We start from the raw sequence: 57671 nt of genomic DNA on the forward strand, positions 1-57671 counted from the left end.
GAATAGGTATATCACAATTTTCTAAAAGACGTCTTGCTGTAGGTATAAGTTCTTCTTCATATAAAGATTTTCCTACTTTTTTGCCTTGAGCTGCTAAAAAGGTATTTGCAATACCTCCTCCTACTATCAGATAATCTGCAATTTTTGATAAAGAATCTAAAACAGTTAATTTAGTAGATACTTTAGATCCTCCAACTATCGCAACCATTGGTCTCATAGGATTATATAGGGCCTTTCCTAAAGCTTCTAATTCTTTTTGTAATAAAATTCCAGAACAAGCTGAAGAGACAAATTTACCTATACCATGTGTAGACGCTTGTGTACGATGAGCGCTTCCAAATGCATCCATGATAAATATATCGCATAACATGGCATATTTCTTTGATAATACCTCATCATCTTTTTTTTCTCCTTTATTAAACCGCACGTTTTCTAAAATCAAAAGCTCTCCTTCAACGAAGTTTATTCCTTCTAAATAATCTTTAACCAGCCGAACTTCTTTGACATATCTATTAATTAGTTGTTTTTTTAAATATTCCACGACGGGTTCCAAAGAAAATTGAGTATTATATTCTCCTTCTATTGGTCGACCTAGATGAGAAGTTACCATAACATGTTTACTTTTCTTTAAAGCCGATTTAATAGTAGGTAATGACGCATGAATTTTTCTATTAGACATAATAATTCCATTTTTAATAGGTACGTTTAAATCAGAACGAATTAACACACGTTTCCCTGTTAGGTCTAAATCACTCATTTTGATCATAGTCATGATAGGTAACCTTTTAATGTAAAGCAATATAGATAGTCATATACTAATGATGAAAAAATATATTTTAACTTGTCTATATATATTACGCTTTTTGTTAGTTTATTGATTAATAATTTAATAAAATAATGATATATGACTGAAAATAAATTTTATTTTTTTAAATAATTGATTAATGACATGAACACTCTAAAAAATTAACATCTTGCAAAAAGTTGCTATGTGCTGAATAACATCAATATGCATATAGGAAATATATAATATCTTATAGAAGCATGAGGCATTGACTTGCTTAATGATAATTTGATTTTATAAATCATTTAATGGATTTAGTATTGCAATCATATAGTTATTTAGTATGTTACGTAATTAATATTATCAGTATTGTGATTTGGTATCAGTGTTTAGTATTCTAAGTATAGTACTATTTCATAGTTCGATATTATTTTTTTGTGTGATTAATTGAAATTATGTATGCATTACAAATGCATATACTAAATTAATTTTTAATTTTTTTAACTTTATTTGAGTATAGATAATTTCTAATCTTAGTGTAGCAGTTGCTAAATCAGTAATTTTCGTGTAACCATAATCTGGATCGACTTCTGCTAAATCAATACCTATAATGTTTAACGTTGAAAACCTCGTATTAATTTTAGTACATGGTCACTTTTTAATTTTCCAATTACTGGAGTTCTAGTACCAGGTGCTATGGTTAGATCCAAACAATCAATATCAAAAGTTAAATATATTAGCAAGTATTTAGTAATTGATGTCGTCATCATTTATGATGACATTTATGTCAGTATCGTTAATATATTCTACATCTAGCTTTGCAAATCCGAAACATTTTTTATGTTCGGTACGAATACCAATTTCGTATTGAATGTGCTGAATCTATTAATTTTTCGTTAAACGTATGTAATATCATAACGCCATGATCATATTTACTGTCGTCATCACAGTAATCTGCATGTGCGTCAAAGCAAATCATTCCATTTTTCCAAAAATTTTTGCGTATGCTCGTAATATAGGTAGTGTGATATAAATGATCGATTTCTAAATAATAACATTGTTTTCCAGACATTAGCAAATTTTCAGCATAATTGTAAAGAGAACTGGTGAAATCTTGTATGTCTTCAATTTTGAATACTAAATTTTTTCACAGTTAACTACATGTCAACTTTTTTCGTACATTCATACATACTCCAAGGCCAACGAAAATGTTCTAGGTTAAATTAATAGATGCTTGTTCTACAGTGCAGCTTGTCTAATAACTGTTGGTCCAAATTTGTTTTCTGAGCGTCCAGAGGTAGCCATATCATAAGGTACCCTAGTAATTACCCCTCTATTATTATTATAAGGATCCAATTCTCATTTAAATTGTAAAAATACAAAGGGATCTAAAAATAAGGAGTTATCATTTTTTTTATAATTTAAAGTGTCCATGGATTTCCGTTATTTAATTAGTTTTATAAAATAGTTTTTATATATCAAATATGATTTGAGTAAAATCAAATAGAATGTTTGCATAAATTGATATTTGTAAAGGTTTAAATCCAGTCTATCGATAAAATTATAATCAAATAGAGTGTTCAGATTTAAAAAATTTTATAAATATGCTTAAATTATCCTATATTTAAATGTATAGATGATATTTATATAGTAAATTATATCACTAACAAGTTTTATGTTTGTTTATTTTTTTTAATTTGATTATTTTCTATAACACAGGGCACAAACATCATTATAAAATGATACATAAAATATTGGTTTGCATAAATATTTAATGTTTGTCAGAAATTTTAAATTTACGTACGTAGTGATATTGAGTGAGATAATTTATCTCTTTAATAAATCAATTAAAACGCATGATTCGATAATAGAAATTAATAAGTGTATAAAGATGAAAATTAGTGACTATATGCCTATACAAATAGAAGATGAAAAATATTAGAAATGGAAATATTTTTAAAAAAATTTTTTTATGATCTATTAATAAATTATGTAAACTACTTTATTAATATTTGATGTTGTAAATTTAATAATGTTAATTTACTATTAAATGTAAAAGAAATCATAATGTATGGGATTTACATAAAATAATTTTGTATAATGATTGATCCAAATAAATTTACCATACTTATATTTGGATCAATTAATGTAAGATCACAATTCTACACTAGAAAGGATATGATACATGTCACAATATTCATTTACATCTGAATCCGTATCAGCAGGTCATCCAGATAAAATTGCAGATCAGGTTTCTGATGCTATATTGGATTCTATCCTAGCGCAAGATCCAAGAGCTCGTGTTGCGTGTGAAACTTATGTTAAGACAGGCATAGTAATAATAGGTGGAGAAATTACCACCACTGCCTGGGTAAATATGGAAGAAATCGCTAGAAATACTATTCGTGATATTGGTTATGTTCATTCAGATATGGGGTTCGATGCAAATTCATGCGTAATTTTGAGTGTAATTAATAAACAATCTTCAGATATTCAATGTAGTATTGATCAAAGTAATACAAATGAATTACAACGAGGAGCAGGTGACCAGGGATTAATGTTTGGATACGCTACTAATGAGACTAATGTTCTGATGCCTGCTCCGATAACATATGCACATCGTTTAATTAAAAGAAAGTCTCAAGTAAGAAAAAGTGGGGTGCTACCTTGGTTGGGGTTAGATGCGAAAAGCCAAGTAACCGTTGCTTATGAGAATGGTAAGATAATTGGTATCACCACGGTTGTGTTGTCTATTCAACATGCTTGTGATGTAAAGTTAACAGATTTAAAAGAAGCTGCTATGGAAGAAATCATTAAACCTGTGTTGCCTAACAAATGGTTGTCTAATAGCACTACATTTCTGATTAATCCTGGGGGACGTTTTGTTATAGGGGGTCCTATTAGTGATTGTGGTTTAACTGGAAGAAAAATTATTGTAGATACTTATGGAGGTATGGCGCGGCATGGTGGCGGATCTTTTTCTGGAAAAGATCCTTCGAAGGTAGATCGTTCGGCTGCTTACGGAGCGAGATATGTAGCTAAAAACATTGTGGCGGCCGGGTTAGCAGATCGTTGTGAGCTTCAAATTTCCTACGCAATTGGTCTTCCGCATCCAATTTCTATGAGTATTGAAACTTTTGGAACAGAAAAAAGATCACATGATATTTTGATGAAATTAATAAAAAACTTTTTTGATTTTCGTCCTTATGGTTTGATTGCTATGTTAGATTTATTAAAACCGATTTATAAAGAAACAGCTGTGTATGGTCATTTTGGTCGTGAATGTTTTCCTTGGGAAAAAGTTGATAAGGCAGATCTTCTTCGTGATGCAGCTGGTTTAAAATTTACATCGCTCTAATATTTTTATATTTATTTTTTTAAGTAAATTTGAAATGATTTTTACTAATATGAATATGTAGTTAGTTGATCAATAAGTATACAATAATAAGATTGATAGATTGATATTGATCTTACATGTAAATACGGATATGTTTGTGTGAAAAATTAAAAATTATGTAATCAATTGTTGATGATTTTAATAAAAAATTAAAAAATTTCATTTATGTATGTTGATATATATTAAAATTGATACTTAATTTTAATTTAATAATAAATATTATAATTTATGCAAATGTGATAATTAAAATTGATTAAATTTTGCAAAAATTTTTATGAAATATGCATATACAATAAATATTTTTTTAAATATAATAAAGTGCATTAGATTTATATGATGAATTAATATTATAAATTTTTTTATCAGTTTTTATCAAACAAACATATTTGATATGTACTATATGTATTGAGGATTTTTTAGATATTTTGAATACGTAGTAGTTTCGGTTAATTTTAATACAACAATTAAAATACACATGTGTTACATAACAAACATATGTTGAAGATGTGATATCAATTAGTATTGATCTTTTAAATTTACAACGTTATCAGTGTAACAAAATATTATTAACATGTTTGCACAATACATATTGTTTTAACAACAATTTAAAAACATTTAAATACTTTTAAATTGAATCATGGTTTATATAGAAATAAATGAATAATCATTGATAGAAACAGTATGAATTAATTTATACAAAATAATGAATTTAATTTTTAGACTTGTATTTTAATACATAAATTTATAAGTAGTTTATGTCAATACATAAGATAATAAATTTACAAAATCATTTTCTAATAGCTATGCCTGCACTGAAAGACCCATTATTTAAACAATCAGTGGTATATATTTGTGAGCATAATAACACAGGTGCTATGGGTATTGTTATTAATAAACTAGTTACACGATGCACAGTAGAGACAATATTAAACAATTTGAAAATTGTATCTCCCATACGTGACCCGTCTATTCGATTAGATAGTCCAGTGTTTTCTGGAGGTCCTTTATTGGATGATCGAGGTTTTATTTTACATACTCCCAAAAAAGGTTTCGGTTCTAGTGTTAATATTTCTTCAAAAGCTATGATTACTACTTCTAAAGATATCTTAGAAACTTTAGGAACCCCGAATCAACCAAAAGATGTGTTAGTGGCGCTTGGCTATTCTGGATGGGATAAAGGTCAATTAGAACATGAACTAATGGAAAATACTTGGCTTACCGCTCCGGCTAATGAAAAAATTTTGTTTCACACGCCTATTGTTGCTCGTTGGCGTGCAGCTGCAAAAATATTGGGCATTGATATTTGTAGTATTGCTGTCCAGACAGGTCACGCGTGATGTCAATTGGTGGTGTTGATATAGTCATGGGTTTTGATTTTGGTACTGAGCACATAGGTGTGGCTATAGGTCAAACATTGACCTATACTGCACAACCTCTGACTGTATTACGGTCAGAATCTGGCGTTCCTAATTGGAAACATATTAAAAATATTTATAATACGTGGAAACCAACAATTGCAGTAGTAGGATTACCTTTAAAAATAGATGGAAGTGAACAACCTATTACGATTTTGGCAAAAATATTTGCTATGCAACTGAAAGAGCAACTTCCTGTTACAGTCAAGATGCATGATGAGCGTTTTAGTACAAGTGAAGCGCGTTTAAACTATTCCGAATATTGCTGTAATTATTTATGTGTTAAACCAAATATTAACATCAATGCACTTTCAGCTGGAGTAATTTTGGAAAGTTGGTTGAATCAATCTTAAGTACAACAAATAATATGTGTTATTTTAAAAAATTTTAATAACAATACTAAAAATAATAATACGTTAAGTTTTAAAATTTATCATTTGAATTTATATTTAATAGTTTTATTTCATATATAATAAGAAATGTTAATTTTTGATAGAAATATTGACTAATTTTAACAGTGGAATTGTTAATTCACGCATTAATTGTCGTTATCAGAAATATAATTTGAAGTGATACTAAAATTATAGGTTTTAAAAAATGCACTTATTTTAATACAATGATGATGAATTAATTGATTCAATTTTTATTTAATTTTATTAAAATTAAAAGATTATATCAAATTTTGATAGATAACTTTGATTGTATATGTTTTATAAATTTCAAATTTCAATTGAACACAGAATATTTGAAAGGGTTGTTTTTGTGTGCTTGTTTTTTAAAAATAGATAATCAGTATAAATAAAAAAAATTAGGGATTGTGATAAAGAGATAAAATATCTGAATTTTAATTGAGATACTTAGAATACAGCATTATATTAAAAATGTTTGTGATGTTTGTGCCATTTTTAGTAAACATTTACAATAATCACTTTTAATTTCATTAAAAATGTGCATATGAGTTGATTTATACTCAACGTATATGTACTGATATATGAATACTATTTTTAGTCATTAGTAAACAACAGGATTGATAAATTTTTTATATCTCAAAAAAATGGTTTATCGTATAGTGACATTTTAAATAAATAATTACAAATTAACATATTAATTCTTGAATTAGATTTCATATCTTATTGGTTAATTGAAACAATTATACTTACTTTAACGAAAAATTAATCCGGTGTTGTTATTTAGTGTAATTATTTTTAATTTTTTAAGAATATCTTTTAATAGGATTTTTAGTTAGTTATGTACTATGTGGATAATATTTAATTACGTTTGATTTTTTATATAACATAAAAACATATGGCTCAAGATATTATTTTTTCAGAAAAAATACTACTGTGGTATAAGAAATATAGAACGCAAGATTTACCGTGGCAATTGAATAAAACAATGTATAAAACTTGGTTATCTGAAATCATGTTACAACAAACACAAGTAAAAACTGTAATTGTTTATTATGAACGATTTATTTCAAAATTTCCAACAATTAAACAATTAGCGACAGCGGAATTAGATGAAGTATTATTTTTGTGGAGCGGATTAGGATATTATGTACGGGCTAGGAATCTGCATAAAACAGCTAATATTATTTTAAATTATTATCATGGTAATTTCCCAAAAGATTTCGATACTCTTATTTCTTTTCCTGGTATTGGAAAATCTACTGCAGGAGCTATATTGTCATTAACATTAGATCAGCATTATCCTATTCTTGATGGTAATGTAAAACGGATATTAATTAGATATTATGCCCTTGATTATTATTTATCAAGAAATAGTTCTAAGGTGAATAATAAACTATGGTTATTAATCGAGCAATTGCTTCCTAATGTAGAAGTCGCGGCTTTTAATCAAGCTATGATGGATCTTGGGAGATTAATATGTACTAACATGTATCCACTTTGCAGTGATTGTCCTCTTCAAGAAAATTGTCAATCTTTTTTGAATCATTGTGCTGATCAATATCCCAGAAAAAAACTTCAAAAAAGATTACTTAAGAAAACTATCTGGTTTCTGTTGTTGTTGTCACAACAGTATCAAATGAAAATGATATGGCTGGAAAAACGATCATATCAAGGAATATGGGGTGGATTGTTTTGTTTTCCTGAATTTTCTAATCTTAAAGTATTAAATAATTGGTTATTAAACTACAATCTTAATAGTAATCAACGTATAAATCTGTCTATTTTAAAACATAAATTGAGTAATATTGATTTAGAAATCAAACCAATATTGATCAATATAAACAAGAAGGTAAATTATAAAAAAGATGGGATTTGGTATGATTTGATACATCCCCCAACTATTGGATTACCTAAACCAATTTCTACTCTACTACAGAAATTACAGTTATAATATAGTAAACATTAAATATCCAAATTTTCATAAAATGATTGTTACAATACGGGATTTTAATAATGTCCAAAATAGTTTATTGTATTTTTTTAAAAAGATATGCTGAAAAATTAGATGCTCCATGTTATCCAGGAGCTTTGGGAAAGTATATTTATGAACATATCTCTAAAATTGCATGGATGCAATGGAAAGATAAGCAAACTATTTTAATCAATGAAAATAAATTAAATATGATGAATACTTCAGATCGTACAATACTTGAAAAAGAAATGAAAATTTTTTTATTTGGAAAAAATTTTTCAATAAAAAATAATTAATTATTTAAAGTTTTTATTTCAATTATAATTATTTTTAATAACAACATTATAACTAAAAATAGTCATGCATTGATGATTAACATTATATGCAAATTTTTTCAATCTTATATTTACAGTAGTGTAAGAGATTATGATGTAATGAATTTTTTATTCCCAATGTATAAGAAGTGTTTACATGTAGTTATTATTCTACGAGAGAATACACTTAAGTTTGGCTAATTTTATGATGAAGTGTAGATCAACAGTGGTTTTGATTGTCCAAATATTACTGATTCGTCAATTATTATTTTATCTATATTATTTTGAGAAGGTAACTCAAACATTATATCTAATAATATGTTCTCTAGGATAGTTCTCAGTCCACGAGCACCAATTTTTTTTTCCATAGCATTTTTAGCAATAGCAATCAATGATGTTTCGGAAAATTCTAATTTCACTCCATCAATATGAAATAATGTTTCATATTGTTTTATTAAAGCATTCTTTGGTTCTTTTAAGATTTTAATTAATTCTTTTTCTCTCAGTTCATCTAAAATAGAAATTATTGGAAGTCGACCAACAAATTCTGGAATTAAACCAAATTTAATTAAATCTTCTGGCTCAATTTGTGTTAATAATGCATGCTCAGTGTTTTTTGTTATATCGTTGTTATTTTCTAAAACTCGAAAGCCAATTGTACGTTTGCTAGTAGTGCGTTGCTGAACAATTTGATCCAAACCAAAAAAAGCACCCCCACAAATAAAAAGAATATTAGTAGTATCTACTTGTATAAATTCTTGCTGAGGATGTTTACGCCCCCCTTGTGGGGGTACCGCAGCTGTGGTCCCTTCAATCAACTTCAATAAAGCTTGTTGTACTCCTTCCCCGGAAACATCTCGAGTAATAGAAAGATTTTCTGATTTTTTAGATATTTTATCTATTTCATCTATATAAATAATTCCTTGTTGTGCTTTATTCACGTCATAATTACATCGTTGTAATAATTTCTGTACAACGTTTTCTACATCTTCACCTACGTAGCCCGCTTCTGTCAAAGTAGTAGCATCTGATATAGCAAATGGTACGTTAAGAAACCGAGCTAATGTTTCTGCTAACAATGTTTTACCGCTTCCTGTAGGACCGATTAATAAAATGTTACTTTTAAATAATTTTGTATTATTTGCGCATATCTTTTCATTACGTAAACGTTTGTAATGATTATATACTGCTACTGATAGTACTTTTTTAGTATATTCCTGTCCAATAACGTAATCGTCTAAATAATTTTTGATTTCACAAGGTGTGGGGTATGTAATTGATTGTTCGTTAATTATTTTATCTTGACTTTCTTGGATAATTATATCTTTACATAAAGCAACACATGTATCACAAATATGAGCTGACAATCCAGCAATTAATTTTAATACTTGATTTTGATCTTTTCCACAAAATGAACAACATAATATATTTTTTGAATGATCTTGATGATTATCGTTCACAGTTTGATATCCTTCCGTTTACGATTAATTAATGTAAAAATAAGCTATAAATTATTTTGATATATAAATAACAAATTCAGACATAAAATTTATTATGTATGATTGATTACGATAAAAAATATAAATCAAGTAATAATTTAAATTTATATTCGTTGAGATAATACACAATCTATCAATCCATATTTCATGGCTTCATCAGCAGATAGAAAACAATCTCGTTCTGTATCTTTATTGATAGCATCAATAGATTGTCCGGTATGTTTGGCCATAAGCTTATTGATATTGTTTTTAATTTTTAATATTTCTCTGGTATGAATAGCAATATCAGTAGCTTGTCCTTGAAAACATCCTAATGGTTGATGAATCATGATTCGAGCATTCGGCAAACAAAATCGCTTACCTTTAGTACCAGAGGCTAATAGAAAAGCACTCATTGACGCAGCTTGCCCCATGCAAAATGTACTAACATCAGGTTTTACAAACTGTATAGTATCGTATATCGACATCCCTGCAGTGATTACTCCTCCCGGAGAGTTAATATACAAGTGGATGTCTTTTTCTGAATTTTCTGATTCTAAAAAAATCATCTGAGCAACAATCAAATTAGCTATGCTATCTTCAATTGTTCCTGTCATAAAGATAATTCTTTCCTTGAGTAATAAAGAAAATATATCGTATGATCGATCTCCGCGAATAGTATGTTCTATGACTGTTGGAATTACTATCATAGGATGATAATAAAATGTTGTAAAATTATATGGATATTATATAGTAGCATGTATTGCACCCTCTTGTATTATATACTTGTTATACCGAATTGTTGTGTAAACCTCGATATAATATAATTTATGAAAAATTTCAAACTAAATTTAATATTCATATTCTATTAAGAAGCAATGATTGAGCGTTATAGTTTGCATTAATTGATTATTGATTAAATTTTGCAAGACTATAATAGAAAATGTTTACAAATTTATATATGTGTTATCTATTCTTGTTGTATTTTATATACGACTCACTATTGTATGTAAAAAATATGTTGAAAAAATTTTCCATTGATGAGAACTGATTATTTATAATTTAATTAATTTGATTAGTCAATTAATTAAAATAACTATTATTGCAATCGATATTCCTTAATAATTTAATGTTACTTATGCACTTTAATATAGATTTATTCAATTGTTACATGTAATTTCTTGTAATTAATTTTTTTAAATCAAGAATGAAATTAATTACTGTTCTCCAAAAAGGGAAACTAATATATTTTTATCTTTGTTGTATTTATGTTGTATGATAACATTGTTTGAAACGTTGAGTTTGATGTATTTATATATTATTAATAATTTTTATTAGTTAGAAACCATAATTTAACATTTAATTTTTAGATAACGTTACTACATCATAGTAACGTGAATTTTATGTAATGTTTTCCTTGAATTTAAAGTTAACTATTCTTAGCAAGAATAGTTGTAGTGATTTTTGTTTATAGGTTTGATTTGGTATTATACATTTTGTTATCTTATTGCTTTGAAACTATCAGTTTATGTGTTATTAAATATAGAAAAGAATTCAACATTATGAGAACAGTGATATACTGTTTTGTTATTTAATTGTTTATTTATTCTAAATAATATCATTGGTAATAATATCAACGAATTCTTGAATTTTCCCGTATATTTATTTTTTGTCGTATTATTCTGTGGAATCGTACATTCCATATAATGCTGATTTGCTTTTAAAAACTTTAGAATTTTCATGCTATTAGAAATCATCATAATAATAAATCTGTGTATCTTCTTTAATAGAGGACAGTAAAACGATAATTTATGTTGAATATTAATTTTTATGTTAAATATATTTTCTATGCATAATTAAATATCTTTTCTTATAAATTGTGAAAACTGATTATTTGTATTAATCATAATAACAATATCCCCCAATTTTTATTATCTTATATTCTATCATAAGATAATACGGCAATGTTAAAAGCGATCCTATTTCAACGGTAACTTTTTTATTACCGCATTTCTGTGTACGTATATTGTATATATTTCTAAAATCTATAATCAATATCCGTTTTTGATTTTTAAATTTTGATATTTAATATATATGTTTATTATGACAACATGCACAAAGTTTTTATTATTTTACAAAAGTATATATTGCTGTATGTAGTTCAATTAATTGAATTGATTTTTTTTGATAATAAAATTCATAATAATTTTAATTATATCCAATGTTACCATGATTTTATGTCGAATAATTACTTCATAATTTTCTTCTAAAAAGAAAAGTATTTTTTTGAGTATGAAATTTTATGAATATATATTTTTTAGAAAGATATATTGATTGCGCAAATATTCTGTATTTAACAATATCTGTGGAATAGAATAACAGTAACGTATCTCCATTAAATATGTAATATTTTGAATCATTACGCGTACTCGATTTATTTATTTTTATTTTATACACTACATAATATAACAGGCCTTCAATTTAAATATACATCTAATAAATAACCACTGAGTGGTTAACTTATATTTTTGAATTTGTTAATATACTGAATTGTAATAACATCATATGTATAAATATTACATGATTCTATTAATAAATAGATATGTGAAATAATTAATTAAATTAATTTTTGCTCTAAATTTGTGTGGTAATAAAATGAAACTAATTATATGGCAATATAAGAAGTATTGGTACAAATTACTAAGTAATGGAGTATTTAGTGTTGTTTTGGCATTGCTAATGAAGTTAATTTTTGAATAATATATTCACTTATATTTAACATCTTTTAACCAATGGTAGTTATGAAGATTTTTTAGATATATATATAATTTATTTACATTAATGAAGGTTTGGAGTAGGATGTTTAATGTAAACACTTAACAAATATATATATATATGCATATATATATATTCGTATTAGAGTTATTGATGAAATTCAGAGCATACAAACATAGAAAAATATGTATTTCATTATTGCTATATAGCGTGACAACAGTATTAAATGGATGCAGTAGTTTAGTTTTATTAAATCCTAAAGGTCAAATTGGGATAGAGGAACGTTCATTGATCTTAACCGCATTCGGATTAATGCTTAGTATAGTTGTCCCGGTAATTATGATGACGGTTTTTTTTACTATAAAATATAGAGCGTCTAATCTTAGAAATACGCGATATAGTCCTAATTGGGTAAACTCTAAAAAAATAGAATTTATAGTGTGGGCTGTGCCAATTTTGATTATTCTGTTTTTAGGGACTGTAACTTGGAAATCTACTCATAAATTAGACCCTAAAAACCCTATTGTATCATCTATTGAACCACCGATTATTATTAATGTTATATCATTAGATTGGAAATGGCTTTTTGTTTATCCAAAACAAAATATAGCAGTTATTAACGAGCTTGTTTTTCCGGCAAATACGCCAATAAAATTCAACGTTACTTCTAATTCGGTTATGAATTCTTTTTTTATTCCTCAATTAGGGGGGCAAATTTATGCGATGGCTGGAATGCGTACGGAGTTATATTTAATAGCTAACATGGCAGGTCAATATAAAGGTATTTCATCAAATTTTAGTGGTCGAGGATTTTCTGGTATGAAATTTACTGTTGTTGCTACGCAAACGAAACAAGAATTTGAACAATGGATACAAAAAGCTCAAAAATCACTTTACCAAATTAATAATATGTCAATGTATGAGAAATTAGCTAAACCTAGCGAATATCATCCGATCATTTATTTTTCCAATGTAGAACCCCACTTATTTGATAATGTAATTAATAAATTTTCACATCAAAAAAAAGAATATTTTTAGATATAATTCATGTTTTTTAGTATAAAGTATGATGGTTTTAGGAAATGTTGTGAATATATAAGGATAATAAAGTAATGTTTGGAAAATTAACAATACATTCTATTCCATATGAAGATCCAGTTATTATGTCGACAGTCGTCGTTATTCTTTTTATTGGAATAATTCTTTCTGGTGTTATTACATATTATAGTAAATGGCGATACCTTTGGAATGAATGGTTTACTTCTGTAGATCATAAAAAAATTGGGATTATGTATATTATAGTCTCATGTGTTATGTTTTTACGTGGTTTTGCTGATGCAATCATGATGAGAGCGCAACAAGCTCTCTCTTCTTCTGGATCGTATGAATTTCTTTCAGCTCATCATTATAACCAAGTAATTACTGCTCATGGAGTAATTATGATCATATTCATGGCTACTCCGTTTGTAATAGGATTAATGAACTTAGTGGTTCCATTACAAATTGGAGCGAGGGATGTTGCTTTTCCTTTTTTAAATTCTTTGAGTTTTTGGTTGTTTATGGTGGGTGTAATTTTAATGAATCTTTCCTTAGGAATAGGGGAATTTGCTCAAACAGGATGGTCAGGTTACCCGCCGCTATCAAGTAAAGAATACAGTCCTGGTGTTGGTGTTGATTATTGGATATGGAGTATACAAATTTCCGGAATAGGAACTACTTTAACTGGTATAAATTTTTTCACTACAATTTTATACATGCGAGCTCCGGGATTGTCAATGATGAAAATGCCAGTTTTTACTTGGACTGCTTTATGCACAAATACATTAATCATTGTAGCTTTTCCGATTTTGACTGTTACTATCGCTTTATTAACATTAGATCGTTATCTAGGAACTCATTTTTTTACTAATGATTTAGGTGGAAATATGATGATGTACATCAATCTATTTTGGGCTTGGGGTCATCCAGAAGTATATATTTTAGTATTGCCCGTATTTGGTGTATTTTCAGAGGTTGTTTCTACTTTCTCACAAAAGAAGTTGTTTGGATATACTTCATTAGTGTGGGCTACTATCGCTATTACTATATTATCTTTTTGTGTATGGTTGCACCATTTTTTTACCATGGGTGCAGGTGCTAACGTCAATGCATTTTTCGGTATTATGACTATGATCATTGCCATTCCAACCGGAGTAAAAGTGTTTAACTGGTTATTTACTATGTATCGAGGAAAAATTATTTTTACTTCTCCAATGATGTGGACTATTGGATTTATTATTACATTTTCCATAGGAGGCATGACTGGAGTATTATTATCTGTTCCTGGAGCTGATTTTGTATTACATAATAGTTTGTTTTTAATTGCACATTTTCATAATGTTATCATTGGAGGGGTATTGTTTGGTTGTTTTGCTGGTGCTACCTATTGGTTTCCTAAAGCTTTTGGTTATATGTTGAATGAACAATGGGGGAAACGAGCTTTTTGGTTTTGGATGGTTGGATTTTATATAGCGTTTATGCCGTTATATATTTTAGGGTTTATGGGTATGACTCGTCGTTTAAGCCAACATATTGATCCAATATTTTCGTCAATGTTAATAACTGCATCAATAGGCACTATATTGATTGGGTTGGGTATTCTGTGTCAATGTATTCAAATAGCAGTCAGTATTGTACATCGTGATAAATATAAAGATATAAATGGAAATCCATGGAATGGATCTACTTTAGAATGGGCTGTTGCTTCTCCCCCGCCATTTTATAATTTTGCGATTATTCCTATCATAAACAACGATCGTGATGTTTTTTGGTATGTAAAAAATAATAGAAACGTATATTCTTGTGCTGATCAATATCAATCTATACATATGCCTAAAAATACTTGTTCTGGTATTGTTATATCTTTTTTCAGTTTATTATTTGGATTTTCTATGATTTGGTATATATGGTGGCTCGTTATTTTTAGTGTGGTTGGAATAATAGCAACTTGGATTATTCATACATTTAATGATGATACGGAATATTACGTATCAATAGATAAAATTAAAGAAATTGAATGTGTTAATAATGTATAAACATAACAATTTAAATATAAAGACAATATTTGGTTTTTGGTTATACATAATGAGTGATTGTATTTTATTTGCAAGTTTATTTGCAATATATCTGGTATTGCATAATAGCACAGTAAATTTTTCTTCGAGTAAAGATATATTTTCATTACCTTTTGTGTTCATAGAAACTTGTTGTTTGTTATTAAGTAGCCTGACTTATGGTAAAGTTATGATGTATGCTGAAAAATCATATATGAAACAAATAAATATTTGGATGGGTATAACTTTTTTATTAGGGCTATGTTTTATTAGCATGGAGATATATGAATTTCATCATTTAATTAAATTAGGAAACAACCCGTGTCGCAGTGCATTTCTTTCTTCTTTTTTTACTTTGGTAGGGACTCATGGTTTACATGTGATAGGGGGTCTTATTTGGATTGTAGTAATGATTATACATATTATATATGAAGGATTAACATACACTAATTACATACGAATACAGTGTTTAGGTTTGTTCTGGCATTTTCTCGATATTATATGGATATGTGTATTTACTGAAGTATATTTAATAGGAGTACTATGATTCATGAAGAATGGATATACAACACAGCAATCATATTTAATTGGATTTGTGTTATCTGTTGTTTTGACAATTATTCCATTTTTTGTGGTTGCATCATATGACACAATGAATAAAGAAATATTAATAAATATCATCGTATCTTGCTCAGTAATTCAGATTTTCGTTCATTTAATTTTCTTTTTACATGTGGGAAATATGTCTAATCAAGCATGGAGTTTAATATCTTTAATATTCACAGTGTTTATTGTTTTTATTCTTGTGTTAGGAAGCGTGTGGATTATGACACATTTGCATTATAATTTGATGATTTGACTAATATAATTTAATTGTTATGATGAAATATTATTTTCATTTAATAAAACCAGGAATTGTTGTAGGTAATATAATGTCATCTATAGGGGGGTTTTTAATAGCCTCACGAAAGCATGTATCTTATCCTTTATTTATCCCTATGATTATAGGGATAGCCTTAATTATAGCTGCTAGTTGTGTGTTAAATAATATTATTGATCGAGATATTGATGCGGTTATGGAGCGAACTAAACATAGAGTCTTAGTAAAATACAATCAACTTTTTTTAAATAAAAGTATATTATATGCAGTAATCTTAAGTATATCTGGGTTTTTATTTTTGGGTTTTACTAGAAATTTTTTAACAGTATTTTTAGCAGCAATAGGTTTATTTATATATGTCGGTGTATATAGTCTATGGATGAAACGTAGATCTATTTATAGCGTAATAGTGGGTAGTATATCAGGAGCGATGCCGCCAATCATTGGATATTGTACCGTTGCAAATCAATTTGATGTAGGAGCTTTGATATTGTTAATAATGTTTAGTTTGTGGCAAGTCCCGCATTCTTATGCCATTAGTATTTTACGATTACATGATTATAAAGTAGCTTTTATTCCAACTTTCCCTATTCAAAAGGGAGTGGAGTCTACTAAAAATCATATGGTTGTTTATATAATTGGATTTATTGTAGCAAATATAGTATTTACTGCTATGGGATATACTAGTTACATGTTTTTAATCATCATTAGTATAATGAATGCATGGTGGTTATATGTGGGATTGTATGGTTATAAAATAATTAACAATGATAGTTTGTGGGCAAAAAAAATGTTTTTTTTATCTCTTGTCGTCATAGTGTCTTTAAATTTACTTTTATCCTTAGATGGTATTTTGTTTGCTACATAAAAATGTATTACTATAAACACGTATATGTAATACTATCAATGTAATGAATAAATAATATGGTATTTTTCAATATTCATAAAATTTTTTAATATTTCATATATATCGATGTTTTTAAAATATTAAGTTTAGTATATTTTCTATATTTATCCATTAAAATATTATAATGACTAAAAAAGAATTTCTTACTATATTAGGAATAAGCATGATATTCGCGTTACGCATGGTAGGAGTATTTATGATATTACCTGTTTTAACCATTCATGCTGTTTCTTTACAAGGAGTAAATGGCAGTTTAATAGGTATAGCTATTGGAATATATGGCCTAATGCAAATAATGTGTCAATTACCTTTTGGACTTATGTCTGATAAAATTGGATGTAAATCTGTTATTGTCGGAGGATTAGTGTTGTTTATTTTGGGAAGTGAAATAGCGGCCACTACTAATAATATTTGGGGAGTTATCACAGGACGAGCGCTACAAGGATCAGGAGCTATTGGTAGCGTACTTATAGCATTATTGTTAGATTCCGTACGAGAACAACATCACGTAAAAGCTATGGCTTCAGTTGGAATGAGTGTTGGTATAGCTTTTGCTGCTTCTATGGTTTTTGGACCAATTATTACTGATAGGTTTGGATTAAACGGACTATTTCATAGTATTAGTATATTAGCTATATTAGCTATTGTTCTAACTTATATTATAAAACCACCTATTTCTTCTCATTGTGCGAAAAACGATGAAAATTTGTTCATGATATTCGATAACATTAAACAAATATTAACTCATTCACAATTAATAAAATTAAATGTCAGCATATTTTTTATACACACTATTTTAATGTTAAATCTTATTGTTTTACCTAAAACAATGATCAATTTAGGATTTCCTCTGAGTATCCATTGGGAAATTTATAGTGTTATTATGCTAATATCTTCGGTTGCAGTAGTGGCATGTATTTTTTATTCTGAAGGTAAAAATTATGCAAAAAAAATATTAATTGCTTGTATGAGTATTTTATTTTTATCTGAATTAATTATGTTCATTAACATATCTTACTATAAGATGTTTTTGCTCGGAATGCAGTTATTTTTTATAGCATTTAGTATAATAGAAACAATATTACCTGCTTTGATAAATAAAGAAGCTCTAAAAAAATATAAAGGAACTACTATTAGTATTTATTCTATTGGTCAATTTTTAGGTATAGGGTTCGGTGGGATTGTAGGTGGATTTTTATTAGACATGACAGGAGCATGGTTAGTATTATTTTTTTCATTAATTATATCTTTTCTGTGTGTTATAGTGAGTAATACTCTACATTAATTGGTTTTTATAAACTATACAAACATCACTATTACTATAGTATAATTATTTTGATTTTTTAGTTAAAATTTTTGATTGAATATTTGTTCGAGATATAATTACCTGATATATTATTTAGGTGGTCTGTATATTTTTACATTACGGAATCCTTGTTCATACAAATGTATTGCTTGTAATCTACTCATTATGCCATGATCACAATATAATAAATATACTTTATCTGGATCTAATTTATAAAATTGACCTATTAGTTTATAAAAAGGTATTTTTATCATTTCTATATTGTTGAGAAAAAGAGGATTTTTTTCTTGTTCAATTTCTGTTCGTATATCTAACACTATATCATTAGTGTCTAATATTTTTTTCGTTTCTATTTGCAATACATGTTGATTGATGATTTGATCAGGAATATTTTGTATGTCTATTACATAGGATTGAGACACTGCACGGTCTAATACAGTGAAATCAAAATTATTTTCTTCAAACTCAATGAGTTGTTTTGTTGTTTTTGTGGTTGATTTTTTTGATATTATTCCACAATATTCTGGAACAGATTTTGAAAATATTTCTGTCCCTATCTTTCGAGCTAAATCAATAATTTTTTCTTTGTCGTAAGCAATTAAAGGACGAAATATTACATGATTAGAAACATTGTCAATGAGTGTTAGGTTGCTTAAAGTTTGGCTTGATACCTGTCCTAGAACTTCTCCTGTTATCAACGCGGTAATTTTACAACGATTGGCTACCAATGATGCAGTACGTATCATCATACGTTTTAACACTACTCCTATTTGGTTATCTTTTATTTTATCAATAATTTCTTTGATGACTTCTGAAAAATCAATAGAAATAAATTTTATTTTATGAGAACTACTAAATTTATTCCATAGAAAATATATCACTCTACATACTTCAATAGCATGCGTAGCTCCACCTAAATTAAAAAAACAATAATTAACTTTACATCCTCTCCGAATTAACATATAGCTAGCAACTGCTGAATCAAATCCTCCTGAAATTAATGACAACACTTCTTGTTGCGTACCTATCGGAAAACCTCCTAATCCTTCATAACGTTTAATAATTATAAAAAGTTGATTATCTTTGATTTCTAAATATATAGTTTTTTCAGGTTGTGTTAAGTTAACTCTAATATTATTTATATTTTGACATAATTTATTTCCTAAATAATGTTCAACTTCCTGTGAAGTGAAATTATGTTTACCACGGCGTTTAACTCGCACACAAAAACTTGTTCCTGATAATTTAATATCGTAGTTCAAACTGAGTATAATTTTTTCATAAATATCCTGTAAAGAATGAAATATATGTTTTTTAATTAAAAAGAAATGATGAATGCCAGGAATATTCACTAAAATAGCGCATATTTTTTGGTTATTGTTACATATTACTTCAAGATAATCCCAATGACGTACAATTGATGCTAATTCGTTATTTTTTTTAAAAATAGTTTTGATGTTGCTAATCAAAATTTTTATAAAAAAAATTCGTACAGCACGACTTTTTATTGTGATTTCTGGTGATAATTTTATAATTATTTTCATATAAATATTTTATCTACTAAGATAGATAAGCATAAGAACGATATATTAGATATAGCAATAATATATTATATAAATATTACTATTTATATAATGCCACGATCTTTTTTTCGGTTTATCGCCAAAAATTGTGATAAGCTATTATATACATAATCAATATACAAATTTATAAAAATAATTCTACTAACATATAGATATTTTTATTATGTAATATTATTATGTACGTGCATGTATATTTACATATACACATCTAATAGTGTTTGTATTACGGTATATTGAAATATTATGTTTATGATTGATTTAGTTAATGAGTTACGTGACAGTCATCAACGAGTTGACGACGCTATTAGACGTTATTTGGTTATATTTCTTAAACAAGATGTATCTCTTCTTATACAAGCAATACGTTATAGTGTTTTGTTGGGAGGAAAACGTTTACGTCCTTTTTTAGTTTATCAAATAGGTAAATTGTTTGGTATTAGATCGTCAAATCTTAATGCTCCAGCCGCTGCTATTGAGTGTATACATGCTTATTCTCTCATTCACGATGATCTACCCATTATGGATAACGATAAATTGCGTAGAGGACGTCCAACATGTCATGTCAAATTTGGAGAATCTATTGCTGTTTTAGCAGGAGATGCTCTTCATACATTAGCTTTTACTATTCTTTCAGAAGCACATATGCCAACTGTCACAGATCAAGCTCGCTTAAAAATGATTGCTACATTAGCTGCCGCCAGTGGCGCTAATGGAATGTGTTTAGGTCAATCTTTAGATTTAATTAGTAAAAATAATAAAAATATTTCAGCCACACAGTTAGAAGCCATATACCAGCACAAAACAGGGTCGTTAATTCGAGCTGCAGTTCGCATTGGAGCTTTAGCAGCAGGAAATAAGAGCTATGACAACGATGTATTGGCATTTCTAGATCATTATGCTGCAACTATAGGATTGGCTTTTCAAATACAAGACGATATTATAGATGTTTCACATTCATATGATCATGAAAAAAATCGCAGTATGCAATCGAAAGATAATGACATCAACACTTATCCGAAGATATTAGGATTAAGAACAGCTCGTACTAAAGCTCAAGATTTATATTGTGAATCATTAACATCTTTAAAATATATTGCGAAATTAGGTTATAACGTTAATATTTTATCTGCATTTTCACGTTATATTATTAAACGTAACAACTAATATTACATACATAAATAATATTAGATAAAATTTAATATGAACTGTAATTTAAATAAATATCCTATATTAGGTTTGATCAATACTCCTAAAGAATTAAGACAATTATCTGAAGATTATTTAACAACATTATGTAATGAATTACGTCAATTTCTTTTAACTAGTGTCAGTAGATCTAGTGGACATTTTGCATCTGGATTAGGAACTATAGAACTTACTGTAGCATTGCATTATGTATATAATACTCCATTTGATTATTTAATTTGGGATGTAGGGCATCAAGCATATCCACATAAAATTCTTACGGGTCGGCGCGAACGTATTTTTAGTATTAGAAGGCGGCATGGGTTACATCCTTTTCCTTGTCGCGATGAAAGTGAATATGATGTGTTATCAGTAGGACATTCTTCTACTTCGATTAGCGCAGGGTTAGCTTTAGCAATAGCTGCAGAACGAGAAATGCTAGGACGGCGTACTGTATGTGTTATAGGGGATGGAGCTATAACTGCTGGGATGGCTTTTGAAGCAATGAATCATGCTGGATCTATAAAATCTGATTTATTGATTATTTTAAATGATAATGAAATGTCTATTTCAGAAAACGTAGGAGCATTGAATAATCATCATACTCATATTTCATCAGAACAAGTATATTTGGATTTAAAAATAGATAATAACAAAATATTGTCTGATGTTTTATCAACTAAGAAATTGATCAAACATATTAGTAACCCAATCAATAATTCTAGCAGCGGTACATCAAGTTCATTATTTTCTCAACTTGGTTTTAATTATATTGGTCCTATCAGCGGGCATGATGTATTAGAATTAATATATATGTTAAAAAATATACGTGATATGAAAGGTCCACAATTTTTACATGTTATTACCAAAAAAGGTTTTGGATATGAACCTGCAGAAAAAGATCCTATTAAATGGCACGCAGTGCCAAAATTTGATCCTGAAAGCGGATCATTACCGGTAGAACATTCTAAAAATATAACTTATTCTACGATTTTTGGTGATTGGTTATGCCAAGTTGCTGCTCGAGATAATAAGATTATAGGAATTACCCCTGCGATGAGAGAAGGCTCCGGAATGAGTATCTTTTCTCAGAAATATCCAAAACAATACTTTGATGTTGCAATTGCTGAGCAACATGCTGTGACATTTGCTGCTGGATTAGCTATAGCAGGTTATAAACCTATTGTCGCTATTTATTCAACATTTTTGCAACGCGCATATGATCAAGTAATTCATGATATAGCAATTCAAAATTTACCTGTATTATTTGCTGTTGATCGAGGAGGTATTGTTGGAGCAGATGGACAAACTCATCAAGGTGCTTTTGATTTGTCGTATTTACGTTGTATTCCGAATATGATAATAATGACTCCAAGTGATGCGTGTGAATGTAAGCTGATGTTATATACAGGATATCGTTATCGGTATGGGCCTAGTGTTGTACGTTATCCTAAAGGATATGCTGTGCCTGGTAATTTACTAGATACAACGGAATTGTATACTTTACCTTTAAGTAAGGGTGTAATACGTCGTAAGGGACATTGTATCGCTATTCTTAATTTTGGAACTTTATTACAGTCAGCTTATAATGTTGCATCTGAATTAAACGCAACTTTAGTGGACATGAGATTTGTTAAGCCATTAGATGAAAAACTAATAAAAAATCTTTCTAAAAATCACCAAGTATTAATAACATTAGAGGAAAATACAATAGTGGGGGGGGCCGGAAGTGGGGTAAATGAATTTGTTATGAAGAATAAATTATCAGTTCCAGTTTTAAATATTGGTTTGCCTGATTTTTTTATTCCCCAAGGTTCACAATCAGAGATGTTGTCTGAGCTTGGATTAGATAGTATAGGTATTTATAAAAAAATTATAAAATGGATACATTGAAACCACAAACACTACATCATGTGATGTAGTGTTTGTGGTATGATGACGTTTTGAATGAATGATCTAACACAATACAATTAACTCAACTATAGTTCAGCATTCAGCATATATATATATGTAAATATTTTAATAAAATAAATGCATTAGCAATAAAATGATGCAAATTGATAAAATACTTGCCAATATATCATCTATGATGATTCCAAATCCGCCTTTTATTTCGCGGTCACACCAGGAAATTGGCCAGGGTTTTACGATATCAAAAATTCTAAATAACAAAAAAGCGATGATCGTCCATAACCAATTATTATGTATTGGTACTGGTACTACACTTAATGTTATCCACATGCCAATAAATTCATCCCAAACGATTGATTGAGGATCATGAATACCAATGATTTTAGTAGTGTGATCACAAAAATATATACCTAATCCTATCCCAATAATCAGAAACAAAAAATAAAATTGAAATGAAAATAAATACATCAAAATCCACCATATTGGTATGGCCAATAATGACGCTACAGTACCTACTGGCAGATAAGAAATTGTTCCTAAACCAAAACCAGTGGCAAACAAACACCATATTTTAGATAATTTCAAGTTATTATTAATCATGAATCACGCTATGATTATATCAGCAAACGCCTAAACTGATGTGTGATCGATGAAAACAATCACTGTGTTTTTAAAATTATTTTTTTACAAACATAGAGTTGATCGGCTATATTATCTAATACTCCATTAATAAATTTATGACTTTTTTCAGCTCCAAAATTTTTTACAAGCTCAATTGCTTCATTAATGGCCACTTTATATGGTATAGTGTTACTACATTTAGTAAGCTCGAATAATGCAATACGCAACACTAAATGTTCAATATAACCTAATTGTTCCAAATTTCGAGATAGATACGGCATCATTAATTTATCTAATTCTTCCGCACAACTTATTACTCCAATATATAATTCATGAAAATAAGAAATATTAAAACTTTGAATATCTTGTTCTTTTATAATATAATGTTCTATTTCTTCAGTATTATTTTGAGATAATTGCCAAGAATACAATGCTTGTAATGCACATTCACGAGCACGTCTTCTACTAATTGTTTTCACATAATTCCTTTCGTATTCTTATATATGTTAAGAACTATTTTTGATTATTTTTAGTATATTAATCATTTCTAAAACAGCCAAAGCAGCTTCAGATCCTTTGTTATTAGATTTAATACCTGAACGTTCTATAGCTTGACCAATATTATCTGTAGTAAGTAATCCAAATCCAATAGGTAAAGTGTTTTCCATGGAAATTTTAGATAGCCCATAACTACATTCTTTTGCAACAAATTCAAAATGTGCAGTAAATCCACGAATCACTGTACCTAAAGCTATTAGTCCATCGTATTTGTGACTAATAGCCAATGCTTGTGAAGTTAATGGTAATTCATAAGCACCTGGTACCCAAATTATGGTTATATTTTCATCCTTTATGTGTCCAATTCTTTTTAAAATATCAACAGCTCCTTCCAATAAATTGTTATTAACGAATCGATTAAATCTAACGACAGCGATAGCAATTTTAGCGTTATTTGCCATAGTATCGCTTTCAATAATATTCATAATAATCCTGTGATTGCTTTGACTACTATATCATTACTTATTGTATTTATTGACATCATTATAACATGATATTGTAACACGCCAATAAATAAAATATTATATATTTTTTGGTATTAATCTTAAACGAATATCTGGGCCAACATTTTTTATATCAATTAATTTAAAAGACTTGATGTCATTCAGATATTTGATATCCGGTAATAAACATAAAGGTCTTGCGTCAGATCCTAAAAATTTTGTAGCTTGATACAGAATAAGCTCATCTACTAATCCAATATCTAATAATACCCCTGAAAAAGTAGCTCCTGCTTCCACCCAAATATTATTAATTCCACGATATCCAAGATGTTGCATTAGTTCTGTTAAGTTTATTTGATGACGGCCACGATAATTAATTGACGATAATAATAATTGTTCTACTGATGGAGGCCAATTTTGATGATCTTTTTTTAAACGCACGAGTAGAATTTTTCCTTTGTATCGTATAGCACGATGTGCTGGAAGCACTCTATTTGCGCTATCAATAATGACCCGTAGTGGCTGCCTAATTTGATGATTGGCATAAATACGTTTCATTTCGTCTGAAAAGCATGTCCAACGTACATTTAGTTTTGGATCATCTGCTAAAACGGTACTAGCAGTGGAAAGAATAACGTCGCTTTCTGCTCGAAAATGTTGTACATCTTGACGTGCCTGAATAGATGTAATCCATTTGCTTTCTCCAGAAGACATAGCGGTCCTACCATCTAGAGATGCAGCTAATTTTAATTTAACCCATGGGAATCCCGTGCGTACACGTTTTAGGAATCCTCTATTTATTGATTCAGCCTCTTCTAACATTAGACTATGTTGTACTTCAATGCCTGCTTTTTGTAACAAATGTAAACCACGTCCTCTTGCATAAAAATAAGGATCTAGCATAGCTACAACAACACGTTTAATTCCTGAGTTAATCAATGCAGTAGTACAAGGAGGAGTGCGTCCATAATGACTACATGGTTCTAAAGTAATGTAGGCTGTTGCTCCTTGCGCTAAATTTCCAGCAATACGTAACGCATGTATTTCAGCATGTGCTCCTCCTGTTCGTATGTGGTATCCTTCTCCTACAATTTTATTATCGCGAACAATAACGCATCCTACGTTAGGATTAGGCATAGTAGTAAAACGTCCTTTCCATGCTAATTGGAAAGCCCGTATTAAAAATTTTTTGTCATGTGGTATGAGATTATCTGTCATAGTATCATGAGATCGTGAGACTAAATATATTTTTATGTGATCAATTTTTTTTAATAAAAAAATAATTTAAATTCGATATTACGAGAGTACTAGTGTTTTGACTCTCTATTATGTCATAAATATTAATAAATCATTCCGTTAGTTAGGTATTGTAGTGATAATTAGATCTCATTTATCCGTATGTTATTGTAGTAATATTTATTGATGATTAAATATGTATGGCATTACTGTGTAGTGCATATTATAATATTGCTACAAATTTAATTTTGTTTACAATATAATTGATATTTTACTGTCCAAGTGTATTCAAAATATTTGAATAAACTGCAGTATCATTCAGTGTTATGACAATAGTAAAGATACTATTATATTTTTTAATGTTCGTTAAATACATATATAAAAAAATCAGCGGTGAAAAATTTTTTAATTAATTTTTATAAAATGATCACGTGCAGTACCAAATTTAAATGCTAACGATGAAGCTATATATATAGATGATACTGTGCCAATAATAGTGCCAAGTAACAGAGTGACCGCAAATCCGTATAACATGTCTCCCCCAAAAACTAGTAGTATTAGCAGTACCATAATAGTTGTGACTGAAGTTATGATAGTTCTACTGAGTACTTGACTCAATGAGATATTAAATATATCTATAGGTTTTGATACAGATGCATAATAGAAATTTTCTCTAATTCTATCAAAAATGACAATTTTGTCATTAATAGAGTATCCAATTGCTGACATTAGGGCAGCAATAATGGTGGAATCCATTTTAATAGTAAGTAAAGATAACATACCTAAAATAACTATTATATCGTATGTCAAAGATATAACTACTCCAGTCGCTAATCTCCATTCAAAACGAAAAGTTATATATATTAAAATACATATTAATGCGACTAATAAAGCCATTATTCCTGTATTTATCAGTTGACTATGAGCACTTGGCCCAATCCAATTTGTTTGTTTAATGAAAAAATTTTGGACCATACTTTCTTGTAAAGCATGTAGCACTATATTTGCGGTGTCTTGATTGATTTTATTTACATTAGGATTTAATGGTAATTGTATCATTATGTCTTTTGGGGAACCAAAATATTGCGCTGTAGGATTTTTGAATCCTGATTGAACCAAAATATTTTTAACATTAATGAGATTAATATCTTTTTCTGAAGTAATGTCAATTGACATACCTCCAGTAAAATCTAATCCCCAGTTAAAACCACGTGTTATCATGGTACTGCATGAAATGAAGAATAAAAATATTGATAAAAAAAATATTAAACGTTTCCATGCAAGAAAATCATAAATTCTATAATAAGCGTCACTCATTTTAAGAAAATTTAATTAAAAAATGTATTAAATTTGGTATATAATTCAAAAAAATAAAAAATTAAATAGATAGCTTACGAAGACTTCTTTTTCCATACACTAAATTAACAACAGCACGAGTACCGATAATAGAGGTAAACATTGATGTTCCTACTCCAATAATAGTAGTAATAGCAAATCCTTTAATTGGCCCCGTACCAATTGCATATAGTATAATAGAAGTGATAATGGTTGTAATATTTGCATCTACAATACTAGTCAATGCTTTACGATATCCTGTGTATATAGCATATTGCACGGGTTTACCTTTGTTTATTTCTTCTTTTATTCTCTCGTTAATTAATACATTTGCATCTATGGCTACAGATAAAGTTAATATTATCCCCGCTATACTTGGCATAGTCAGCACTATTCCTGGGATTATAGACATCGTACTTATCATAAGTATTAAATTAGCAATTAAAGCAATGCTAGCGATTAACCCGAAGTAATGGTACCATAAAATCATAAAACATATAGAAGTGAATATTCCTAAAGCACATGCGGTAAATCCTCGTGCAATGTTTTGTTTACCAAGTGTAGGACCAATAATTCGTTCTTCTTCAATATGAACAGGTGCCACTAACGTGCCCATGCGTAATAATAACGAAAGATGGCGCGCTTCATTTAAATTGTTGATCCCAAAGATACGGAAATTATCATTTAACTGGGATTGAATAGTAGCAATATTAATAATTTTTTCATGTTTAATTAAAATAGCATGATCTGTGGAATCTTTTTTTCCACTATCTTTGTATTCTATGAATAACGTAGCTATTGCTTTCCCAATATTATTTTTGGTGAAATTAGAAATTAGGATGCTACCTGTTTTATTTAAAGAAATATTTACTTGAGGTCTATTGTATTCATCTAAACTAACACTAGAATTAGTAATATTATCTCCAGATAACACTATTTGTTTATACAATGGTACTAAACAACCATTATTGCTCAATTTTATCTCGGAATCTTCTGGAATTAAATTATTGTTTATTTCAAATTCGCTTATTGATGAATTAACCAGTCGAAACTCCAGACTTGCAGTTGTACTAAGCATCTTTTTGATCTTATCAATATCTTGAAAACCAGGTAATTCTATAATAATACGCTCACTTCCATGACGTTGTATCAATGGTTCAATAATGCCTAATTGGTGTATACGGTGATGTAAAATAGTACAATTTTGATGTATTGTGTGCTCACGAATTGTATTTTTTTTGCTTTCAGAAAAAATCACATGTAATTTATTGGGTTCCATTGGATATAATATCAAGTCATTATCTATTTCAGATAAAGGTAAAACTGCTTCATTTCTATCACTAGCATTTTGAAAATTAATTTCAATATCATGATTTTTAATTTTGCATATTTTTAAATAAGGAATGTTTTTTTTAAGTAAGATGGTTTTGAAAATATCAATATATTTTTCTTGAAATTTATCTAGTACAGTTTTCAAATTCACATGTATTACAAAATATGTTCCTCCGCATAAGTCTAACCCTAATTTTATAGGCTTAGCTTTGATCGCAGATAACCAATGCGGTATATTTGGGGTATTACACAGCAATATCTGATATTTCTGTGAAAAAAGAGTTGATAATTTTTGGTAAGCCTGAAGTTGATTCTGTTCATTAAAAAATTGTATTCGAATTTTGTTTGATTGTAATACAATAGATTTATTAATGATTTCTTCGTGTGTAAGTATTTTTTTTATATAACATAATGTAATATTATCCATATTTTGATAGGGTTTTTCTGAAGCATATTGAGTAATGTAAATTGTAGGATAATTTCTGTATAAACTCGGTAGTGCGTAAATTATACTAGCAACGAATACTAATACAACCGCAAGATACTTCCATAACGGATAATTATTCAACACAAGATCTTATCTCAATCTACAAATTTATAAATTATAATGCTTTCATAGTGCCTTTAGGTAAAATGGCAGTAACGCAATCGCGCTTAATTAGTATTTCATTGCTATTAGTATTATTTTTCTCGTTGAGAATAATAAAGATATAACCTGTTTCTGTAACTTTAACTACACGACCTACCAATCCTCCATTAGTTAATATTTCGTCTCCTTTGGAGATGGAGTTTAATAATTCTTTATGAATTTTATTACGTTTTTGTTGTGGTCTAAAGATCATAAAATAAAAAATTCCAGCAAATACTGTTAACATGATCACTAAGGAATACGGATTACTCTGAGAATTAGCGTTGGCACTGGCCCAAGCAGTATTAGTAAATATGTTCATTAATATTTCCTGTTTTATAGAATAGTTGGAATCATTGGGTTTATTAAAAAAATACTGAATGTAAATTCAGTGTTAAATACTATTAACATGCTTATAAAACATGTTGATAAAGTTTTTTAATGATTTTTTTTTGATAGCTTGACGTAATCCCTCCATCAGACGCTGGTAATATCTTAAATTATGAATGGTATTTAAGCGCACACCAAGAATTTCTTTACAACAATCTAAATGATGCAGATACGAACGACTATAATTTTGACAAGTATAACAATCGCACTTTTTATCTAATGGAGAAGTGTCGCTTTTGTATTGTGCATTTCGAATTTTGATTGTTCCATCAGAAACAAATAAATATCCATTACGAGCATTGCGTGTTGGAATAACACAATCAAACATATCAATACCCTGCTGTACAGCTTCCAATAGGTCCTCTGGTTTACCAACACCCATTAAATAACGTGGTTTATTTGTAGGAATTAATTTACATATATGAGATAAAATACGATACATTTCCATTTTTGGTTCTCCTACCGATAAACCCCCTATTGCGTATCCATCAAAACCAATATTTATTAATTCCTTTGCTGATATATCCCTCAAGTTTTCATACATACCTCCTTGAATGATGGCAAACAACATATTTGAATTATGTAATGTATCAAAACGTAAACGGCTACGTTCAGCCCAATGCAAAGATATGTTGACTGATTTCTTTGCGTAATCCCAAGTGTTGGGATAAGATATACATTCATCAAATATCATAACTATATCAGATTTTAAATCATGCTGAATTTCTATAGATTTTTCTGGAGTTAAAAACACAAGACGACCATTGATAGGACTTTTAAAGTATACTCCTTCTTTTGTAATTGTACACATTTTACTTAAACTAAATACTTGGAACCCTCCAGAATCTGTAATTATTGGGCCAGTCCAATTCATGAATTTATGTAAACCACCGTGTAGTTTTATAATGTCTGATCCAGGACGTAACCATAAATGAAAAGTATTGCTTAAAATAATTTGTGTTCCGCTTGCTTTAATTTCTTTTGATGTTAATGTTTTGATGGATCCATAGGTTCCTACTGGCATAAAGGCAGGTGTATCTACTATTCCTTGATTACAAATAAGTTTACCAAGTCGTGCATATCCATCTGTTTCTAATAATTGAAATGACATAAATCTTATCCTAATTAAAGAAATGTTTATTAATTAAAATATAAATATATAGGTACTAATTATTACCGTATTTGTTATAAAAATTTATATTTATATATATATGCATATATAACATATACATAAATATAACTTACAAAATTACAATGTGTATGTTAATGATTTATAATCCTGAATAAATGCGATAAAAATATTTGTATTTTTATGATATAAAAATATTGATTTTAAAAGTGTGCATTAAACAATATTTTTTTAGGATCCATCAAATAAAATTTCCAAACAAAATATTTTTTTGTATGTATAAAAATTTTAATAGTTATGGCTATATTTGACACATATTGACATGATGGTCAATAGTTTAATAGTAATTATTGTAATCAATTATGATTGATATATTTATTTTTAAATTTTAACAATAGATTTTATGATTACAAAAAATATAAAATATACATTTTCCATGTATAGTATGGTTTTTTATTCAGACCAGTTGTATTAATGACGATTAGTTGATTTCATGCATAAATTTACTAAAAATCGTTAGTATATTATGGCATATAATTTTCTTAAAAATATTTGTTAAGAGAATATCATTTCTACAGTTACAATTTTTATTGTACATGGACGGATGTAGTATCAATTATTTGATATATCGTTCACATCAATTTTTTATTTATAAGCTAAAATGTAGTGACTCAATTTTATAATTGATAGTATCCTAATATTGTCAATATGATTATTATAATGGTTTATCAATTATATTTTTATGATTATCTCACAAATTTTCATTATTACCGATTGTTAAATTAAATATTGATTTTATTGAATCAGAGATTACACATGATGAGTATTTGTTTCTTATAGAGAAACTGTAGATATGGTCCAAAAGTATTAATGATATCATATATTTTTATATGGTCTAATTGTTATTATTGTTGATAACATCAAATGTTATAAATGTAACGACTTAATTTTTTGAGAAAATTTCATCGATCTGATTATATTTATTTAGTTATTTGTGAACTAAATGGTCATAATTTATGATGAAATTTGTGATTGAAACACAAAAATTTAGTGCTTAAAAAATGTAAATAAATTATTCCAAATTTTTATAATTTCTTAAAATATTGACCTTTTAATTAGAAAATATTGTAAATTTTCCAAATACAGAGTAATAACTGTCGTTCTATATATTTATTGTCAAGAAATATTAAAATTTTAATTAATAGTGTTTAATATTATAAATAAAGATTTATAAAATAAATTGTACGGTAATGATTAATTTTAATTATTATATTAAATATTAAAAAATAAGTTTTAATTTTCAAAACACGTTATAGTGTTATTATACAACAACAATCAAAATAACTAGCTTAGTAACCCATAAAAAAAATAAAATTTAACAATCATAATATTTAGGTGAATGAGAAATTTTTATTTAAAAAAAATTATATAGTATTGTTTGCATAAAGATAGTTTAAACAGTAGAATGAGTACTTTTGATTATCATTGTTACTATTTGTATATTTAATTTTTTAAATATATTAAACACGTTAAGCAAGGAATAAGGAATTAATCATGGTATTAGTTAGTCATTGTGCTCCAGATTTCACTTCCTCTGCAGTATTAGGAAGCGGTGAAATTGTGGATAATTTTAATTTATTAAATTATATTAATAAAAGAGAAGCAATAGTATTCTTTTGGCCCATGGATTTTACATTTGTCTGTCCCTCGGAGCTGATTGCTTGTGACAAACGTTATATTGAATTTCAGAAACGAAACGTAGAGGTTGTGGGAGTGTCTATAGATTCGGTTTTTGTGCACAATGCTTGGAGACAAGTTCCTGTCAGTCAAGGTGGAATTGGGTTATTGAAATATGTTATGGTTTCTGATATAAAACGTGAAATTATTAAGAAATATGGTGTTGAACATTCAAATAAAGGAGTGGCTTTGCGTGCTTCTTTCTTGATAGATAAATCGGGAGTTATACGTCATCAAGTAATCAATGATTTACCTTTTGGTAGAAATTTTGATGAAATGATTCGGATGGTAGATGCTTTGCAGTTTCATGAGGCACATGGTTTGTTGTGTCCCGCTCAATGGAACAAGAATAAGGAGGGATTAGAAGCATCACAGAAAGGGGTGGTTAATTATCTTTCTGACAATTTCTCTCAATTGTAAGTATATCATCATGTGCCTAGCGATTTACTACTAACATCATCATTCAATAATGGTGGTAGGATTATTAGGCTATTAGTTTTGTTTTGAGTGATACTAATATAATAAGATACAGATGCAGCAGTGAATTTAAGTGTAAACTATTTAGTTTATTTAAAGAGAAGAATAAGGTTCTTTCTTCATTATGCCGATAATAGGATTTGAACCTATATCCTTCGCATTACGAATGCGCTGCTCTGCCTGTCTGAGCTATATCGGCATTTGTTTATTACTAAAGCAGAAAGAGAGCGGTAATAACATATAACATATTGCCAAATAAAATGTTCCTACCCTCTCTTCTTTATAAAGAAGAGAGGGCTTATATCTTCAATCTTAGGAAACATAAACAGATAACAATTGCCCAGTGTATCACATTTATACAGAACAATCAAGTAAATACGCTTTTATTTTTGATTTGATTAATAATATTGAGTGTGGATTGCATATATCAACATTAGTTTTTCATTATTTATTATGAAATAGATCCCATTTCTTTCTCTATAAGAAAGATAAGTACATGGATTATTTTAATATGAATTTCTTGAATATGATCAGGATAACTTGCGTATGGCACACAAATTTCCATATCTATATAATCAGATAATTTTTTTTCTTTTTTTTCTCCGGTTAAAAAAATTATTTTCATACTTTGTTTGTATGCTGCTTCTATAGCATATAGAATATTAGTTGATTTTCCGGAGGTAGAGATAGCAAATAACACATCTTTCTCGTTTCCAATAGATTCAATATAGCGGGAGAAAACATATTCATAACCAAAATCATTACTAACGCACGATAAATATGAAGGATCAGAAATAGTTATTGCTGCATAACCTGATCGATTACTTCTATAGCGCCCAGTTAGTTCTTCTGAAAAATGCATGGCATTACAGTGGGAACCACCATTTCCACAGGACAATATTTTTCCTCCTGTTCTGAAAGTATTAGCGATAAGTTTTGCAGATGATTCTATTATTTTAATGTTATCTTTTTCACAAGAAAATATCTGCATTATTTTTATAGTTTCTTTAAATTCGTTATAAATTAAATTATGATACATAATTACTCCTTTAAAATAATCAAGATATATATATATTATTGTTATAGCGATATGTATTATTTCTTTAAGCAATTTAGAAATATGAATTTTTCATGATTATCCATAAAAATATATTTGTTTCTAGTGTAAAATTTATCTATAACATAGAATTATTGATATGTTATAAACATATCTGCTCTTTTATTTTATTATCATAGATAAATTGAAAATGGTTTTTGTGTTACATCATTTATTATTTTGTCGCCATATACAGTGTTTGTTTATCTGCTGTATGTTGTCTAAATATTCTTCGTGAACCAATTTTTCTTGTTCACTAGCATAAATAATTTTTAATGATTTTTTATGTGTACATTTTATATTATTTGATTGTTTAATATTATTAATTTTATTATTTGATATATTTGTATCTGTTATTTCCATAAATTTCATTTTTATTTGACCTCCACTCATAGCTAAAAATACATTAGCTAAAAGCTGTGCGTCAATCAATGCACTATGTAGGTTTCGTTGATTGTTACCATTGTTAATACAATAACGCTCGCATAATGCATCTAAGTTGTTACGTTGTCCTGGAAATTTTTTGCGAGCTAATTTTAAGCTGTCAATAATAACGCAGTAAGATTCTATTTTTTTTGAGTTTGCGTTGTAAATTTGTAATTCTTGATTAAGAAATCCTAGATCAAACGGAGCATTATGAATAATTAATTCACTGCCACGAATGAATGCTAAAAAATCATTTACTATTTCTGAAAAAGTTGGTTTATTTTTCAAAAATTGATCGGTAATTCCATGTATCTGAATAGCTTCAATATCCACCATGCGATTTGGTTTTATATAAACATGAAATGTGTTATCAGTTAAATGACGATTTATTATTTCCACTGCACCTATTTCAATGATCCTATGTCCTTCATAATGTTGTGGTCCAAACTTGTTCATTCCAGTGGTTTCAGTATCTAAAACAATTTGTCGTACAATATTAGTGCTCATAGCTTTCCATTTGTGTCACACTAGTTATTTGAATTGAAATCATAATATATCCTATAATATGTATAAAAAAATAGAAATTTTTACTGATGGATCATGTCTTGGTAATCCAGGACCAGGTGGTTGTGCTGCGATATTACGGTACAAACAACATAAAAAAGAATTTAGTATGGGATACCGCTTAACTACCAATAATCGTATGGAATTAATGGCAGCTATTATTGCATTAGAATCGCTTAAAAATTCTTGTCAAATTACTCTAAATACTGATAGCCAATATTTGTTACATGGAATTACTCAGTGGATTCACATATGGAAAAAACATCACTGGAAAACTTCTGAAGAAAAATTAGTAAAAAATATTGATTTATGGCTACGTTTAGATACAGCAATACAAACTCATAATATTATTCATTGGAATTGGTTAAAAAGTCATACTGGACATCCAGATAATGAACGGTGCGATCAACTAGCTCGATTAGCCGCTAGATGTCCTTTGAAAGAAGATTTTTATTAATGACAATAATATTATCGGTAATAAGTATTACAATATAATTAATGTTATTATATGTGGTAAGCATACATATATTTTTAAAATATACAATTTCAGTATATATTCATATCTTTCAGATTCTTACTAGTCAACCTAACATATATCTTTTCATTTTACAATGATATAAATACTATTCATAATAATTTATGAAATTTTTATTGCATTTATATTTATATTTAAAAAAAATTAACTTAAGTGTAAAAAATAATATTTTTTATTTATTGCATATTTATAAAAAAATTTTAAAATAACTATTTTAAAATTTTTTAACTACAGTCAATTGATGAATATTATTAGAGTTCGGGTATTTAACACTAATTATATTTGGTTTTTGTATAATTACAGAGGTGAAGGCATAATTGTTGATCCCGGAGAGGCGGTAAAAGTATTAAATATCCTAAAGAAGCTTCAATTTAAATTACGAGCAATTTTATTAACTCATAATCATTTTGATCATATCAATGGAGTGTTCTCGTTAACTCGATATTTTCCAAAAACTATTGTTTATGGTCCAATGGAAACTAAAAATAATGGCGCTCACTGCTTGGTGTCAGAAGGAGATGATTTTGTATTATTACAGAAAAAATTTAAAGTTATTAATTTGACTGGACATACATTGGGGCATATTGGATTTTATAGTGCGCCTTGGTTGTTTTGTGGAGATACTGTGTTTTCAGCAGGGTGCGGTAAAATTTGTGTAGGATTTGCTCAGAAAATGTATGAATCTATTTTAAAAATTAAACATCTTCCTAGCAATACTTTGATTTTCAGTGGACATGAGTATACTTTATCTAATATTAATTTCGCTATTTCTATTTTGTCTCGAGATCAATCTATCATTGATTATCGTAATAAGATTATTAAAATGATTAAAAACAACCAACCCATTGGTCCAACGACAGTAAATTTAGAAAGAAGGATTAATCTTTTTTTTCGTTGTGATAACTTAGATGTAAAAAAATCACTAAATTTACCTTTTAATCTGAAAGAAGACTGGCAAGTTTTTTCTGCATTACGCAATAAAAAAGATTCGTTTTAGTCTATATTTTAATATAGGCACTGAATCTTGATTATTGTTTCTTAACTGTAATTCCTAATTTAAAAAATAATACCAGTGCTAATTAAAACTTTTTTGTTAATTTTATATCTTATATGAATGTTAGTTCTAATTGCAGTTGAAATTATTTTCTATCTTATAAAAATGCATATGATACACAATAAAATACTTAAAAAATTTAAGTTGTAATCTTATATTTAGTATATTTTTATTTACTAAATACACATAGAAATTTTCTGGTCATCATAATAATTTATTTAATTGCATAAACAATAAAATCCATTTATCTGTATTATTCTTTCAGTTATTCTAGCTTTGATGATTAGATTCCGTTAAATTTAAGATACTTGGCAGCCCCCTACTCTCACATGAGGAAACCCCCACACTACCATCGGTACTACGACATTTCACTTCTGAGTTCGGAATGGAATCAGGTGGTACTATCGCGCTAATGCCGCCAAGTATAATCTTTGAATAACAAACCAAATATCAACAAATTCAATCAACGTTTTACATTGTATAGGATTTTTTTTTAAAACAAAATAGATTCTAAAAATTATTAATTTTTATCTGTTCACTATACTATTAAATAATAGTACACCATCTTATGATGGTATCGTTCCTATATTTCTTTCATTGTAAAATCAATATAACTTTATATATAAAGCGCAGATCTTAAATGATTTATCACAGGATCAACAGTAGGAAACAAATTGTGCCATAAGAAAAAAGAATGAGCTGCTTGTTCTACTAGCATACCTAATCCATCTGAACAATAATTTGACCCATTTTTTTTACACCATGTTATGAACAATGTATCTTGTTTTGTGTAAAACAAATCATAACATTTAGTTTCAGGATTAACAAGAACAGATGGTATTTTTGGAATAGTGTTGTATATGTTGCTAGTGGTAGCGTTAATAATTAAACTATATTTATTAGTGTCATAACGTAATTTGTATAAAGGGAGACATGATATGTTGTTATACCCTATTTCTTGATAATAAGATGTCAATTTCTGTGCCCTAGCAAATGTTCTATTCACTATATTTATATGACATGTTGTAATAGTGTTTAAAAGCATAGGAACAATTCCTTTTGCTGCACCTCCAGCTCCAATTAATAGAATATTCGTTGTTGTAGATTCTTGAGAAGTAATATGATTATTATTATCTATCCAATTAAGACGTTTTAAATCGCTAATAAATCCTATACCATCAGTATTATCTCCCAGTAAAGTACCATTTTTTAGTTTTTTTATCGTATTAACTGAGCGAGCTTTTTTAGATCGTTCAGTTAATTGATTGCACAAAAAGTATGCATTTTCTTTAAATGGAGAAGTAATGTTTGCTCCTAATCCGCCTAATTTGAAAAAATTATGCAATAAATAATGGAAATTATCGTGTAATGCCAATATAAGTTTGTATTCTTTTGATATTCCAATTTCATGTGCAAACAATGCGTAAATTTCTGATGATTTGCTATGTTTAATTGGATTACCAAAAACAGCAAAAGAACTCATCTGTTTATCTCCTTGAATAATGGAAATTATCCACCTCGAATTAGTTTGCCTGTCATAACATCTCTAATTTCTGAAGGATTAGATCTGCCAAGTATATCTTCATACATGATAGGCATGTTATGCCCGAGTTGCTCATGTATTTCTTTAATAGTACGCGCAGGGGGTTGTCCAGATAAATTTGCACTGGTAGATACTAAGGGTTTTCCAAAGGCTAAGCAAAGATGTTGAATTAGTTCAAAATGAATAACTCGTACTGCTAAAGATGAAAATTGGCCTGTTAACCAATATGGAGTATTAGATTTTGCTGGAAATACCCATGTCACTGGCCCAGGCCAAGTAGAAAAGACTTGTGATTGTTGATTTTCATTTAAGAAACTATCGTCAATATATTTAAGTAATTGTGTATAATTAGCAGCAATTAAAATTAAACCCTTCCTCCAAGATCTATTTTTTATTTTTAGTAAGGTAGATATCGCTTGTTTATTATCAGGATCACATCCTAAACCAAACATTGATTCTGTCGGATAAATGATCACTTTACCTTGATTTAGTTGTATAAGTAAATTTTTCATATTTGATAAAGGGAATATCTTTATTATAGATCATAATCCCAAATTTATTATTTAATAATAATAGAACAATATTCTTTTATCTAAAAGATATTTTAGAAAAATAATAAATTTTCAGCGATTAATTAGACAGTTTTTTATTTTATATGTTAATTATTTTTTATAAAAAATATAATTATATATTTTATCAAATATTTTGTGGTATAATATATATGGTCTTTATATGTATTTAACTGTATTTTAAATATTGTTTAATTATTTAGAAAAATGGTACGTTTATTGATTAGATATTAAGTAATGATTTCAAATGCCATTGACCTATTCATTAAGTTTTTATTGCAGTATATTATCATTATAAATATAAAATATCCACACCCATATCTTGATTATATTCATAAGTCATTAGATAATGTACGAATTTCATTTAATAATATTTTTATTTTATGTCGATATTAGAGATATTGTATTATCCTGATGAACGTCTTAGAACAATCGCTGATCCTGTTGTTACAGTATCTAATGATACCAATCAAATTATAAGTGATATGTTTGATACTATGTATTTTAAAAAAGGTATTGGATTAGCTGCAACACAAGTTAATATCCATCAACAAATTATTGTTGTTGATCTTTATAAAAAAGACAATCAACGTTTAGTTTTTATTAATCCTGTTATTACAAAAAAAGAAGGTATTATTAGTATTACTGAAAGTTGTTTATCTATTCCTCAAATATACGAGATTATTCCACGTTCAGCAAAGATAACTATTCAATCATTAGATCAATGCGGTAATAAATTTGAAATGGAAGCTGATAAGTTATTAGCAATTTGTATTCAACATGAAGTAGATCATTTATTTGGAAAACTTTTTATTGATTATTTATCTCCATTACAAATTAAAAGAATTCATAAAAAAATAAAAAAATTATCTAAAACATTCAAAAAAAATCAGCTGTCTTTTGACATATAATGTATTATGGCACACTTGAAACCGTTGCGTATTGTTTTTTTTGGAACTACAAATTTTGCGATGTGGCATTTACATATGTTAGCTCATTTATCTGTACATAAGATAATAGCAGTGTTTACACAAGAGATACGATCATCTAAATCCTTTTTATTTTTATACGAAATAACAAAAAAATACAGCATATCATTGTTTCAATCTCGTATCTTATCTATTGCTGATATTGTGTATATTATCAAAAAAATCGACGTGGATTTAATAATAGTTGCATCTTACGGTTTGATTTTACCGCAAGAAATATTAAATATACCACGATTGGGTTGTATTAATATACATGGGTCACTATTACCTCGTTGGCGAGGTCCAGCGCCAATTCAACGTGCATTAGAATATGGTGACTCCATTACAGGAATAACTATTATTCAAATGGATTTAGGAATTGATACTGGAGATATTTTGCATATTATGCCTTGCAAAATTTTTCCAAAAGATACTAGTTATACTCTTTCTAATAGATTGGTCAACATCGGATCTACTATGTTGTTTCAAGTACTGGATCAATTTGTATTAGGTACATTTACTTTGATACCTCAAGATCCGACTTATGCAACATATGCGCATAAATTGAATAAACAAGAAGCACGCATCAATTGGAATTTATCAGCGATCCAATTGGAACGATGTGTCCGAGCTTTTAATCCATGGCCAATTAGTTATTTTCAAATAAAAAATGATCGCATCAGAATTAGAGTATGGGATGCTGAAGTAAGTAATCAAAACGTCAATAACCGATTTTCGTTATCATCTGTATTACCGGGTACTATATTAGCAACTGATTTAACTGGAATTCATGTTGGTACTGGTTCTGGAATATTAATACTTACTATGTTGCAAATTGCAGGAAAAAAAATAACACCTGTACGTGATATTCTCAATGCATACCAAGAATGGTTCAAACCTAATTCTGTGTTAGAATAGAATGGTATTAGTATGTTTACATTTATTGATTAGATTTAAATATGTATCTTTTTGAATTATTTATTTTATATTTTTTGTTTTATTTTGGATCGTTCCACTAATTCTATATATGCCATTGGAGCGTTATCTCCCTTACGTAATCCACATTTTAGTATGCGGGTATACCCTCCAGGACGATTATAAAAATTCGGGCTTATTTGTGTGAATAATTTTGTAACAACATCATTATTCCTAGTTTTAGAAAAAACTAGACGACGATTTGCAATCGTATCTACTTTGCTGCATGTAATCAGCGGTTCAATAATACGACGTAATGCCTTAGCTTTAGATAAAGTAGTTTTTATAATTTGATGCATTACCAATGAAGCAACCATATTTTTAAACATAGCTTTACGATGAGAACTGGTTCTATTTAGTTTAAAACCTATTTTTCGATGACGCATAATAAATCACCTTTTTGGATACTAAATTATTCATGATTAATTGTCTAAAATACTTGTAGGAGGCCAATTTTCTAAATGTGTTCCTAAAGATAATCCACGAGATGCTAATACATCTTTTATTTCTGTCAGTGATTTTTTTCCTAAATTAGGAGTTTTTAATAATTCTACTTCTGTTCGTTGCACTAAATCTCCAATATAGTGAATAGATTCTGCTTTTAGACAATTAGCAGAACGTACAGTAAGTTCTAAGTCATCAACAAGACGTAATAAAATGGGATCAAATTCTGGTTTTTCTTCTTTGTGTTCTGGTTGATGTATATCTCTTAAATCAATAAATGCTTCAAGTTGTTCAGATAAAATTGTTGCTGCACGTCTAATTGCTTCTTCTGGTTCTATAGTTCCATCTGTTTCCATATCAATAATCAGTTTATCTAAATCTGTACGTTGCTCAACACGAGCAGCTTCTACATTATAAGAAATTCTCTCTACTGGACTGTAACATGCATCTAATAACAACCGACCAATTGGAAACAGATCTGATTCAGGATTGAATCTAGAAGAAGCGGGAACATAACCTCTCCCACGCTGCACTTTAATACGCATATTAATAGATGTATCTTTGTCAGTTATATGACATATAATATGATTTGGGGTAACAATTTTTACACTATTATTATCATGTAAAATATCATTTGCAATCACAGGTCCAATACCAGATTTTTTTAAAGTTAAAGTAATACTATCTTTTCCTTCAATTCTAATGGCTAATTTCTTTAAGTTAAGTAAAATCTCTAGAACGTCTTCTTGTATACCTTCTTTTGTACTATACTCATGTAATACTCCATCAATTTCAACCTCTGTTATAGCATATCCAGGCATTGAAGAAAGCAAAATACGACGCAAAGCGTTTCCTAAAGTATGACCGAATCCTCGTTCTAACGGCTCTAAAGTTACTTTAGAGCGTGTTGCAGTGATTTGTTCGATATCTACTAAGCGTGGTTTTAAAAATTCTATTACAGAGCTCTGCATATTGCCTCTCTTTTTTATTATTTCAAATAATTTTGATTATTTTGAATATAATTCAATAATTAAATGTTCATCGATATTTGCAGATAATTCACTACGTTCTGGATAACGTTTAAATAGACCTTGTAGTTTCACGGGATCCACTTCAATCCATGGTAATTTTTCTCTGTGCTGCTCAGTCAGTTCTAAAGCGGCGTGAATTCTGGATTGTTTATGTGATTTTTTATGTATTTTAATAACAGTATTCGGAACAACTTGATATGAAGCTATGTTAACAATATGGTTTTCAACCATAATAGATTTGTGATTTACTAGTTGGCGAGCTTCAGCGCGTGTTGCTCCAAATCCCATACGGTATACAGTATTATCTAATCTGCTTTCTAATAATTTTAATAAATTTTCACCAGTATTACCTTTAATACGTGCAGCTCTTTTATAATAGTTAGAGAACTGACGTTCTAAGATACCATATATGCGTTTAACTTTTTGTTTTTCTCGTAGTTGTATTCCATAATCTGAAAATCGAGATTTACGTATATTATGTTGTCCTGGAGGTTGTTCAAGTTTACATTTGGAATCAATAGCACGGATTCCAGATTTTAAAAAAAGATCTGTCCCCTCACGACGACTTAATTTAAGTTTAGGTCCCAAATATTTAGCCATATGTTTTATTCCTTACAAATAAACTAATAAATTTTATTTAGACACGGCGTTTTTTAGAAGGACGGCAACCATTATGAGGAATTGGGGTGATATCAGTGATGCTCGTAATATGAAATCCTGCTGCATTTAATGCTCTTATTGCAGATTCACGTCCTGGTCCTGGCCCTTTAACCATAACTTCTAAATTTTTTACTCCATATTCTTGAACTATTTCAGCACAACGCTCTGCTGCTATTTGAGCAGCAAATGGTGTAGATTTTCGAGATCCTCGAAATCCAGAGCCTCCAGCTGTAGCCCAACCTAAAGTATTACCTTGTTTATCACTAATAGTAATGATAGTATTGTTAAAAGATGCATGTATATGCGCTATGCCATCTAAAATTTGTTTTTTGATCCGCTTTCGCGCTCTAAGATTGGATGATTTAATCATGTTATATTTTTATTTTTTTATTTATTAATGTTTATTTGAATTATTTGTTTATTGATTTGCGTGGACCTTTACGGGTTCTAGCATTTGTTCTAGTTCTTTGCCCCCGTACTGGTAAATTACGACGATGACGTAATCCTCGATAAGTGCCCAGATCAATTAATCGTTTGATACTTAGAGTCACCTCTCGACGTAAATCTCCTTCTACGATATATTTACCAACGGCATCACGTAATTTATCTATATGAATTTCAGATAATTTACAAAGTTGTACATTTTCGTTTATACCTGTGTTCAAACAAATTGATCGAGCACGAGATTTGCCAATACCGTAAATAGACATTAAAGCAATAACGGCATGTTTTTTATCAGGAACATTGACGCCTGCTATACGTACCATTATTTTTATACTCCTAAAAAATAAATATTCTGTGTTGAATGACAATTATCCCTGTCGTTGTTTATGTTTTGGATCCACTCTACAAACTACACGAATAACGTTATGTCTTTTTACAATTTCACAGTGACGACACAATTTTTTCACTGACGTACGTACTTTCATAATTTGTCCTATAATTGTATGTATATGATTTTTAATCAACGATTAAAATGTTTCAGGTTTGCTTTTTTTAGTACAGATTCATATTGGCTAGACATCAGTAAAGTTTGTATTTGAGCTATGAAATCCATAATTACTACAACTACAATAAGTAAAGATGTGCCTCCAAAATAGAAAGGGACCTTCATAGCAATTCTCATAAACTCTGGTACTAAACAAATAAATGTAATATATATTGCGCCAATGAAAGTCAAACGAAACATAATTTTATCAATATACTTTGCAGTTTGTTCTCCCGGTCTAATGCCAGGAACAAATGCTCCCGATTTTTTTAAATTTTCAGCTGTTTCGCGTGGATTAAAGACCAAAGAGGTATAAAAAAAACAAAAAAACATAATAGCTGCGGCATAAAGTAAAATATATAATGGTTGACCTGGTTGTAGATATAAAGAAATTATAGTTAACCATTTCCAACTAGTGTTACTGCCAAACCAAGAAATCACAGTGCCTGGAAACAAAATGATACTAGAAGCAAAGATGGCGGGAATAACACCAGCCATATTTACTTTAAGTGGTAAATGTGTACTTTGAGCAGCATAAATACGACGACCTTGTTGACGTTGAGCATAATGTACTAAAATACGACGCTGTCCTCGCTCCATAAACACAACAAAAAAAGTAACACTCAATACTAAGCAAATAATTAAAATTAAGATGAAAAAATGTAACTCATCTTGTCTCACTTGTTCTATGGTATGTCCTATAGCCAATGGCAACCCAGCAATTATCCCTGAAAAAATAATAATTGAAATACCATTTCCAATTCCTTTACTAGTAATCTGGTCACCTAACCACATTAGAAAAACAGTACCACAAACCAGACTGATTATTGCTACACAATAAAAAGAAAATCCTGGATTAATCACTAATCCCGATACATTTGGTAAACTAGTGACAATGCCTACTGATTGTAATATTCCAAGTATTAAAGTTCCGTAGCGGATATACTGGTTAATTATTCTCCTGCCGCTTTCTCCTTCTTTTTTAATTTCTATTAAAGCAGGGTGTACTGCAGTCAATAACTGAACAATAATCGAAGCTGAAATATATGGCATGATTCCTAAGCTAAAGATAGAAGCGCGACTTAATGAACCTCCAGAAAACATATTAAACATTTCAATAATGGTACCATGTTGCTGTTCAATAATTTTTTCTAAAACAATTAAATCGACTCCTGGAATCGGAATAAAAGATCCTACACGAAAAATGATTAAAGCTCCGATCACAAACATAATTCTACGTTTTAAGTCACTTAACCCGCCTTTGATACTGTGAAAAGTAGATCTAGATCGTCGTTTATTAGTAACTGTCATCATTTTAATTTCAATTACTCCTCTATTTGACCGCCTATAGATTGAATTACAGTTCGTGCGCCTTTGCTGATACGTAATTTACGTATTGTAACAGGCTGTTTGATTTCTCCCGACATTATAATTTTAACAAACTTAATTTTATTTCTGATAATATTATATGTTTTTAAAACATTTAAATCTATTATTTTGTCTGAAATACGAGATAAATCAGATAGTCTAATTTCTTGGGTAACCATAGCCTTGCGAGATACAAATCCAAATTTTGGTAATCTACGATATAACGGAGTCTGTCCTCCCTCAAATCCAAGACGTACCTTACCTCCAGAACGAGATTTTTGTCCTTTATGTCCACGACCTCCTGTTTTACCTAATCCAGATCCTATGCCTCGACCTACTCGTTTACTTAAATGTTTAGATCCTTTGGACGGAGAAATAGTATTAAGATGCATAATTCAATACTCCACTTTGAATGTGTAATCAATTTCAATTAAATCATACCACGGATAAAAGGTGTATCAATGATTTCAAAAATGTTTTTGGTACAACACCATCCCCCCCCTCTCATCTGTCATATAAAGTTGATTGATGTTATAAGATATAAACTTTGATGATAGAGCTTTTAAGCTGAATAAGTTTAATAATTTTTAACATAATTATAATAACTTAAAATTTCTTTCATAGATTTATCTCTTTTTTCTGCAATCATTTCAGGAGATTTCATGTTTTGTAACGCATTTATAGTCGCACGCACTATATTGATGGGATTTGTAGATCCATAAGCTTTTGCTAATACATTATGTATTCCCACTACTTCTAGAATAGCACGCATTGTAGTGCCAGCAATAATTCCAGTTCCTTCAGAAGCAGGTTGCATATAAATTCGAGCACCTGTGTATACTCCTCTAACTGAATGTTGTAGAGTACCTTTATATAAAGAAATAATTACCATATTACGACGGGCTTTTTCCATTGATTTCTGAATTGCTGATGGAACTTCACGAGCTTTACCGTACCCAAATCCTACTCGACCGTTTGTATCTCCTACTACAGTTAGCGCTGTAAAACTAAATACACGGCCACCTTTCACTGTCTTGGATACTCGATTTACTGTAATTAATTTTTCTTGTAATTCACCAGGCTGTTTATCAGTATATTTCATATTGTTTACCTTGATTAAAATCTTAACCCAGTTTTCCTAGCGCAATCAGCCAACGTTTTTACTCTACCATGATATTTAAATCCAGAGCGATCAAAAGATACATTTGTAATACCTTTTTTTATTGACCGTTCCGCAATGATTGTCCCTACTATAGCTGCAGCTTTTTTATTACTAGTTGTTATTAATTGATTGGAAATTAATTTTTCCGCAGTAGAAGCTGTAACTAAAACGTTAGAATTGTCTTTTGAGATTATTTGCGCATAAATATGTCGACAAGTTCGATGTACTACTAATCTTATAGCATCTAATTTATATAACGTTTTTCGTGTTTTTATAGCTCTTTTGATACGAGCATCTTTTTTACTCATGTTATATTCTTCTCTATATGATTGATAATAAATTATTTTTTCTTAGTGTCTTTGTTATATATTATTTCGTCGATATAACGGATACCCTTACCTTTAAAAGGTTCAGGAGGACGCAGTGCTCTTAGATCTGCAGCAACTTGTCCGATAAGTTGTTTATTTATCCCTGTCAAAATAATTTCAGTTTGACTTGGACATGTTGCTGTGATTTCCATAGGTAATATATAATTAATGGAATGAGATAGGCCTATGATTAGGTTGATGGTATTATCTAGAATAGATGCACGATAACCTATTCCTATTAATTGTAGTGTTTTAGTAAACCCTGTTGTAACGCCAGTAATCATACCATTAATTAATGCACGGGTTGTGCCCATCAAGGCTTTATTTTTGACATCAAAACTGTTTGTATAGATTATCAGTTTTGATGTATCACATAATTGTACATTGATCGATTTGTGTAATGTATGAATTAGCGTACCAAGTGAACCGGTAATAGCAACACTATGGTTTTCTATTATCGTGTGTATAGTTATTGTTTTAGGAATAGAAATTATTATTTTATATATATAGTGCGACAATATTTTGGTATTAAGACACATAACATATAATCTCCCCACCAACATTAAGTTGACGAGCTTTATTATCTGTGATTACACCTTTAGAAGTAGAAATGATAACAATACCCATACCAGACATTACTTGAGGCAATTCCTTTCTTTTTTTATAGATACGTAATCCAGGTCGACTAATACGTTTTATAATATCTATAACAGGTTTTCTTTTTTGATAATATTTTAAAAATACTTCTAGAGTTGGTTTGCTGCTATCTTGAACATTGTATTTTTTTATAAATCCTTCTTCTACCAACACATGGGCAATTGCCACCTTTATTGTAGAAGATGGAGTGCAAACTTTTTCTTTTTTAGAAATTTGCCCGTTACGTATAGTAGTTAACATATTTGCGATTGAATCTTGCATACTCATTTTAGCTCCAAGCAGTAAAATATTGTTATAGTTACCAACTAGCTTTTCTTAAACCAGGTATTTCGCCGCGCATGGCAGCTTCACGTACTTTCATACGGCATAATCCAAATTTTCTTAAAAAAGCATGAGGACGTCCAGTATGTCGGCAACGATTACGTTGTCTAGATGGGCTAGAATCGCGTGGTAAAGTTTGTAATTTTAGAACAGCATTCCAACGTGCCTCGTTAGGAATGCTGTTATTAATAATGATTTTTTTTAGAGAAATACGTTGTGTATAATATTTATTAACTAATTTTAAGCGCTTTATTTCGCGTGCCTTTACAGATTCCTTGGTCATGATAAATGCTCTCCTTTTATTTGAAGTAACACGATTATTTTCTAAATGGAAATCGAAATGCAGTTAGTAAAGCATGCGCTTCATTATCAGAAACGGAGTTAGTAGTAATAGTGATATCCATTCCTCGTATATTATCCACAGTATCATAATCAATTTCTGGAAAGATAATTTGCTCATGAATTCCAATACTATAATTACCATGTCCATCAAAAGATTTAATAGATAACCCACGAAAATCACGAATACGAGGCATAGCAATGCAAATAAATCTTTCCAGAAATTCCCACATACGTGAACCTCGTAAAGTTACCTTGCATCCGATTGGTTGACCTTGACGAATTTTAAAACTAGCGATAGATTTGCGTGCTGTGGTGATGACTGGTTTTTGTCCTGAAATTACCATTAAATCTTCTACTGATTGTTCCAAAATCTTTTTATTAGTAACAGATTTGCCTACTCCCATATTAATAGTAATTTTTTTAATTTTAGGTACTTGCATAATAGATCGATAATTAAATTTTTGCATTAAATTTTTTGTTATATTATTTTTATAATCATCATATAATTTAGTCATATACTATTCCAATCATTTAACTATATCTCCATTAGACTTAAAGATACGTATTTTTTTGCCATTTTGTATTGTAAAGCCTACACGATCTGCTTTATTTAAAGTGCTATTAAATATAGCAATGTTAGATAAATCAATGGATGCTTCTTTTTTAATAATGCCTCCTGGTTGATTTTTATTGGGAATAGGTTTTTGATGTTTTTTCACTAAATTTATTCCTGTTACTATAACTTTCCCTTTATTATAAAAAACATACTTTACTTTTCCCCTTTTTCCCTTATCTTTTCCATTTAATATAATAACTTCATCGTTACGTTTAATTTTAGCTGCTGCCATATATATAATACTCCCATCAAAGTACTTCGGGGGCTAGAGAAATAATCTTCATAAATTTTTCATTACGTAATTCACGAGTTACTGGACCAAAAACACGTGTGCCTATAGGTTGGATATTGGTGTCATTTAATAATACACAGGCATTATTATCGAACCTAATAATAGATCCATCTAGGCGGCGTACACCTTTTTTCGTACGTACTACAACAGCTTTTAATACATCACCTTTTTTCACTTTAGCACGTGGTATTGCTTCTTTAATAGTAACTTTAATTACATCTCCTATATTGGCATAACGACGACCAGATCCTCCTAACACTTTAATACACATTGCGTATCGTGCTCCAGAGTTGTCGGCAACATTTAAAACAGTGCGTTCTTGAATCACACAATTACTCCATAGTAGTAATAAAATTTAAATTATTAAAAGATACATTATATATAATATGTATATATTCTTTGATTTATTAGTTATAACTAAAAGTTTATCATTCATTCGTATGATTATTATTTTTTAATAAATTAGATTTTTTGATAACAGAAGTTAGTACCCAAGATTTTGTTTTAGAAATCGGACGGCATTCTTGTATTTCAACAAGATCTCCCATATTACTCTCGTTGTTAGGGTCATGTACATGCAGTTTGGTAGTACGTTTAATAAATTTTTCATATGTTGAATGCTTAATTAATCTTTCTATGGAGACAACAACAGATTTGTTCATTTTTTTATTATATACACGCCCTAGTAGGATACGAATCCTATTGCTCATAGAATAGTCTCCTTTTCATACTTTTTTATTATTAGCTAAATAATTTTTGATAGACGCTATATGGCGACGTACTTTTTTTAATAAATGTAACTGTTTTAATTGACCTGCTTTTGATTGTATACGTAAATTAAAATATTCACGTAATGCTTTTATTAACTCTGACTGAAGTGATATAACAGTGTTATTTTTTTTTTGATTTAATGATTTTATGATGTTATTCATTATTTTCCTATTAAAATAGTTTTAACTGGTAATTTTGATGCACCTAATTTAAAAGCGTTGTATGCTAGTTCTTTTGGCACTCCATTTATTTCATATAATATTTTGCCTGGTTGTACTAAAGCCACCCAATATTCTACATTACCTTTTCCTTTTCCCATGCGTACTTCGAGGGGTTTTTTGGTAATAGGTTTGTCTGGAAATACACGAATCCATATTTTTCCTTGACGTTTTACAGCGTGACTTATAGCACGTCGTGCTGCTTCAATTTGACAAGATTTTAACCGTCCGCGACTAATAGCTTTTAAAGCAAATTGACCAAAGCTAATATTGTCGTTTACTTTTGTTCCCCGGTTACGCCCTTTATGCATTTTACGAAATTTTGTGCGACTTGGTTGCAGAAGCATCGTGCTATCCTTTATACGCGAGTTTTGTGTTTTTTCTTGACAGAATTATTCATCGTTTGATCCCCTGAATGCAGGGTATTCAGTAATATGTCTCCTAAAATTTCCCCCTTAAACACCCATACTTTAATTCCGATTACACCGTACGTAGTACGTGCTTCTGAAAGACTATAATCAATATCAGCACGTAAAGTATGCAATGGAACCCGGCCTTCTCTATACCATTCAGTACGAGCAATCTCAGCCCCGCTTAGTCTTCCACTGACTTCTACTTTAATACCTTTAGCTCCTAAACGCATAGCACTTTGTACAACACGTTTCATTGCTCTCCTAAATACTACTCTACGTTCTAATTGGGATGCGATGTTATCAGCTAACAGCTTGGCATCTAATTCTGGTTTTCGAACTTCAGCGATATTAAGTTGCGTTGGAACACCAGAAATTTTTGCTATATTTTTACGTAATTTTTCAATATCTTCCCCTTTTTTTCCAATTATAAGACCAGGCCTAGCTGTATAAACGGTTACTCTTATACTTTTGGCAGGGCGCTCAATAATTATACGGGATACCAAAGCTTTCGAAAGTTTTTGCATCAAAAACTGACGTACTTTAAAATCATTGCCTAAATTATCAGAAAAATCTTTGTTATTTGCGTACCAGGTAGAATGCCACGTCTTGGTAATACCCAAACGCACACCATTCGGATGTACCTTTTGACCCATTTTTAAATGCTCCGTTCGTTTAAATATAATCTTTTTTTAATTAGATACTACTATAGTAAGATGACTTGTTCGTTTCATGATCTTATCTGATCGTCCTTTAGCACGCGGCATAATTCTTTTAATAGTAGGACCGTTGTCGACAAAAATTTTAATAATTTTTAAATTATTAATATCTAGATTGTCGTTATGTTCCGCATTAGCAATAGCAGATTCTAAGGTCTTTTTTACTAACTCGGCAGATTTTTTGTTGGTATACTTCAAGATATCAAGTGCCTGAGATACTTTTTTCCCTCTTACTGTATTCGCTACTAAACGAAGTTTTTGAGCAGAAGAACGAATATAACGACATCTAGCAATTGTTTCCATACCAAAATATCCTCTATAGCACATCTTATTTTTAAGATCATAAACATATCTTTAATAATGTTTTTTTATTTTCTTATCAACTGAATGACCACGATACGTACGAGTTGGAGCGAATTCACCTAATTTATGTCCAACCATTTCATCTGAAATGAATATGGGTATATGCTGCCGTCCATTATGTACTGATACGGTTAACCCAATCATTCTTGGGAATATTGTTGATCGCCGTGACCAAGTCTTAATAGGTTTTTTATCACCTGTTTCTATTGCTTTTTCTACTTTTTTTAGAAGATGCAAGTCAATAAATGGTCCTTTCTTAATAGAACGTGACATACACAGTTTCCCAATTTTCAAAATTTTATTTATTACGATGAGACAATATAAACTTATTGGTACGTTTATTACTACGGGTTTTTTTTCCTTTGGTTTGCATTCCCCAAGGAGACACAGGATGTTTACCAAAATTTTTTCCTTCTCCTCCTCCATGAGGGTGATCGATTGGATTCATAGCTGTTCCACGGACAGTAGGGCGAGTTCCGCGCCATCTATTGGACCCAGCTTTACCTAACATGCGTAACATATGTTCAGAATTACCAACTTCTCCTACGGTCGCTCGACACTCACAGCGAATTTTGCGTATCTCACCAGATCGCAAACGAAGTATCATATATTTTCCATCACGTGCTACAATTTGTATGTAAGATCCTGCGGATCGGGCTAATTGACCACCTTTTCCTGGTTTCATTTCTACATTATGGATAGTAGATCCGATCGGAATATTACTCATAGGTAAAGCATTGCCTGGTTTGATTGGAACATTTGTCCCAGAACTTACAAAATCTCCTATTTTTACATCTTTTGGCGCTAAAATATAACGATATTCCCCATCTCTATATGAAAGCAATGCTATATTTGCTGAACGATTTGGATCATATTCTAAACGTTTTATCACAGCGGAAACCCCATCCTTGTTACGTTTGAAATCAATTACTCTATAACGTCTTTTATGTCCTCCTCCTATATGTCGCACAGTGATACGACCGTAATTGTTACGTCCACCTGATTTGTTATTAGATTTATTGGATAATAGCGAAGAAAAAGGATTCCCTTTATATAGATCATAGTTTACTAATTTATGTACATGACGTCTACCTGGAGAGGTTGGATTGCATTTAATAATAGGCATCTCTTTTGATCTTCCGTATTTATTTATTCTACCGTATTAATAAAATCTATTTTTTGGCCTTTTTCTAAAATAACATATGCTTTTTTCCAGTCACTACGACAACCAATTTTATTAGCTGTTCTTTTAGATTTCCCTGGTACTATTATAGTGTTTATGGTATCTACTTTCACGGAAAACAACATACTAATAGCATTTTTAATATCTGATTTAGTTGCATATTTTACTACTTTAAAAGAAACAGTATTCTGTCGTTCTAATGTAATAGATGTTTTTTCTGAGATATGTGTAGATCTCAGTATTTTTAATAAACGCTCTTGATAAATCATATTAATTTTTTCTCAATTTTTTTGATAACGTTATCAGCAATTAAAGTAATATTAAAATTTATTAAACTTACTGGATCTATATGTGCTATGGTGCGCACCTCTATTTTGTAAGCGTTGCGCGATGCTAAAACTAGATTTTTATCCAAAAAATCGGTAAATATCAATATACTACTTTTTTTTGATGTTATTTTTCTTAATTTTTCTAAGAATAATTTAGTTTTTGGTTCTCTTATGAATAAATTTTTTACTAAAAATAAACGATTATCACAAACTAATTTAGATAAAATGCTTTTTATTGCCCCTCTATACATTTTTTTATTTATTTTTTGAGTATATAGTTTAGGTTTAGCCGCGAAAGTTACTCCGCCAGAGCGCCAAATGGGACTTTTTACCGATCCAGAACGCGCGCGGCCGGTACCTTTTTGTCGCCAAGGTTTTTTATTAGAACCCGAAACTTCCGATCGACTCTTTTGAGACCGAGTACCTTGACGAGAATTAGTTAAATAAGTAGAAATCACTTGATGTATTAAATCTGGATTAAAAGGGTATTTAAATATTTCATCAGATACAGAAAATTTATTTGAATCTGGCATACTTACTTCTGTTGTAAAATCTCTGATGTCTAATTCCATTTAAATTTTCTCTTTCGTATTTATTTTAACAGATTTTTTTATAGATAAATTACCACCGATTATTCCTGGAACAGCACCTTTAACCAATAATAAATTAAGTTTTACATCAACATTAATAACATCTAAATTTTGTACTGTAATTTTATAATTTCCTAATTGTCCTGCCATTTTTTTGCCTTTAAATACTTTACCAGGAGTTTGATTTTGACCGATAGATCCAGGAGCTCTATGTGATAATGAATTACCATGACTTGCATCTTGCATATGAAAATTCCAACGTTTTATTGTGCCCGAAAACCCCTTTCCCTTAGAAATTCCTGTAATGTCAACCTTTTTAACATCTGTAAAAATCTGTATACTTATAATATCACCCACTGAGATATCTTGTATTTCTTTTTCGCAACGAAACTCCCACAAACCCCGGCCAGCATCAGTTCCTGACTTTATCATATGCCCTGCTTCTGGTTTATTGATATGTTTAAAGTTTTTAACGCCAGTAGTTACTTGAATTGCACAATACCCATCTTTTTCGATTTTTTTTATTTGTGTTACACGATGTGGTGTTATTTTAATCATAGTTACAGGGATAGATACTCCATCTTGATTAAATACACGAGTCATACCCAATTTTTGACCAATTAAACCTTGCATAATATTGGAATACAACCTCTCTATTCTTTTAGTATAAAAATTATTAATTCTATTATTTCACACATAGTACACAAATGAATACCTATGATAGGTGCCATTATCATTCTATATGATACTAACCGAGACTGATTTGCACATCTACTCCTGCCGCTAAATCTAAGCGCATTAAAGCATCTACCGTTTTATCAGTAGGCTCAACGATATCTATCAACCGTTTATGAGTTCGTATTTCATATTGATCCCGCGCATCTTTATTGACATGTGGGGAAATTAAGACAGTGAATCGTTCTTTTCTAGTAGGCAAAGGAATGGGTCCGCGTACTTGAGCGCCAGTACGTTTAGCAGTCTCTACAATTTCTATGGTTGATTTATCTATCAACCGGTGATCAAATGCTTTTAAACGAATACGGATCCTTTGATTTTGCATATTTAAATATAGATTCCCAAAAAAAATTTAACTATTCATAAATAAATTTATATAGACCTTTTGAATATTTCATTTGAAAGCTTAAAGTCTAACGACATAAAACATTTAGGCATTACATCTAATATGTGCGGGTCCCTACGAACACGCTAATCAACTTTTTTATTTTCTATGCAGAAAATTACATCAACTTAGTGTATCAGTAAACAAATAAAAAACAAGATTAATCTATAATAAAATTCAAAATATTGTTTGGTAATTTTAATATTGAAAATATTACAAATAATTTATATTATTTTGATAAATATAGAATTATTTTTTTAACTGTGATTGTATGTAATTATGCATACCAATTTTTATCATGAGATTTAATTCTGTTTCTAGAAAATCAATGTGCTTTTCTTCTTCTTTAAGAATCTGTGTCATTATATCTTTAGATACATAATCTTGTACTGAATCAGCGTATTTGATGCCTTTGCGTAAATTTTCAATACTGTGAAATTCCAAATTAAGGTCAGAGCGCAGAATATCTTCAACATTTTTTTTAATGTTTAATGGATCAAATTTCCTTAAGGTAGGCGTACCTTCTAAAAATAAAATACGTTTTGCATAAAGATCTGCATGACCTAATTCATCCGCATATTCTTGATATTCTATCTTGTTAAGACGCTTTAATCCCCAGTGTTCAAAAATTTTAGAATGTAAAAAATATTGGTTTACAGCAATCAACTCGTCGCTTAATAAATTATTAAGATGGACAATAATGTGATCATCTCCTTTCATAACATCTCCTAAATATGTATCTATGTATATTGTATTTTATGAATTTTTAATTATAAATTAAATATTCTAAAAATTATAACCAGTAACCAGTATTTAATCATATTTGTCTTTTTTATTGAAAAAGTTATAAGATTTGCTGGTGCTGATAAGCAGATTCGAACTGCTGACCTCACCCTTACCAAGGGTGTGCTCTACCTTCTGAGCTATATCAGCATAGTTCTGAGCTATATCACATAAAGTGGACAGTGGGAATTGAACCCACATCATCAGCTTGGAAGGTTGAGGTAATAACCATTATACGATGCCCACTATATATAATTAGAAAATCTATGTTTTTTATATTGTAAATCAATATAACATAAAACTATATTGTTTGTTTATATCATCATTAATAATGATGGGGGAAGGATTTGAACCTTCGAAGTCTATGACGACAGATTTACAGTCTGCTCCCTTTAGCCACTCGGGAACCCCATCAAAATACCATAGAGATGCCGGTAAAAGGATTCGAACCTTTGATCTACTGATTACAAATCAGTTGCTCTTCCTATTGAGCTATACCGGCGATCATTTTTACATCATTTAATACGAATAACCTATCTTTATTTATATAAAGATATGTTACGAAACAAATCTCATCAAAACTGTTGTGTTTAAAATAAAAAATTATTCAAAATATTTGTAAATATATAAACTCATTTTTAATAAAAAATAAAATTATTAATTGTTCTTTCAGAATTTATTATAATACATAATTATAATTAAATCTTTTGTTTTGATCAAGTATTTACATGAAGTTTAATTCTATAAGATGATCATTTATTAATGATAATAGAAACAATATGCTACATGTTTCGTCTGTTCCATTTTTAACTTTCAATCGTAAGGAATGGTCATCTCTTCAAGAGACAATACCGCTAACATTATCTTATAGAGAAATCTTAAATTTAAGGAGAATAAATGCTAATCTTTCTATGAATGAAGTAACAGACATTTATTTACCATTATCGAGATTGCTTAATCTATATATTCATTCGTATGTAAAACGACAAAATGTTTTAGAACAATTTTTAAACACTCAAAATCGACAACATACGCCGTATGTTATTGGTATTGTTGGTGGTGTTGCTGCAGGGAAAAGCACTACAGCTAAAGTTTTACAAGCGTTACTGAGTAAATACCCTGAACACCGTGTTGTGGAATTAGTAACAACTGATGGATTTTTGTATTCTAACAAAGTATTAAAGAAACGACGTTTAATGAAAAAAAAAGGTTTTCCGCAGTCTTATGATATAACTAGTCTAGTAAATTTTATTTCTAAAATTAAATCTGGAGTTAAATCAATAACAATTCCTGTATATTCTCATGTAATATATGACATTATTCCTAATGTTCAACAGGTAATTTGCAAACCAGATATTCTTATCTTGGAAGGATTAAATGTTTTACAAACTGATCACAATTATCATTACAATTTACCTTGTGTTTTTGTATCTGATTTTGTTGATTTTTCTATTTACGTTGATGCTCCAGAATATTTGCTGCAAGAATGGTATATCGATAGATTTTTAAAATTGTGTTACACTACTTTTTATTATCCCGATTCTTATTTTTATCGTTATGCTCAATTATCTGAAAGAAATATGATTTCTATTGCTTCAGAATTATGGACTAAAATAAATAGAGTTAATTTGCGAGAAAATATTTTACCTACTCGGGAACGGGCAAATTTAATTTTAAGAAAGGGCTTGAATCATATAATAAACAAGATCCAATTGAGAAAGTAATAAATAATCATAAAACAACAGTTTTACTTTCCGCAATTATTATTAATATATGTTTTGTCATTGAAATGTTTTGGTCCAATTATATTTGATGACAATAACCATAGATTTTTAGTTGACCAAATAGTTATTTTATTGATTGATGTCATATAGGCTCAAAATATTTTAAATTAAAAATTTTAAAAAAAAT

General features: G+C 29.3%; 66 protein-coding genes, 5 tRNA genes and 1 rRNA gene (2 of these 72 cut by a window edge). 19 read left to right on the forward strand and 53 right to left on the reverse strand.

The window, feature by feature from the left end; all coding sequences use genetic code 11:
• The 3 genes from M9397_RS01395 to M9397_RS03300 all read right to left on the reverse strand — a co-directional run.
• Positions 1 to 772, reverse strand: the 5' portion of a protein-coding gene (locus tag M9397_RS01395) for a phosphoglycerate kinase (protein WP_250259851.1). 413 nt of this gene lie to the left of the window's left edge; 772 of the gene's 1185 nt are visible here — the first part of the coding sequence; its start codon is at positions 770 to 772; its stop codon lies off the left edge, out of view.
• A gap of 626 nt (positions 773 to 1398) precedes the next feature.
• Positions 1399 to 1551 carry an arginase family protein gene (locus M9397_RS03295; RefSeq protein ID WP_284150759.1) on the reverse strand — a complete coding sequence of 51 codons (153 nt, stop codon included), beginning with the start codon at positions 1549 to 1551 and terminating at the stop codon, positions 1399 to 1401.
• A gap of 71 nt (positions 1552 to 1622) precedes the next feature.
• Positions 1623 to 1862: an arginase family protein gene (locus tag M9397_RS03300; RefSeq protein WP_320411833.1), complete on the reverse strand. Its 240-nt coding sequence runs from the start codon at positions 1860 to 1862 to the stop codon at positions 1623 to 1625.
• Positions 1863 to 2969: 1107 nt separating this feature from the next.
• Here M9397_RS03300 and metK point away from each other — a divergent pair.
• The 5 genes from metK to M9397_RS01425 all read left to right on the forward strand — a co-directional run bounded on the left by metK (position 2970) and on the right by M9397_RS01425 (position 8274).
• Positions 2970 to 4142 (forward strand): methionine adenosyltransferase, encoded by a 1173-nt coding sequence (gene metK / locus M9397_RS01405; protein ID WP_250227181.1) that lies wholly within the window; start codon positions 2970 to 2972, stop codon positions 4140 to 4142.
• An 812-nt stretch (positions 4143 to 4954) separates the two neighbouring features.
• Positions 4955 to 5518, forward strand: a complete 564-nt coding sequence (locus tag M9397_RS01410) for a YqgE/AlgH family protein (protein ID WP_250259872.1) — start codon at positions 4955 to 4957, stop codon at positions 5516 to 5518.
• A complete protein-coding gene (ruvX, locus tag M9397_RS01415; RefSeq protein WP_250227182.1) occupies positions 5518 to 5949 on the forward strand; it encodes a Holliday junction resolvase RuvX in 432 nt (143 codons plus the stop codon). The genes M9397_RS01410 and ruvX overlap by 1 nt, the downstream gene beginning before the upstream one ends.
• A gap of 952 nt (positions 5950 to 6901) precedes the next feature.
• Positions 6902 to 7957, forward strand: coding sequence for an A/G-specific adenine glycosylase (mutY, locus tag M9397_RS01420; protein WP_250227183.1), 1056 nt, complete (start codon positions 6902 to 6904; stop codon positions 7955 to 7957).
• A 62-nt stretch (positions 7958 to 8019) separates the two neighbouring features.
• Entirely contained in the window at positions 8020 to 8274 is a 255-nt protein-coding gene (locus M9397_RS01425; RefSeq protein WP_250227184.1) for an oxidative damage protection protein, read from the forward strand.
• A 221-nt stretch (positions 8275 to 8495) separates the two neighbouring features.
• Here M9397_RS01425 and clpX read toward each other — a convergent pair whose 3' ends face one another.
• A complete protein-coding gene (gene clpX, locus M9397_RS01430) occupies positions 8496 to 9752 on the reverse strand; it encodes an ATP-dependent Clp protease ATP-binding subunit ClpX (protein WP_250227185.1) in 1257 nt (418 codons plus the stop codon).
• Between the two features lie 143 nt (positions 9753 to 9895).
• On the reverse strand, positions 9896 to 10480 hold the full coding sequence (gene clpP / locus M9397_RS01435; RefSeq protein WP_250227186.1) for an ATP-dependent Clp endopeptidase proteolytic subunit ClpP: 585 nt from the start codon (positions 10478 to 10480) through the stop codon (positions 9896 to 9898).
• A gap of 2218 nt (positions 10481 to 12698) precedes the next feature.
• Between clpP and cyoA the strand changes: the two genes are divergently transcribed.
• From cyoA to M9397_RS01465, 6 genes are all read left to right on the forward strand, one after another.
• Positions 12699 to 13583 carry a ubiquinol oxidase subunit II gene (gene cyoA, locus M9397_RS01440; RefSeq protein WP_250227187.1) on the forward strand — a complete coding sequence of 295 codons (885 nt, stop codon included), beginning with the start codon at positions 12699 to 12701 and terminating at the stop codon, positions 13581 to 13583.
• 74 nt (positions 13584 to 13657) lie between these two features.
• On the forward strand, positions 13658 to 15619 hold the full coding sequence (cyoB, locus tag M9397_RS01445; protein WP_250227188.1) for a cytochrome o ubiquinol oxidase subunit I: 1962 nt from the start codon (positions 13658 to 13660) through the stop codon (positions 15617 to 15619).
• The gene (gene cyoC / locus M9397_RS01450; protein WP_250259853.1) at positions 15612 to 16184 is read left to right on the forward strand and encodes a cytochrome o ubiquinol oxidase subunit III; all 573 of its coding nucleotides are present in this window, start codon (positions 15612 to 15614) and stop codon (positions 16182 to 16184) included. The genes cyoB and cyoC overlap by 8 nt, the downstream gene beginning before the upstream one ends.
• A gap of 3 nt (positions 16185 to 16187) precedes the next feature.
• Entirely contained in the window at positions 16188 to 16496 is a 309-nt protein-coding gene (gene cyoD, locus M9397_RS01455) for a cytochrome o ubiquinol oxidase subunit IV (protein WP_250227190.1), read from the forward strand.
• Positions 16497 to 16515: 19 nt separating this feature from the next.
• A complete protein-coding gene (gene cyoE / locus M9397_RS01460; protein WP_250227191.1) occupies positions 16516 to 17385 on the forward strand; it encodes a heme o synthase in 870 nt (289 codons plus the stop codon).
• Positions 17386 to 17548: 163 nt separating this feature from the next.
• Positions 17549 to 18709, forward strand: coding sequence for an MFS transporter (locus M9397_RS01465; protein WP_250227192.1), 1161 nt, complete (start codon positions 17549 to 17551; stop codon positions 18707 to 18709).
• Positions 18710 to 18819: 110 nt separating this feature from the next.
• Here the strand turns inward: M9397_RS01465 and thiI are convergent, their stop codons facing one another.
• Positions 18820 to 20274 (reverse strand): tRNA uracil 4-sulfurtransferase ThiI, encoded by a 1455-nt coding sequence (thiI, locus tag M9397_RS01470; protein ID WP_250227193.1) that lies wholly within the window; start codon positions 20272 to 20274, stop codon positions 18820 to 18822.
• 282 nt (positions 20275 to 20556) lie between these two features.
• Here thiI and ispA point away from each other — a divergent pair, with 282 nt between their 5' ends.
• Positions 20557 to 21477 (forward strand): (2E,6E)-farnesyl diphosphate synthase, encoded by a 921-nt coding sequence (ispA, locus tag M9397_RS01475; RefSeq protein WP_320411834.1) that lies wholly within the window; start codon positions 20557 to 20559, stop codon positions 21475 to 21477.
• Between the two features lie 36 nt (positions 21478 to 21513).
• Positions 21514 to 23391 carry a 1-deoxy-D-xylulose-5-phosphate synthase gene (gene dxs / locus M9397_RS01480; protein ID WP_250226640.1) on the forward strand — a complete coding sequence of 626 codons (1878 nt, stop codon included), beginning with the start codon at positions 21514 to 21516 and terminating at the stop codon, positions 23389 to 23391.
• 126 nt (positions 23392 to 23517) lie between these two features.
• Here dxs and M9397_RS01485 read toward each other — a convergent pair whose 3' ends face one another.
• From M9397_RS01485 to tgt, 8 genes are all read right to left on the reverse strand, one after another.
• Positions 23518 to 24009 carry a phosphatidylglycerophosphatase A family protein gene (locus tag M9397_RS01485; RefSeq protein ID WP_250259855.1) on the reverse strand — a complete coding sequence of 164 codons (492 nt, stop codon included), beginning with the start codon at positions 24007 to 24009 and terminating at the stop codon, positions 23518 to 23520.
• A 59-nt stretch (positions 24010 to 24068) separates the two neighbouring features.
• A complete protein-coding gene (nusB, locus tag M9397_RS01490) occupies positions 24069 to 24509 on the reverse strand; it encodes a transcription antitermination factor NusB (protein ID WP_250226642.1) in 441 nt (146 codons plus the stop codon).
• A gap of 27 nt (positions 24510 to 24536) precedes the next feature.
• On the reverse strand, positions 24537 to 25013 hold the full coding sequence (gene ribH / locus M9397_RS01495) for a 6,7-dimethyl-8-ribityllumazine synthase (protein ID WP_250226643.1): 477 nt from the start codon (positions 25011 to 25013) through the stop codon (positions 24537 to 24539).
• Between the two features lie 96 nt (positions 25014 to 25109).
• A complete protein-coding gene (ribD, locus tag M9397_RS01500) occupies positions 25110 to 26249 on the reverse strand; it encodes a bifunctional diaminohydroxyphosphoribosylaminopyrimidine deaminase/5-amino-6-(5-phosphoribosylamino)uracil reductase RibD (RefSeq protein WP_250259857.1) in 1140 nt (379 codons plus the stop codon).
• Positions 26250 to 26672: 423 nt separating this feature from the next.
• Entirely contained in the window at positions 26673 to 27584 is a 912-nt protein-coding gene (gene secF, locus M9397_RS01505) for a protein translocase subunit SecF (RefSeq protein ID WP_250259859.1), read from the reverse strand.
• A 61-nt stretch (positions 27585 to 27645) separates the two neighbouring features.
• Complete coding sequence (gene secD, locus M9397_RS01510) at positions 27646 to 29505, reverse strand: protein translocase subunit SecD (protein ID WP_250226646.1); 1860 nt, start codon at positions 29503 to 29505, stop codon at positions 27646 to 27648.
• A 31-nt stretch (positions 29506 to 29536) separates the two neighbouring features.
• Positions 29537 to 29884 (reverse strand): preprotein translocase subunit YajC, encoded by a 348-nt coding sequence (gene yajC / locus M9397_RS01515; RefSeq protein WP_250226647.1) that lies wholly within the window; start codon positions 29882 to 29884, stop codon positions 29537 to 29539.
• 72 nt (positions 29885 to 29956) lie between these two features.
• On the reverse strand, positions 29957 to 31063 hold the full coding sequence (gene tgt, locus M9397_RS01520; RefSeq protein ID WP_250259861.1) for a tRNA guanosine(34) transglycosylase Tgt: 1107 nt from the start codon (positions 31061 to 31063) through the stop codon (positions 29957 to 29959).
• Positions 31064 to 32635: 1572 nt separating this feature from the next.
• Between tgt and M9397_RS01525 the strand changes: the two genes are divergently transcribed.
• Positions 32636 to 33238 (forward strand): peroxiredoxin C, encoded by a 603-nt coding sequence (locus M9397_RS01525; protein ID WP_250226649.1) that lies wholly within the window; start codon positions 32636 to 32638, stop codon positions 33236 to 33238.
• 182 nt (positions 33239 to 33420) lie between these two features.
• On the opposite strand, the gene M9397_RS01530 is transcribed toward M9397_RS01525, so the two are convergent.
• The 3 genes from M9397_RS01530 to dnaQ all read right to left on the reverse strand — a co-directional run bounded on the left by M9397_RS01530 (position 33421) and on the right by dnaQ (position 35324).
• Positions 33421 to 33494: transfer RNA gene (locus M9397_RS01530), tRNA-Thr, on the reverse strand.
• A 252-nt stretch (positions 33495 to 33746) separates the two neighbouring features.
• On the reverse strand, positions 33747 to 34334 hold the full coding sequence (gene lpcA / locus M9397_RS01535) for a D-sedoheptulose 7-phosphate isomerase (RefSeq protein WP_250226650.1): 588 nt from the start codon (positions 34332 to 34334) through the stop codon (positions 33747 to 33749).
• 225 nt (positions 34335 to 34559) lie between these two features.
• Complete coding sequence (gene dnaQ / locus M9397_RS01540; RefSeq protein WP_250259863.1) at positions 34560 to 35324, reverse strand: DNA polymerase III subunit epsilon; 765 nt, start codon at positions 35322 to 35324, stop codon at positions 34560 to 34562.
• A gap of 58 nt (positions 35325 to 35382) precedes the next feature.
• On the opposite strand from dnaQ, the gene rnhA reads away from it, so the two are divergent.
• The gene (gene rnhA, locus M9397_RS01545) at positions 35383 to 35838 is read left to right on the forward strand and encodes a ribonuclease HI (protein ID WP_250226652.1); all 456 of its coding nucleotides are present in this window, start codon (positions 35383 to 35385) and stop codon (positions 35836 to 35838) included.
• Positions 35839 to 36157: 319 nt separating this feature from the next.
• A complete protein-coding gene (gene gloB / locus M9397_RS01550) occupies positions 36158 to 36913 on the forward strand; it encodes a hydroxyacylglutathione hydrolase (RefSeq protein WP_250259865.1) in 756 nt (251 codons plus the stop codon).
• Between the two features lie 363 nt (positions 36914 to 37276).
• On the opposite strand, the gene rrf is transcribed toward gloB, so the two are convergent.
• The 3 genes from rrf to tsaC all read right to left on the reverse strand — a co-directional run bounded on the left by rrf (position 37277) and on the right by tsaC (position 39025).
• Positions 37277 to 37393 (reverse strand): 5S ribosomal RNA (gene rrf / locus M9397_RS01555).
• A 193-nt stretch (positions 37394 to 37586) separates the two neighbouring features.
• Positions 37587 to 38453, reverse strand: coding sequence for a shikimate dehydrogenase (gene aroE, locus M9397_RS01560; protein WP_250259867.1), 867 nt, complete (start codon positions 38451 to 38453; stop codon positions 37587 to 37589).
• A 26-nt stretch (positions 38454 to 38479) separates the two neighbouring features.
• Positions 38480 to 39025 (reverse strand): L-threonylcarbamoyladenylate synthase type 1 TsaC, encoded by a 546-nt coding sequence (gene tsaC / locus M9397_RS01565; protein WP_250226655.1) that lies wholly within the window; start codon positions 39023 to 39025, stop codon positions 38480 to 38482.
• A gap of 440 nt (positions 39026 to 39465) precedes the next feature.
• Between tsaC and def the strand changes: the two genes are divergently transcribed.
• Positions 39466 to 39993 (forward strand): peptide deformylase, encoded by a 528-nt coding sequence (def, locus tag M9397_RS01570; RefSeq protein WP_250226656.1) that lies wholly within the window; start codon positions 39466 to 39468, stop codon positions 39991 to 39993.
• Between the two features lie 6 nt (positions 39994 to 39999).
• Positions 40000 to 40968, forward strand: coding sequence for a methionyl-tRNA formyltransferase (fmt, locus tag M9397_RS01575; protein ID WP_250226657.1), 969 nt, complete (start codon positions 40000 to 40002; stop codon positions 40966 to 40968).
• A 65-nt stretch (positions 40969 to 41033) separates the two neighbouring features.
• Here the strand turns inward: fmt and rplQ are convergent, their stop codons facing one another.
• The 32 genes from rplQ to M9397_RS01735 all read right to left on the reverse strand — a co-directional run bounded on the left by rplQ (position 41034) and on the right by M9397_RS01735 (position 56262).
• On the reverse strand, positions 41034 to 41411 hold the full coding sequence (rplQ, locus tag M9397_RS01580; protein WP_250226658.1) for a 50S ribosomal protein L17: 378 nt from the start codon (positions 41409 to 41411) through the stop codon (positions 41034 to 41036).
• Between the two features lie 36 nt (positions 41412 to 41447).
• Complete coding sequence (locus tag M9397_RS01585; RefSeq protein WP_250226659.1) at positions 41448 to 42440, reverse strand: DNA-directed RNA polymerase subunit alpha; 993 nt, start codon at positions 42438 to 42440, stop codon at positions 41448 to 41450.
• A 36-nt stretch (positions 42441 to 42476) separates the two neighbouring features.
• Positions 42477 to 43100, reverse strand: a complete 624-nt coding sequence (rpsD, locus tag M9397_RS01590; RefSeq protein WP_250226660.1) for a 30S ribosomal protein S4 — start codon at positions 43098 to 43100, stop codon at positions 42477 to 42479.
• Positions 43101 to 43137: 37 nt separating this feature from the next.
• Positions 43138 to 43530, reverse strand: a complete 393-nt coding sequence (gene rpsK / locus M9397_RS01595; protein WP_420022206.1) for a 30S ribosomal protein S11 — start codon at positions 43528 to 43530, stop codon at positions 43138 to 43140.
• A 40-nt stretch (positions 43531 to 43570) separates the two neighbouring features.
• Positions 43571 to 43927 carry a 30S ribosomal protein S13 gene (rpsM, locus tag M9397_RS01600; RefSeq protein WP_250226661.1) on the reverse strand — a complete coding sequence of 119 codons (357 nt, stop codon included), beginning with the start codon at positions 43925 to 43927 and terminating at the stop codon, positions 43571 to 43573.
• A 45-nt stretch (positions 43928 to 43972) separates the two neighbouring features.
• A complete protein-coding gene (gene rpmJ, locus M9397_RS01605) occupies positions 43973 to 44089 on the reverse strand; it encodes a 50S ribosomal protein L36 (protein WP_250226662.1) in 117 nt (38 codons plus the stop codon).
• Between the two features lie 35 nt (positions 44090 to 44124).
• Complete coding sequence (secY, locus tag M9397_RS01610) at positions 44125 to 45459, reverse strand: preprotein translocase subunit SecY (protein WP_250227198.1); 1335 nt, start codon at positions 45457 to 45459, stop codon at positions 44125 to 44127.
• Between the two features lie 14 nt (positions 45460 to 45473).
• Complete coding sequence (rplO, locus tag M9397_RS01615; RefSeq protein WP_250226663.1) at positions 45474 to 45908, reverse strand: 50S ribosomal protein L15; 435 nt, start codon at positions 45906 to 45908, stop codon at positions 45474 to 45476.
• 185 nt (positions 45909 to 46093) lie between these two features.
• Positions 46094 to 46618 (reverse strand): 30S ribosomal protein S5, encoded by a 525-nt coding sequence (gene rpsE / locus M9397_RS01620; protein ID WP_250226664.1) that lies wholly within the window; start codon positions 46616 to 46618, stop codon positions 46094 to 46096.
• 14 nt (positions 46619 to 46632) lie between these two features.
• Positions 46633 to 46986, reverse strand: coding sequence for a 50S ribosomal protein L18 (rplR, locus tag M9397_RS01625; protein ID WP_250226665.1), 354 nt, complete (start codon positions 46984 to 46986; stop codon positions 46633 to 46635).
• A 32-nt stretch (positions 46987 to 47018) separates the two neighbouring features.
• Positions 47019 to 47585 (reverse strand): 50S ribosomal protein L6, encoded by a 567-nt coding sequence (rplF, locus tag M9397_RS01630; protein WP_250259543.1) that lies wholly within the window; start codon positions 47583 to 47585, stop codon positions 47019 to 47021.
• Positions 47575 to 47970, reverse strand: a complete 396-nt coding sequence (gene rpsH, locus M9397_RS01635; protein WP_250226667.1) for a 30S ribosomal protein S8 — start codon at positions 47968 to 47970, stop codon at positions 47575 to 47577. Before rpsH ends, rplF begins: the two co-directional genes overlap by 11 nt.
• Before the next feature lie 31 nt (positions 47971 to 48001).
• Entirely contained in the window at positions 48002 to 48307 is a 306-nt protein-coding gene (gene rpsN / locus M9397_RS01640) for a 30S ribosomal protein S14 (protein ID WP_250226668.1), read from the reverse strand.
• 34 nt (positions 48308 to 48341) lie between these two features.
• Entirely contained in the window at positions 48342 to 48881 is a 540-nt protein-coding gene (gene rplE / locus M9397_RS01645; RefSeq protein WP_250226669.1) for a 50S ribosomal protein L5, read from the reverse strand.
• 12 nt (positions 48882 to 48893) lie between these two features.
• Complete coding sequence (gene rplX / locus M9397_RS01650; RefSeq protein ID WP_250259545.1) at positions 48894 to 49214, reverse strand: 50S ribosomal protein L24; 321 nt, start codon at positions 49212 to 49214, stop codon at positions 48894 to 48896.
• 16 nt (positions 49215 to 49230) lie between these two features.
• Positions 49231 to 49602, reverse strand: coding sequence for a 50S ribosomal protein L14 (gene rplN / locus M9397_RS01655; protein WP_250226671.1), 372 nt, complete (start codon positions 49600 to 49602; stop codon positions 49231 to 49233).
• Positions 49603 to 49702: 100 nt separating this feature from the next.
• Positions 49703 to 49984 carry a 30S ribosomal protein S17 gene (gene rpsQ / locus M9397_RS01660; protein WP_250226672.1) on the reverse strand — a complete coding sequence of 94 codons (282 nt, stop codon included), beginning with the start codon at positions 49982 to 49984 and terminating at the stop codon, positions 49703 to 49705.
• A 15-nt stretch (positions 49985 to 49999) separates the two neighbouring features.
• Positions 50000 to 50206: a 50S ribosomal protein L29 gene (rpmC, locus tag M9397_RS01665; protein ID WP_250226673.1), complete on the reverse strand. Its 207-nt coding sequence runs from the start codon at positions 50204 to 50206 to the stop codon at positions 50000 to 50002.
• A complete protein-coding gene (gene rplP / locus M9397_RS01670; protein ID WP_250226674.1) occupies positions 50206 to 50610 on the reverse strand; it encodes a 50S ribosomal protein L16 in 405 nt (134 codons plus the stop codon). The genes rpmC and rplP overlap by 1 nt, the downstream gene beginning before the upstream one ends.
• Positions 50611 to 50621: 11 nt before the next feature.
• Positions 50622 to 51329: a 30S ribosomal protein S3 gene (rpsC, locus tag M9397_RS01675; protein ID WP_250226675.1), complete on the reverse strand. Its 708-nt coding sequence runs from the start codon at positions 51327 to 51329 to the stop codon at positions 50622 to 50624.
• Positions 51330 to 51365: 36 nt separating this feature from the next.
• A complete protein-coding gene (rplV, locus tag M9397_RS01680) occupies positions 51366 to 51695 on the reverse strand; it encodes a 50S ribosomal protein L22 (protein ID WP_250226676.1) in 330 nt (109 codons plus the stop codon).
• 51 nt (positions 51696 to 51746) lie between these two features.
• The gene (gene rpsS, locus M9397_RS01685; protein WP_250226677.1) at positions 51747 to 52028 is read right to left on the reverse strand and encodes a 30S ribosomal protein S19; all 282 of its coding nucleotides are present in this window, start codon (positions 52026 to 52028) and stop codon (positions 51747 to 51749) included.
• Between the two features lie 25 nt (positions 52029 to 52053).
• Positions 52054 to 52881 carry a 50S ribosomal protein L2 gene (gene rplB, locus M9397_RS01690; protein WP_250259547.1) on the reverse strand — a complete coding sequence of 276 codons (828 nt, stop codon included), beginning with the start codon at positions 52879 to 52881 and terminating at the stop codon, positions 52054 to 52056.
• Positions 52882 to 52904: 23 nt separating this feature from the next.
• On the reverse strand, positions 52905 to 53207 hold the full coding sequence (gene rplW, locus M9397_RS01695) for a 50S ribosomal protein L23 (protein ID WP_250226679.1): 303 nt from the start codon (positions 53205 to 53207) through the stop codon (positions 52905 to 52907).
• On the reverse strand, positions 53204 to 53839 hold the full coding sequence (rplD, locus tag M9397_RS01700; RefSeq protein WP_420022198.1) for a 50S ribosomal protein L4: 636 nt from the start codon (positions 53837 to 53839) through the stop codon (positions 53204 to 53206). Before rplD ends, rplW begins: the two co-directional genes overlap by 4 nt.
• The gene (rplC, locus tag M9397_RS01705; RefSeq protein WP_250226680.1) at positions 53840 to 54490 is read right to left on the reverse strand and encodes a 50S ribosomal protein L3; all 651 of its coding nucleotides are present in this window, start codon (positions 54488 to 54490) and stop codon (positions 53840 to 53842) included.
• Between the two features lie 115 nt (positions 54491 to 54605).
• Positions 54606 to 54917 carry a 30S ribosomal protein S10 gene (gene rpsJ / locus M9397_RS01710; RefSeq protein ID WP_250226681.1) on the reverse strand — a complete coding sequence of 104 codons (312 nt, stop codon included), beginning with the start codon at positions 54915 to 54917 and terminating at the stop codon, positions 54606 to 54608.
• A 309-nt stretch (positions 54918 to 55226) separates the two neighbouring features.
• Positions 55227 to 55697, reverse strand: a complete 471-nt coding sequence (gene bfr / locus M9397_RS01715) for a bacterioferritin (RefSeq protein ID WP_250226682.1) — start codon at positions 55695 to 55697, stop codon at positions 55227 to 55229.
• A 137-nt stretch (positions 55698 to 55834) separates the two neighbouring features.
• Positions 55835 to 55910 (reverse strand) — tRNA-Thr (locus tag M9397_RS01720).
• A gap of 24 nt (positions 55911 to 55934) precedes the next feature.
• Positions 55935 to 56006: transfer RNA gene (locus M9397_RS01725), tRNA-Gly, on the reverse strand.
• Between the two features lie 86 nt (positions 56007 to 56092).
• Positions 56093 to 56174 (reverse strand) — tRNA-Tyr (locus M9397_RS01730).
• A gap of 15 nt (positions 56175 to 56189) precedes the next feature.
• Positions 56190 to 56262, reverse strand: a tRNA-Thr gene (locus tag M9397_RS01735).
• Positions 56263 to 56539: 277 nt separating this feature from the next.
• Between M9397_RS01735 and coaA the strand changes: the two genes are divergently transcribed.
• On the forward strand, positions 56540 to 57484 hold the full coding sequence (gene coaA, locus M9397_RS01740) for a type I pantothenate kinase (protein WP_250259549.1): 945 nt from the start codon (positions 56540 to 56542) through the stop codon (positions 57482 to 57484).
• A 176-nt stretch (positions 57485 to 57660) separates the two neighbouring features.
• Here the strand turns inward: coaA and M9397_RS01745 are convergent, their stop codons facing one another.
• Positions 57661 to 57671: the 3' portion of a biotin--[acetyl-CoA-carboxylase] ligase gene (locus tag M9397_RS01745; RefSeq protein ID WP_250226684.1), read on the reverse strand. The gene runs 835 nt beyond the window's last position; 11 of the gene's 846 nt are visible here — the last part of the coding sequence; its start codon lies beyond the right edge, outside the window — the gene reads right to left on this strand; it ends in the stop codon at positions 57661 to 57663.

This window comes from Blochmannia endosymbiont of Camponotus sp. C-003, assembly GCF_023585685.1.
In the GTDB taxonomy this organism is placed as follows: Bacteria; Pseudomonadota; Gammaproteobacteria; order Enterobacterales; family Enterobacteriaceae; genus Blochmanniella.

Bases quoted from the DNA above. Each gene is read 5' to 3' on its own strand.
- ribD (WP_250259857.1), bottom strand. From the start codon at position 26,249: ATGACAGATAATCTCATACCACATGACAAAAAATTTTTAATACGGGCT.
- mutY (WP_250227183.1), top strand. From the start codon at position 6,902: ATGGCTCAAGATATTATTTTTTCAGAAAAAATACTACTGTGGTATAAG.
- bfr (WP_250226682.1), bottom strand. From the start codon at position 55,697: ATGAAAGGAGATGATCACATTATTGTCCATCTTAATAATTTATTAAGC.
- yajC (WP_250226647.1), bottom strand. From the start codon at position 29,884: ATGAACATATTTACTAATACTGCTTGGGCCAGTGCCAACGCTAATTCT.
- ruvX (WP_250227182.1), top strand. From the start codon at position 5,518: ATGTCAATTGGTGGTGTTGATATAGTCATGGGTTTTGATTTTGGTACT.
- cyoD (WP_250227190.1), top strand. From the start codon at position 16,188: ATGAAGAATGGATATACAACACAGCAATCATATTTAATTGGATTTGTG.
- M9397_RS01465 (WP_250227192.1), top strand. From the start codon at position 17,549: ATGACTAAAAAAGAATTTCTTACTATATTAGGAATAAGCATGATATTC.
- rplX (WP_250259545.1), bottom strand. From the start codon at position 49,214: ATGGCAGCAGCTAAAATTAAACGTAACGATGAAGTTATTATATTAAAT.
- rplD (WP_420022198.1), bottom strand. From the start codon at position 53,839: ATGGAATTAGACATCAGAGATTTTACAACAGAAGTAAGTATGCCAGAT.
- rplV (WP_250226676.1), bottom strand. From the start codon at position 51,695: ATGGAAACAATTGCTAGATGTCGTTATATTCGTTCTTCTGCTCAAAAA.
- cyoA (WP_250227187.1), top strand. From the start codon at position 12,699: ATGAAATTCAGAGCATACAAACATAGAAAAATATGTATTTCATTATTG.
- rplR (WP_250226665.1), bottom strand. From the start codon at position 46,986: ATGAGTAAAAAAGATGCTCGTATCAAAAGAGCTATAAAAACACGAAAA.
- def (WP_250226656.1), top strand. From the start codon at position 39,466: ATGTCGATATTAGAGATATTGTATTATCCTGATGAACGTCTTAGAACA.
- rplP (WP_250226674.1), bottom strand. From the start codon at position 50,610: ATGCTTCTGCAACCAAGTCGCACAAAATTTCGTAAAATGCATAAAGGG.
- lpcA (WP_250226650.1), bottom strand. From the start codon at position 34,334: ATGTATCATAATTTAATTTATAACGAATTTAAAGAAACTATAAAAATA.
- rplF (WP_250259543.1), bottom strand. From the start codon at position 47,585: ATGTGTCTTAATACCAAAATATTGTCGCACTATATATATAAAATAATA.
- clpP (WP_250227186.1), bottom strand. From the start codon at position 10,480: ATGATAGTAATTCCAACAGTCATAGAACATACTATTCGCGGAGATCGA.
- rnhA (WP_250226652.1), top strand. From the start codon at position 35,383: ATGTATAAAAAAATAGAAATTTTTACTGATGGATCATGTCTTGGTAAT.
- rpmC (WP_250226673.1), bottom strand. From the start codon at position 50,206: ATGAATAACATCATAAAATCATTAAATCAAAAAAAAAATAACACTGTT.
- cyoE (WP_250227191.1), top strand. From the start codon at position 16,516: ATGATGAAATATTATTTTCATTTAATAAAACCAGGAATTGTTGTAGGT.
- rpsQ (WP_250226672.1), bottom strand. From the start codon at position 49,984: ATGAGCAATAGGATTCGTATCCTACTAGGGCGTGTATATAATAAAAAA.
- secY (WP_250227198.1), bottom strand. From the start codon at position 45,459: ATGACAGTTACTAATAAACGACGATCTAGATCTACTTTTCACAGTATC.
- cyoB (WP_250227188.1), top strand. From the start codon at position 13,658: ATGTTTGGAAAATTAACAATACATTCTATTCCATATGAAGATCCAGTT.
- M9397_RS03295 (WP_284150759.1), bottom strand. From the start codon at position 1,551: ATGACGACATCAATTACTAAATACTTGCTAATATATTTAACTTTTGAT.
- dnaQ (WP_250259863.1), bottom strand. From the start codon at position 35,324: ATGAGCACTAATATTGTACGACAAATTGTTTTAGATACTGAAACCACT.
- M9397_RS01585 (WP_250226659.1), bottom strand. From the start codon at position 42,440: ATGCAGAGCTCTGTAATAGAATTTTTAAAACCACGCTTAGTAGATATC.
- cyoC (WP_250259853.1), top strand. From the start codon at position 15,612: ATGTATAAACATAACAATTTAAATATAAAGACAATATTTGGTTTTTGG.
- metK (WP_250227181.1), top strand. From the start codon at position 2,970: ATGTCACAATATTCATTTACATCTGAATCCGTATCAGCAGGTCATCCA.
- rplO (WP_250226663.1), bottom strand. From the start codon at position 45,908: ATGCATCTTAATACTATTTCTCCGTCCAAAGGATCTAAACATTTAAGT.
- gloB (WP_250259865.1), top strand. From the start codon at position 36,158: ATGAATATTATTAGAGTTCGGGTATTTAACACTAATTATATTTGGTTT.
- M9397_RS01525 (WP_250226649.1), top strand. From the start codon at position 32,636: ATGGTATTAGTTAGTCATTGTGCTCCAGATTTCACTTCCTCTGCAGTA.
- rpsC (WP_250226675.1), bottom strand. From the start codon at position 51,329: ATGGGTCAAAAGGTACATCCGAATGGTGTGCGTTTGGGTATTACCAAG.
- dxs (WP_250226640.1), top strand. From the start codon at position 21,514: ATGAACTGTAATTTAAATAAATATCCTATATTAGGTTTGATCAATACT.
- ribH (WP_250226643.1), bottom strand. From the start codon at position 25,013: ATGAATATTATTGAAAGCGATACTATGGCAAATAACGCTAAAATTGCT.
- M9397_RS01425 (WP_250227184.1), top strand. From the start codon at position 8,020: ATGTCCAAAATAGTTTATTGTATTTTTTTAAAAAGATATGCTGAAAAA.
- rpsD (WP_250226660.1), bottom strand. From the start codon at position 43,100: ATGGCTAAATATTTGGGACCTAAACTTAAATTAAGTCGTCGTGAGGGG.
- rpsS (WP_250226677.1), bottom strand. From the start codon at position 52,028: ATGTCACGTTCTATTAAGAAAGGACCATTTATTGACTTGCATCTTCTA.
- tsaC (WP_250226655.1), bottom strand. From the start codon at position 39,025: ATGAAAAATTTACTTATACAACTAAATCAAGGTAAAGTGATCATTTAT.
- ispA (WP_320411834.1), top strand. From the start codon at position 20,557: ATGTTTATGATTGATTTAGTTAATGAGTTACGTGACAGTCATCAACGA.
- tgt (WP_250259861.1), bottom strand. From the start codon at position 31,063: ATGTCATTTCAATTATTAGAAACAGATGGATATGCACGACTTGGTAAA.
- rpmJ (WP_250226662.1), bottom strand. From the start codon at position 44,089: ATGAAAGTACGTACGTCAGTGAAAAAATTGTGTCGTCACTGTGAAATT.
- rplW (WP_250226679.1), bottom strand. From the start codon at position 53,207: ATGATTTATCAAGAGCGTTTATTAAAAATACTGAGATCTACACATATC.
- M9397_RS01485 (WP_250259855.1), bottom strand. From the start codon at position 24,009: ATGATTAATAATAACTTGAAATTATCTAAAATATGGTGTTTGTTTGCC.
- aroE (WP_250259867.1), bottom strand. From the start codon at position 38,453: ATGAGTTCTTTTGCTGTTTTTGGTAATCCAATTAAACATAGCAAATCA.
- coaA (WP_250259549.1), top strand. From the start codon at position 56,540: ATGCTACATGTTTCGTCTGTTCCATTTTTAACTTTCAATCGTAAGGAA.
- thiI (WP_250227193.1), bottom strand. From the start codon at position 20,274: ATGAAAATAATTATAAAATTATCACCAGAAATCACAATAAAAAGTCGT.
- rplE (WP_250226669.1), bottom strand. From the start codon at position 48,881: ATGACTAAATTATATGATGATTATAAAAATAATATAACAAAAAATTTA.
- secF (WP_250259859.1), bottom strand. From the start codon at position 27,584: ATGAGTGACGCTTATTATAGAATTTATGATTTTCTTGCATGGAAACGT.
- rpsM (WP_250226661.1), bottom strand. From the start codon at position 43,927: ATGGTACGTATAGCAGGCGTCAATGTTCCTGATAAAAAACATGCCGTT.
- rplB (WP_250259547.1), bottom strand. From the start codon at position 52,881: ATGCCTATTATTAAATGCAATCCAACCTCTCCAGGTAGACGTCATGTA.
- rpsN (WP_250226668.1), bottom strand. From the start codon at position 48,307: ATGACCAAGGAATCTGTAAAGGCACGCGAAATAAAGCGCTTAAAATTA.
- rpsJ (WP_250226681.1), bottom strand. From the start codon at position 54,917: ATGCAAAATCAAAGGATCCGTATTCGTTTAAAAGCATTTGATCACCGG.
- rplC (WP_250226680.1), bottom strand. From the start codon at position 54,490: ATGCAAGGTTTAATTGGTCAAAAATTGGGTATGACTCGTGTATTTAAT.
- fmt (WP_250226657.1), top strand. From the start codon at position 40,000: ATGGCACACTTGAAACCGTTGCGTATTGTTTTTTTTGGAACTACAAAT.
- rpsK (WP_420022206.1), bottom strand. From the start codon at position 43,530: ATGATTAAATCATCCAATCTTAGAGCGCGAAAGCGGATCAAAAAACAA.
- rpsH (WP_250226667.1), bottom strand. From the start codon at position 47,970: ATGAGTATGCAAGATTCAATCGCAAATATGTTAACTACTATACGTAAC.
- rplQ (WP_250226658.1), bottom strand. From the start codon at position 41,411: ATGCGTCATCGAAAAATAGGTTTTAAACTAAATAGAACCAGTTCTCAT.
- rpsE (WP_250226664.1), bottom strand. From the start codon at position 46,618: ATGAAATATACTGATAAACAGCCTGGTGAATTACAAGAAAAATTAATT.